General features: G+C 30.6%; 71 protein-coding genes, 2 tRNA genes and 1 pseudogene (2 of these 74 running past the window's edge). 62 read left to right on the top strand and 12 right to left on the bottom strand.

The annotated features are described in order from the left end of the window. The 44 genes from rplB to CVOLT_RS00525 form a co-directional block, all read left to right on the top strand. Positions 1-26, top strand: partial view of a 50S ribosomal protein L2 gene (gene rplB / locus CVOLT_RS00310; protein ID WP_039664928.1) — the 3' portion only. 805 nt of this gene lie to the left of the window's left edge; only the last 26 of its 831 coding nucleotides appear in the window; its start codon lies off the left edge, out of view; it ends in the stop codon at positions 24-26. 1 nt (position 27) lies between these two features. Continuing rightward, complete coding sequence (gene rpsS, locus CVOLT_RS00315; protein WP_039664929.1) at positions 28-309, top strand: 30S ribosomal protein S19; 282 nt, start codon at positions 28-30, stop codon at positions 307-309. Between the two features lie 10 nt (positions 310-319). Then, positions 320-694, top strand: a complete 375-nt coding sequence (rplV, locus tag CVOLT_RS00320) for a 50S ribosomal protein L22 (RefSeq protein WP_039664930.1) — start codon at positions 320-322, stop codon at positions 692-694. A gap of 1 nt (position 695) precedes the next feature. Beyond that, positions 696-1397, top strand: coding sequence for a 30S ribosomal protein S3 (rpsC, locus tag CVOLT_RS00325; RefSeq protein ID WP_039664931.1), 702 nt, complete (start codon positions 696-698; stop codon positions 1395-1397). A gap of 2 nt (positions 1398-1399) precedes the next feature. Next, the gene (rplP, locus tag CVOLT_RS00330) at positions 1400-1825 is read left to right on the top strand and encodes a 50S ribosomal protein L16 (protein WP_039648881.1); all 426 of its coding nucleotides are present in this window, start codon (positions 1400-1402) and stop codon (positions 1823-1825) included. Beyond that, positions 1812-1997, top strand: coding sequence for a 50S ribosomal protein L29 (gene rpmC / locus CVOLT_RS00335; protein WP_039664932.1), 186 nt, complete (start codon positions 1812-1814; stop codon positions 1995-1997). The genes rplP and rpmC overlap by 14 nt, the downstream gene beginning before the upstream one ends. 9 nt (positions 1998-2006) lie before the next feature. Further along, on the top strand, positions 2007-2258 hold the full coding sequence (gene rpsQ / locus CVOLT_RS00340) for a 30S ribosomal protein S17 (protein WP_039664933.1): 252 nt from the start codon (positions 2007-2009) through the stop codon (positions 2256-2258). After that, on the top strand, positions 2258-2626 hold the full coding sequence (gene rplN, locus CVOLT_RS00345; protein WP_039664934.1) for a 50S ribosomal protein L14: 369 nt from the start codon (positions 2258-2260) through the stop codon (positions 2624-2626). Before rpsQ ends, rplN begins: the two co-directional genes overlap by 1 nt. Further along, complete coding sequence (rplX, locus tag CVOLT_RS00350) at positions 2626-2853, top strand: 50S ribosomal protein L24 (RefSeq protein ID WP_039664935.1); 228 nt, start codon at positions 2626-2628, stop codon at positions 2851-2853. Before rplN ends, rplX begins: the two co-directional genes overlap by 1 nt. Position 2854: 1 nt before the next feature. Continuing rightward, positions 2855-3400 carry a 50S ribosomal protein L5 gene (gene rplE / locus CVOLT_RS00355; RefSeq protein ID WP_039664936.1) on the top strand — a complete coding sequence of 182 codons (546 nt, stop codon included), beginning with the start codon at positions 2855-2857 and terminating at the stop codon, positions 3398-3400. A gap of 1 nt (position 3401) precedes the next feature. Then, on the top strand, positions 3402-3587 hold the full coding sequence (locus CVOLT_RS00360; RefSeq protein ID WP_012660824.1) for a type Z 30S ribosomal protein S14: 186 nt from the start codon (positions 3402-3404) through the stop codon (positions 3585-3587). An 11-nt stretch (positions 3588-3598) separates the two neighbouring features. Continuing rightward, positions 3599-3994 carry a 30S ribosomal protein S8 gene (gene rpsH / locus CVOLT_RS00365; protein ID WP_039617152.1) on the top strand — a complete coding sequence of 132 codons (396 nt, stop codon included), beginning with the start codon at positions 3599-3601 and terminating at the stop codon, positions 3992-3994. A 76-nt stretch (positions 3995-4070) separates the two neighbouring features. Continuing rightward, positions 4071-4607, top strand: coding sequence for a 50S ribosomal protein L6 (rplF, locus tag CVOLT_RS00370; protein ID WP_039664937.1), 537 nt, complete (start codon positions 4071-4073; stop codon positions 4605-4607). Positions 4608-4616: 9 nt separating this feature from the next. Beyond that, positions 4617-4973: a 50S ribosomal protein L18 gene (rplR, locus tag CVOLT_RS00375; protein WP_039664938.1), complete on the top strand. Its 357-nt coding sequence runs from the start codon at positions 4617-4619 to the stop codon at positions 4971-4973. 16 nt (positions 4974-4989) lie between these two features. Next, positions 4990-5433 (top strand): 30S ribosomal protein S5, encoded by a 444-nt coding sequence (rpsE, locus tag CVOLT_RS00380; protein ID WP_039617161.1) that lies wholly within the window; start codon positions 4990-4992, stop codon positions 5431-5433. 3 nt (positions 5434-5436) lie between these two features. Beyond that, a complete protein-coding gene (gene rplO / locus CVOLT_RS00385; RefSeq protein WP_039664939.1) occupies positions 5437-5829 on the top strand; it encodes a 50S ribosomal protein L15 in 393 nt (130 codons plus the stop codon). Next, positions 5829-7091, top strand: a complete 1263-nt coding sequence (gene secY, locus CVOLT_RS00390) for a preprotein translocase subunit SecY (protein ID WP_039664940.1) — start codon at positions 5829-5831, stop codon at positions 7089-7091. Before rplO ends, secY begins: the two co-directional genes overlap by 1 nt. 34 nt (positions 7092-7125) lie before the next feature. Further along, complete coding sequence (murI, locus tag CVOLT_RS00395; protein WP_039664941.1) at positions 7126-7869, top strand: glutamate racemase; 744 nt, start codon at positions 7126-7128, stop codon at positions 7867-7869. Positions 7870-7980: 111 nt separating this feature from the next. Beyond that, complete coding sequence (locus tag CVOLT_RS00400) at positions 7981-9012, top strand: type II asparaginase (protein ID WP_132038093.1); 1032 nt, start codon at positions 7981-7983, stop codon at positions 9010-9012. A gap of 80 nt (positions 9013-9092) precedes the next feature. Continuing rightward, a complete protein-coding gene (locus tag CVOLT_RS00405) occupies positions 9093-9740 on the top strand; it encodes a ferritin family protein (RefSeq protein ID WP_039664942.1) in 648 nt (215 codons plus the stop codon). A 55-nt stretch (positions 9741-9795) separates the two neighbouring features. Next, positions 9796-10269, top strand: a complete 474-nt coding sequence (locus CVOLT_RS00410; RefSeq protein WP_039664943.1) for a DNA-deoxyinosine glycosylase — start codon at positions 9796-9798, stop codon at positions 10267-10269. Next, complete coding sequence (rnhB, locus tag CVOLT_RS00415; RefSeq protein WP_039664944.1) at positions 10269-10826, top strand: ribonuclease HII; 558 nt, start codon at positions 10269-10271, stop codon at positions 10824-10826. The genes CVOLT_RS00410 and rnhB overlap by 1 nt, the downstream gene beginning before the upstream one ends. 200 nt (positions 10827-11026) lie before the next feature. After that, on the top strand, positions 11027-12310 hold the full coding sequence (locus CVOLT_RS00420) for an L-serine transporter (protein WP_039666211.1): 1284 nt from the start codon (positions 11027-11029) through the stop codon (positions 12308-12310). 8 nt (positions 12311-12318) lie between these two features. After that, positions 12319-13686, top strand: a complete 1368-nt coding sequence (locus tag CVOLT_RS00425; RefSeq protein ID WP_039664945.1) for an L-serine ammonia-lyase — start codon at positions 12319-12321, stop codon at positions 13684-13686. A gap of 79 nt (positions 13687-13765) precedes the next feature. Further along, positions 13766-14521: a type I methionyl aminopeptidase gene (map, locus tag CVOLT_RS00430; protein WP_039664946.1), complete on the top strand. Its 756-nt coding sequence runs from the start codon at positions 13766-13768 to the stop codon at positions 14519-14521. 114 nt (positions 14522-14635) lie between these two features. Further along, positions 14636-14854, top strand: coding sequence for a translation initiation factor IF-1 (gene infA, locus CVOLT_RS00435; RefSeq protein ID WP_044598130.1), 219 nt, complete (start codon positions 14636-14638; stop codon positions 14852-14854). A 171-nt stretch (positions 14855-15025) separates the two neighbouring features. Then, the gene (gene rpmJ / locus CVOLT_RS00440) at positions 15026-15139 is read left to right on the top strand and encodes a 50S ribosomal protein L36 (protein WP_002781429.1); all 114 of its coding nucleotides are present in this window, start codon (positions 15026-15028) and stop codon (positions 15137-15139) included. A 3-nt stretch (positions 15140-15142) separates the two neighbouring features. Further along, positions 15143-15508: a 30S ribosomal protein S13 gene (gene rpsM / locus CVOLT_RS00445; RefSeq protein ID WP_012660843.1), complete on the top strand. Its 366-nt coding sequence runs from the start codon at positions 15143-15145 to the stop codon at positions 15506-15508. A gap of 10 nt (positions 15509-15518) precedes the next feature. After that, the gene (rpsK, locus tag CVOLT_RS00450; protein ID WP_039664948.1) at positions 15519-15911 is read left to right on the top strand and encodes a 30S ribosomal protein S11; all 393 of its coding nucleotides are present in this window, start codon (positions 15519-15521) and stop codon (positions 15909-15911) included. 30 nt (positions 15912-15941) lie between these two features. Then, positions 15942-16568 (top strand): 30S ribosomal protein S4, encoded by a 627-nt coding sequence (gene rpsD, locus CVOLT_RS00455; RefSeq protein WP_039664949.1) that lies wholly within the window; start codon positions 15942-15944, stop codon positions 16566-16568. A gap of 14 nt (positions 16569-16582) precedes the next feature. Next, on the top strand, positions 16583-17596 hold the full coding sequence (locus CVOLT_RS00460) for a DNA-directed RNA polymerase subunit alpha (protein WP_039664950.1): 1014 nt from the start codon (positions 16583-16585) through the stop codon (positions 17594-17596). Positions 17597-17599: 3 nt separating this feature from the next. Continuing rightward, positions 17600-17953 carry a 50S ribosomal protein L17 gene (gene rplQ / locus CVOLT_RS00465; protein WP_039664951.1) on the top strand — a complete coding sequence of 118 codons (354 nt, stop codon included), beginning with the start codon at positions 17600-17602 and terminating at the stop codon, positions 17951-17953. Between the two features lie 209 nt (positions 17954-18162). Continuing rightward, positions 18163-19062, top strand: a complete 900-nt coding sequence (gene hisG / locus CVOLT_RS00470; RefSeq protein ID WP_039664952.1) for an ATP phosphoribosyltransferase — start codon at positions 18163-18165, stop codon at positions 19060-19062. Between the two features lie 9 nt (positions 19063-19071). Next, a complete protein-coding gene (locus tag CVOLT_RS00475) occupies positions 19072-20352 on the top strand; it encodes a histidinal dehydrogenase / histidinol dehydrogenase (RefSeq protein ID WP_039664953.1) in 1281 nt (426 codons plus the stop codon). Beyond that, the gene (hisB, locus tag CVOLT_RS00480; RefSeq protein ID WP_039664954.1) at positions 20349-21416 is read left to right on the top strand and encodes a bifunctional histidinol-phosphatase/imidazoleglycerol-phosphate dehydratase HisB; all 1068 of its coding nucleotides are present in this window, start codon (positions 20349-20351) and stop codon (positions 21414-21416) included. The genes CVOLT_RS00475 and hisB overlap by 4 nt, the downstream gene beginning before the upstream one ends. Then, entirely contained in the window at positions 21413-21967 is a 555-nt protein-coding gene (locus CVOLT_RS00485) for a hypothetical protein (RefSeq protein WP_052243138.1), read from the top strand. The genes hisB and CVOLT_RS00485 overlap by 4 nt, the downstream gene beginning before the upstream one ends. Continuing rightward, entirely contained in the window at positions 21964-22794 is an 831-nt protein-coding gene (locus tag CVOLT_RS00490) for a DNA-methyltransferase (RefSeq protein ID WP_039664955.1), read from the top strand. Before CVOLT_RS00485 ends, CVOLT_RS00490 begins: the two co-directional genes overlap by 4 nt. 11 nt (positions 22795-22805) lie before the next feature. After that, positions 22806-23387, top strand: a complete 582-nt coding sequence (gene hisH / locus CVOLT_RS00495) for an imidazole glycerol phosphate synthase subunit HisH (RefSeq protein WP_039664956.1) — start codon at positions 22806-22808, stop codon at positions 23385-23387. A gap of 7 nt (positions 23388-23394) precedes the next feature. Then, positions 23395-24129 carry a 1-(5-phosphoribosyl)-5-[(5-phosphoribosylamino)methylideneamino] imidazole-4-carboxamide isomerase gene (locus tag CVOLT_RS00500; RefSeq protein ID WP_039664957.1) on the top strand — a complete coding sequence of 245 codons (735 nt, stop codon included), beginning with the start codon at positions 23395-23397 and terminating at the stop codon, positions 24127-24129. Next, positions 24111-24878: an imidazole glycerol phosphate synthase subunit HisF gene (gene hisF, locus CVOLT_RS00505; RefSeq protein WP_039664958.1), complete on the top strand. Its 768-nt coding sequence runs from the start codon at positions 24111-24113 to the stop codon at positions 24876-24878. The genes CVOLT_RS00500 and hisF overlap by 19 nt, the downstream gene beginning before the upstream one ends. 9 nt (positions 24879-24887) lie before the next feature. Further along, positions 24888-25514, top strand: coding sequence for a bifunctional phosphoribosyl-AMP cyclohydrolase/phosphoribosyl-ATP diphosphatase HisIE (hisIE, locus tag CVOLT_RS00510; protein WP_039664959.1), 627 nt, complete (start codon positions 24888-24890; stop codon positions 25512-25514). Positions 25515-26138: 624 nt separating this feature from the next. Next, positions 26139-26780: a methyl-accepting chemotaxis protein gene (locus tag CVOLT_RS08180; protein WP_417903406.1), complete on the top strand. Its 642-nt coding sequence runs from the start codon at positions 26139-26141 to the stop codon at positions 26778-26780. Between the two features lie 237 nt (positions 26781-27017). Then, positions 27018-29501 (top strand): flagellar hook protein FlgE, encoded by a 2484-nt coding sequence (gene flgE, locus CVOLT_RS00520; RefSeq protein ID WP_039664961.1) that lies wholly within the window; start codon positions 27018-27020, stop codon positions 29499-29501. Between the two features lie 203 nt (positions 29502-29704). After that, on the top strand, positions 29705-30718 hold the full coding sequence (locus CVOLT_RS00525) for a RelA/SpoT domain-containing protein (protein WP_039664962.1): 1014 nt from the start codon (positions 29705-29707) through the stop codon (positions 30716-30718). An 84-nt stretch (positions 30719-30802) separates the two neighbouring features. Here the strand turns inward: CVOLT_RS00525 and CVOLT_RS00530 are convergent, their stop codons facing one another. Continuing rightward, complete coding sequence (locus tag CVOLT_RS00530; protein WP_039664963.1) at positions 30803-31627, bottom strand: CPBP family intramembrane glutamic endopeptidase; 825 nt, start codon at positions 31625-31627, stop codon at positions 30803-30805. 189 nt (positions 31628-31816) lie between these two features. On the opposite strand from CVOLT_RS00530, the gene CVOLT_RS00535 reads away from it, so the two are divergent. The 12 genes from CVOLT_RS00535 to CVOLT_RS00590 are packed head-to-tail and all read left to right on the top strand — an operon-like array spanning position 31817 to position 41846. After that, on the top strand, positions 31817-32086 hold the full coding sequence (locus CVOLT_RS00535) for a NifU family protein (RefSeq protein WP_039666213.1): 270 nt from the start codon (positions 31817-31819) through the stop codon (positions 32084-32086). After that, a complete protein-coding gene (locus tag CVOLT_RS00540; RefSeq protein ID WP_039664964.1) occupies positions 32073-32597 on the top strand; it encodes a hypothetical protein in 525 nt (174 codons plus the stop codon). Before CVOLT_RS00535 ends, CVOLT_RS00540 begins: the two co-directional genes overlap by 14 nt. Then, complete coding sequence (locus CVOLT_RS00545; RefSeq protein WP_039664965.1) at positions 32594-33877, top strand: UDP-N-acetylmuramoyl-L-alanyl-D-glutamate--2,6-diaminopimelate ligase; 1284 nt, start codon at positions 32594-32596, stop codon at positions 33875-33877. The genes CVOLT_RS00540 and CVOLT_RS00545 overlap by 4 nt, the downstream gene beginning before the upstream one ends. Next, the gene (locus tag CVOLT_RS00550) at positions 33878-34183 is read left to right on the top strand and encodes a YbaB/EbfC family nucleoid-associated protein (RefSeq protein WP_039664966.1); all 306 of its coding nucleotides are present in this window, start codon (positions 33878-33880) and stop codon (positions 34181-34183) included. It abuts the gene before it with no gap. Next, positions 34180-35259, top strand: coding sequence for a DUF7488 domain-containing protein (locus tag CVOLT_RS00555; RefSeq protein WP_039664967.1), 1080 nt, complete (start codon positions 34180-34182; stop codon positions 35257-35259). Before CVOLT_RS00550 ends, CVOLT_RS00555 begins: the two co-directional genes overlap by 4 nt. Beyond that, positions 35259-36098, top strand: coding sequence for a geranyl diphosphate synthase / farnesyl diphosphate synthase (locus tag CVOLT_RS00560; protein WP_039666214.1), 840 nt, complete (start codon positions 35259-35261; stop codon positions 36096-36098). Before CVOLT_RS00555 ends, CVOLT_RS00560 begins: the two co-directional genes overlap by 1 nt. Positions 36099-36113: 15 nt before the next feature. Then, on the top strand, positions 36114-38042 hold the full coding sequence (gene tkt, locus CVOLT_RS00565; RefSeq protein ID WP_084059192.1) for a transketolase: 1929 nt from the start codon (positions 36114-36116) through the stop codon (positions 38040-38042). Beyond that, positions 38032-39138, top strand: a complete 1107-nt coding sequence (locus CVOLT_RS00570) for an ABC transporter permease (RefSeq protein WP_039664968.1) — start codon at positions 38032-38034, stop codon at positions 39136-39138. The genes tkt and CVOLT_RS00570 overlap by 11 nt, the downstream gene beginning before the upstream one ends. Beyond that, positions 39135-39857, top strand: a complete 723-nt coding sequence (locus CVOLT_RS00575) for an ABC transporter ATP-binding protein (RefSeq protein ID WP_039664969.1) — start codon at positions 39135-39137, stop codon at positions 39855-39857. The genes CVOLT_RS00570 and CVOLT_RS00575 overlap by 4 nt, the downstream gene beginning before the upstream one ends. Beyond that, entirely contained in the window at positions 39857-40684 is an 828-nt protein-coding gene (locus CVOLT_RS00580) for an MlaD family protein (protein WP_039664970.1), read from the top strand. Before CVOLT_RS00575 ends, CVOLT_RS00580 begins: the two co-directional genes overlap by 1 nt. Before the next feature lies 1 nt (position 40685). Next, on the top strand, positions 40686-41279 hold the full coding sequence (locus tag CVOLT_RS00585) for an ABC-type transport auxiliary lipoprotein family protein (RefSeq protein WP_039664971.1): 594 nt from the start codon (positions 40686-40688) through the stop codon (positions 41277-41279). 42 nt (positions 41280-41321) lie between these two features. Continuing rightward, a complete protein-coding gene (locus CVOLT_RS00590) occupies positions 41322-41846 on the top strand; it encodes a flagellar FLiS export co-chaperone (protein WP_039664972.1) in 525 nt (174 codons plus the stop codon). An 18-nt stretch (positions 41847-41864) separates the two neighbouring features. Here CVOLT_RS00590 and CVOLT_RS00595 read toward each other — a convergent pair whose 3' ends face one another. Further along, complete coding sequence (locus CVOLT_RS00595; protein ID WP_039664973.1) at positions 41865-42404, bottom strand: superoxide dismutase (Cu/Zn); 540 nt, start codon at positions 42402-42404, stop codon at positions 41865-41867. 118 nt (positions 42405-42522) lie between these two features. On the opposite strand from CVOLT_RS00595, the gene CVOLT_RS00600 reads away from it, so the two are divergent. Next, complete coding sequence (locus tag CVOLT_RS00600) at positions 42523-43401, top strand: helix-turn-helix domain-containing protein (protein WP_052243139.1); 879 nt, start codon at positions 42523-42525, stop codon at positions 43399-43401. A 68-nt stretch (positions 43402-43469) separates the two neighbouring features. Next, on the top strand, positions 43470-44297 hold the full coding sequence (locus tag CVOLT_RS00605; RefSeq protein ID WP_039664974.1) for an NHL repeat-containing protein: 828 nt from the start codon (positions 43470-43472) through the stop codon (positions 44295-44297). 17 nt (positions 44298-44314) lie between these two features. On the opposite strand, the gene CVOLT_RS00610 is transcribed toward CVOLT_RS00605, so the two are convergent. The 6 genes from CVOLT_RS00610 to CVOLT_RS00635 form a co-directional block, all read right to left on the bottom strand. After that, positions 44315-44581, bottom strand: a complete 267-nt coding sequence (locus tag CVOLT_RS00610) for a TFIIB-type zinc ribbon-containing protein (RefSeq protein ID WP_039664975.1) — start codon at positions 44579-44581, stop codon at positions 44315-44317. Positions 44582-44629: 48 nt separating this feature from the next. Continuing rightward, a complete protein-coding gene (ung, locus tag CVOLT_RS00615; RefSeq protein WP_039664976.1) occupies positions 44630-45331 on the bottom strand; it encodes a uracil-DNA glycosylase in 702 nt (233 codons plus the stop codon). Next, entirely contained in the window at positions 45325-46620 is a 1296-nt protein-coding gene (locus CVOLT_RS00620; protein ID WP_039664977.1) for a sensor histidine kinase, read from the bottom strand. Before CVOLT_RS00620 ends, ung begins: the two co-directional genes overlap by 7 nt. A 1-nt stretch (position 46621) precedes the next feature. Next, positions 46622-47296 carry a response regulator transcription factor gene (locus CVOLT_RS00625; RefSeq protein WP_039664978.1) on the bottom strand — a complete coding sequence of 225 codons (675 nt, stop codon included), beginning with the start codon at positions 47294-47296 and terminating at the stop codon, positions 46622-46624. A 1-nt stretch (position 47297) separates the two neighbouring features. Further along, positions 47298-47702: a DUF1104 domain-containing protein gene (locus CVOLT_RS00630; protein ID WP_132038067.1), complete on the bottom strand. Its 405-nt coding sequence runs from the start codon at positions 47700-47702 to the stop codon at positions 47298-47300. Between the two features lie 64 nt (positions 47703-47766). Beyond that, the gene (locus CVOLT_RS00635; RefSeq protein WP_039664980.1) at positions 47767-48513 is read right to left on the bottom strand and encodes an SIMPL domain-containing protein; all 747 of its coding nucleotides are present in this window, start codon (positions 48511-48513) and stop codon (positions 47767-47769) included. An 88-nt stretch (positions 48514-48601) separates the two neighbouring features. Here CVOLT_RS00635 and mutY point away from each other — a divergent pair, with 88 nt between their 5' ends. Both mutY and CVOLT_RS00645 read left to right on the top strand, forming a co-directional pair. Then, positions 48602-49630: an A/G-specific adenine glycosylase gene (mutY, locus tag CVOLT_RS00640; RefSeq protein WP_039664981.1), complete on the top strand. Its 1029-nt coding sequence runs from the start codon at positions 48602-48604 to the stop codon at positions 49628-49630. Beyond that, on the top strand, positions 49620-50477 hold the full coding sequence (locus tag CVOLT_RS00645) for a radical SAM/SPASM domain-containing protein (protein WP_039664982.1): 858 nt from the start codon (positions 49620-49622) through the stop codon (positions 50475-50477). Before mutY ends, CVOLT_RS00645 begins: the two co-directional genes overlap by 11 nt. Here the strand turns inward: CVOLT_RS00645 and CVOLT_RS00650 are convergent. Further along, a complete protein-coding gene (locus CVOLT_RS00650) occupies positions 50461-51270 on the bottom strand; it encodes a hypothetical protein (protein ID WP_039664983.1) in 810 nt (269 codons plus the stop codon). The genes CVOLT_RS00645 and CVOLT_RS00650 overlap by 17 nt on opposite strands. A gap of 96 nt (positions 51271-51366) precedes the next feature. Between CVOLT_RS00650 and CVOLT_RS00655 the strand changes: the two genes are divergently transcribed. Beyond that, positions 51367-51454 (top strand) — tRNA-Ser (locus tag CVOLT_RS00655). On the opposite strand, the gene CVOLT_RS00660 is transcribed toward CVOLT_RS00655, so the two are convergent. Beyond that, positions 51455-52105, bottom strand: a complete 651-nt coding sequence (locus CVOLT_RS00660; RefSeq protein ID WP_039664984.1) for a putative metalloprotease CJM1_0395 family protein — start codon at positions 52103-52105, stop codon at positions 51455-51457. A gap of 133 nt (positions 52106-52238) precedes the next feature. Here CVOLT_RS00660 and CVOLT_RS00665 point away from each other — a divergent pair. Continuing rightward, positions 52239-52315, top strand: a tRNA-Met gene (locus CVOLT_RS00665). A gap of 142 nt (positions 52316-52457) precedes the next feature. Here the strand turns inward: CVOLT_RS00665 and CVOLT_RS00670 are convergent. Together CVOLT_RS00670 and CVOLT_RS00675 are read right to left on the bottom strand one after the other, a co-directional pair. Then, positions 52458-53790 (bottom strand): annotated as a pseudogene (locus tag CVOLT_RS00670) (anaerobic C4-dicarboxylate transporter). Between the two features lie 28 nt (positions 53791-53818). Continuing rightward, on the bottom strand, positions 53819-54980 hold the 3' portion of the coding sequence (locus CVOLT_RS00675) for an aspartate ammonia-lyase (RefSeq protein ID WP_039664986.1). It continues 233 nt past the right edge of the window; the window shows 1162 of its 1395 coding nt (coding positions 234-1395); the start codon falls outside the window, past its right edge; it ends in the stop codon at positions 53819-53821.

Here is a 54980-nt window from a genome sequence, read left to right on the forward strand (position 1 = left end):
TAATTTCAAGAAGAAAAGGAAAGTAAGATGGCTAGGTCACTAAAAAAAGGTCCTTTTGTTGATGACCATGTAATGAAAAAAGTCATCGCTGCTAAAAAAGCTAACGATGGTAAGCCAATTAAAACTTGGTCAAGACGCAGCACTATTATACCTGATATGATAGGTTTAACTTTTAATGTGCATAATGGTAAAAGTTTTATACCTGTTTATATAACTGAAAATCATATTGGTTATAAATTAGGTGAATTTGCACCTACTAGAACATTTAAGGGTCATAAAGGCTCTGTTCAGAAAAAAATAGGTAAGTAAGGGGAAATTTATGAGTAGAGCATTGATTAAATTCATAAGATTATCTCCAACTAAAGCGAGATTGATAGCTAGGGAAGTTCAAGGTATGAATGCTGAACTTGCATTAGCAAGCTTAAAATTTATGCCAAACAAGGGTGCTAAATTTATAGCAAATGCTATTTCAAGTGCTGTTGTAAATGGTGGATTTGAAGCAAATGAAGTGATTGTTTCAAGTTGTCGTGTTGATGCTGGTGCAGTTTTAAAAAGATTTAGACCAAGAGCTAGAGGAAGTGCTAGTCGTATTAGAAAGCCAACTTCACATATTTTAGTAGAAGTTAGCAAGGTAGAAGCAAGTGCTGAAAAAACCACAAAAGCTAAAAAAGCATCAGTGAAAAAGGAAAGCTAATATGGGACAAAAAGTAAATCCGATTGGTTTAAGATTAGGAATTAATAGAAACTGGGAATCAAGATGGTTTCCTACTAAAGCTAATATGGCAGAAAATATTGGTGAAGATTATAAAATCAGAACCTTTTTAAAAAGAAAACTTTATTATGCTGGAATTAGCCAAATTCTTGTAGAAAGAACAGCTAAAAAATTAAGAGTAACTGTTGTAGCTGCAAGACCTGGTATTATAATAGGCAAAAAAGGTAGCGATGTTGATGTGTTAAGAAAAGAACTTCAAGATTTAATTGGTAAAGAAGTAAATATCAACATCAAAGAAGAAAGAAAAGCAGGTGCTTCAGCTCAGCTTGCAGCTGAAAGTGTTGCTACGCAACTTGAAAAAAGAATTGCTTTTAGAAGAGCTATGAAAAAAGTAATTCAAGGGGCGCAAAAAGCAGGTGCTAAAGGGATTAAAGTTTCAGTTTCTGGTCGTTTAGGTGGAGCTGAAATGGCAAGAACTGAATGGTATTTAGAAGGTCGTGTGCCACTTCATACTTTAAGAGCAAAAATTGATTATGGTTTTGCTGAAGCTCATACTACTTATGGAAATATAGGTATTAAAGTATGGATCTTTAAAGGTGAAGTTTTACAAAAAGGTGTTCAATCTGAAAAAACCGAAGAAAACGCTCCTGCTAAAAAACCAAGAAGAGCAAGAAGAGGTAAGTAATCATGTTAATGCCAAAAAGAACTAAATATCGTAAAATGATGAAAGGGCGTAACAGAGGTTATGCCAACAGAGGAACTGAATTTACTTTTGGCGATTATGCGTTAAAGGCGACTGAGGCTGGTCGTATAAATTCTCGTCAAATTGAAGCAGCTCGTATTGCTTTAACTCGTTTTGTAAAAAGACAAGGTAAAACTTGGATTAGAGTTTTCCCTGATAAACCTTTAACTAAAAAACCTTTAGAAACTCGTATGGGTAAAGGTAAAGGTGCAGTTGAAGAATGGGTAATGAACATTAAGCCAGGTCGTATAATTTATGAAATGGCAGGGGTTAATGAAGAAATGGCAAGACAAGCTTTAACTTTAGCTATGCATAAATTGCCGTTTAAAACTAAGTTTGTTACAAGAGAGAGCCAAAATGAAATATACTGAGATTAAAGATAAAACAGCAGCCGAGCTTGCAACAATGCTAAAAGAAAAAAAGGTGCTTTTATTTACTTTAAGACAAAAGCTAAAAACAATGCAGCTAACTAATCCTAAAGAAATTAGCGAAGTTAAAAAAGACATCGCTAGAATCAATACTGCAATTAGCGCTTTAAAATAAGGATAGAAAATGGCATTTAAGAGAGAAATTCAAGGCGTTGTTGTTCAAATTGCTGGAGATAAAACAGCTTCAATTTTGGTTGAAAGAAAAGTTGTTCATCCAAAATATAGAAAAATAGTAAAACGCTTTAAAAAATATTTAATTCATGATGAAAGAAATGAACTTAAAGTGGGAAATACTATCATTGCAGTTGAGTGTAGACCACTTTCTAAAAGAAAATCATTTCGCTTAAAAACTATAGTATCAGCAGGAGTTGAGTAATGATTCAAAGTTTTACTAGGCTTGCAGTTGCTGATAATAGCGGTGCAAAAGAATTAATGTGTATTAAGGTTTTAGGTGGTAGCAAAAGAAGATATGCTACTGTAGGTGATGTGATAGTAGCATCTGTTAAAAAAGCTTTGCCAAATGGTAAAGTAAAAAAAGGTCAAGTTGTTAAGGCTGTTATTGTTAGAACCAAAAAAGAAATTCATAGAGACAATGGCTTTTTGATTCGTTTTGATGAAAATGCAGCAGTAATTCTTGATGCTAAAAGAGAGCCAATCGGAACTCGTATTTTTGGGCCAGTAGGTCGTGAAGTTAGATATGGTGGCTTTATGAAAATTGTTTCACTAGCACCGGAGGTGTTGTAATGAAATTAAAAATCAAAAAAAATGATATGGTAAAAGTTATCGCAGGTGATGACAAAGGTAAAACAGGCAAAGTTTTAGCAGTTTTCCCTAAAACAAACAAAGTTATAGTTGAAGGATGTAAAATTGCTAAAAAAGCTGTAAAACCAAGTGATAAAAATCCAAATGGTGGCTTTGTAAATAAAGAAATGCCAATGGATATTTCAAATGTAGCAAAAGCAGGAGAATAAAATGATGAGATTAAAAGAAAAATATACTCAAAATATCAAACCTGCTTTAGTTAAAGAATTTGATATCAAAAACCCTATGCTTATACCTTTTGTAGAAAAAGTTGTTATAAGTGTTGGTGCTGGAGAATTAGCAAAAGATCAAAAAGTATTGCAAAATGTTGCTGATACTATTTCTTTGATTGCTGGACAAAAAGCAGTTATTACAAAAGCTAAAAAATCAGTTGCTGGTTTTAAAGTTAGAGAAGGTTTTCCAGTTGGTGTTATGGTAACTTTAAGAAAAGATAATATGTATGCTTTTTTAGACAAGCTAATTACTATTGCACTTCCTCGTGTAAAAGATTTTAGAGGTCTTCCAAGAGATGGTTTTGATGGAAGAGGAAATTATAACTTTGGTTTAGACGAGCAGTTGATGTTCCCAGAAGTTGAATATGATAAAATTTTAAGAACTCATGGTATGAACATTTCTATCGTTACAACAGCAAAATCAGATAAAGAGGCACAAAAATTATTAGAATTATTTGGCGTGCCATTTGCAAAAGGAAAGTAATATGGCTAAAAAATCAATGATTGCAAAAGCTGCCCGCAAACCTAAATTTAGCGTTAGAGGGTATACTAGATGCCAAATTTGTGGAAGACCACATTCAGTTTATAGAGATTTTGGAATTTGCAGGGTTTGCTTAAGAAAAATGGCAAATGAAGGTTTGATTCCTGGTCTTAAAAAAGCAAGTTGGTAAGAGGAAGAACCATGATAAATGATTTAATTTCAGATTCACTTACAAGAATTAGAAATGCTGGGATGAGAAGATTAGAAACTACTCAACTTTTGCATTCTAAGGTTATTGAAGCTTTGCTTGGAATTTTTCAAGCTAAAGGTTATATTGAAAGTTTCAATGTTATAGAAGAAGATAAAAAGAAATTCATCAATGTAGTTTTAAAATACGATGAAAAAGGTAAAAGTGTTATCAATGAAGTAAAACGCATTTCAAAACCTGGCCGTCGTGTTTATAAAGGTAAAGATGAAATCAAAAGATTTAAAAATGGTTATGGTACTATAGTAGTAAGCACATCTAAAGGTGTTTTGGCTAACGACGAAGCTTATAAAGCAGGAGTTGGCGGCGAAGTTTTATGTACTATTTGGTAAGAGTTTCTACTTTTTATGGTATTCGATATCCATTCTTATAAAGTAGTCATATCGTAGACAAATAAAAAGGAAAAATATGTCACGTATAGGTAAACAACCAGTTGCTATTCCAAATGGAGTAGAAGTAAAATTAGAAGGTAACTTGCTAAAATTCAAAAAAGGAAATTTAGCAAAAGAGCTTGATACAAAAGCAAATGTAAATGTTGAGATCAAAGAAGGTCAAATTCTTTTTTCTCCTAAAGGTGAAGATAGACAAAGCAGAGCTTATTGGGGAACATATAGAGCTTTAACTCAAAATATAATTATAGGTTTAACTGATGGCTTTAGCAAAACTTTAGAAATCAATGGTGTTGGTTATAAAGCTGCATTAAAAGGTAAAGTTTTAGAACTTGCATTAGGGTTTTCTCATCCTATTAACTATGATATACCAGAAGGTATAGAAATTACTGTGGATAAAAATAATATCATTGTTAAAGGTAGTGATAAACAAGTTGTAGGTCAAGTTGCTGCTCAAATTCGTGAATTTAGACCACCTGAGCCTTACAAAGGAAAAGGTGTTAAGTATTCTACTGAGCGTATTATCCGCAAAGCTGGTAAAACATCTAAGAAGTAAGGATAGAATATGAGAGCAAATGTATTAAAAAGAAAAATATCTTTAAGAATTAAAAGAAAAAAAAGAATTAGAGCAAAAATTTCAGGGACACAAACTCTTCCAAGAATTTCTGTGTTTAAGTCAAATAGAACTTTATACATCCAAGCTATTGATGATGCTAAAGCAGTGACTTTAGCGGCTGTTGATGGTAGAAAAATTGGTGTAAAAGCAAATAAAGAAGGTGCTAAAAAAATAGCAGCTGAATTTGCGCAAGTTTTAAAAACTAAAAATATCACAGAAGCGGTATTTGATAGAAATGGTTATTTGTATCATGGTGTTATTGCAGCTTTAGCGCAAGCACTCAGAGAAAACGGAATCAAACTATAACCCAAAAGGAAGGTCGATGGAAAAATATAATAGAGAAGAATTTGAAGAAGTAATCGTCGATATCGGCAGGGTTACTAAGGTTGTAAAAGGTGGTAGAAGATTTAGATTTACCGCTTTGGTGATTGTTGGAAACAGAAAAGGTTTAGTCGGTGTAGGATATGGAAAAGCTAAAGAAGTTCCAGATGCTATAAGAAAAGCAGTTGATGATGCTTTTAAAAATATCGTTGAAGTTAAAACTAAAGGTTCTACTATTCCTCATGATGTAGAGGTAAAATATAATGCAAGTAGAATTTTACTTAAACCAGCAAGCGAAGGTACAGGAGTAATCGCAGGTGGTTCAACTCGTCCTATAGTAGAGCTTGCAGGTATTAAAGACATTTTAACTAAGTCTTTAGGTTCAAATAACTCAGCAAATGTTGTGCGTGCTACTATTAAAGCACTTACAATGCTTAAAGGATAATGTATGAATTTAACAAAAGCACCAGGTTCAACACATAAAACTAAAAGAATAGGTCGTGGTCAAGGTAGTGGTATGGGAAAAACTTCTACCAAAGGTGGAAAAGGACAAACTGCTAGAAAAGGTTACAATGAAAAAAGAGGTTTTGAAGGTGGTCAACAACCTCTTCAAAGAAGATTACCAAAAGTTGGTTTCACTTCTAAATTTGAAAAACCTTATGTGATTAATGTTGAAAAAATTACAGCTATAAAAGAACTTAGCGAGATTACTTTTGAAACAATTAATAGCATCCATAAGCTTTCAAAAAATATCAATAAAATTAAGCTTATTGGTGCAAGTGCAAAAGATCTTGCAGGTAAAATAAAAGACGAGAAGATCACTTTTAGCGGACAAAAATAATGAATAAAACATTGACAAATAAAATTCTCATCACATTAGCTTTTTTATTTGCTTATAGAATTTTAGCTTATGTGCCAGTTCCGGGGGTTAATGTCAGTGTTATCAAGGAATTTTTTGATTCTAATGCTTCTAATGCATTAGGCTTGTTTAATATGTTTAGTGGAGGTGCTGCTGAAAGACTTAGCATCATCTCTTTAGGCATTATGCCATACATTACTGCTTCGATCATTATGGAGCTTTTAGCTGCAACTTTCCCTAATATAGGAAAAATGAAAAAAGAACGAGATGGTATGCAAAAATATATGCAAATCATCCGTTATGCTACTATAGTCATTACCTTAGTGCAAAGTATAGGTGTATCTATAGGTTTACAAAGTCTCCATGGAAAAGCTGGACAATCTGCTATTATGATTGATATGAACACTTTTATAGCATTATCTGCTGTTTCTATGTTAGCAGGAACTATGCTTTTAATGTGGATTGGTGAGCAAATCACTCAACGCGGAATAGGAAATGGTATTTCATTGATTATCTTTGGAGGTATTGTTTCTACTATCCCAGGTGCGATTAGCGGAACAGTAAATTTGGTAAATACAGGTGAAATGAATTTCTTGACTATCATTGCCATTTTAGTTGTGATTTTACTTACTATTTGGGCAATTATCATTGTAGAACTTGGAGAAAGAAGAATTCCTATTTCTTATTCAAGAAAAGTAATCATGCAAAATCAAAACAAACGCATTATGAATTATATTCCTATTAAAATTAATTTAAGTGGGGTAATTCCTCCGATTTTTGCAAGTGCGATTTTGATGTTTCCAAGTACTATTTTGCAATCAAGTACAAATGAATATGTATTAAAAATTTATGATTTTTTAAATCCTAATGGATTTTTCTTTCATTTTTTAACATTTTTACTTGTTATCTTTTTTGCATATTTTTATGCATCAATTGTTTTTAATGCAAAAGACATAGCTGAAAATCTAAAAAGACAAGGTGGTTTTATACCAGGAATTAGACCAGGAGAAGGAACGGCTAATTATTTAAATGAAATCGCATCAAGATTAACACTTTCAGGTTCTATTTATTTAGGACTTGTATCAACTTTACCTTGGTTGATAGTTAAATTTTTTGGCGTGCCTTTTTATTTTGGTGGAACTTCTGTGTTGATTGTTGTTCAAGTTGCATTAGATACAATGAGAAAAATAGAAGCTCAAATTTATATGAATAAATACCAAACTTTAAGCGCGGTAGGTTTATAAGAAAGTAGATGATTCTACTTTCTTGACTTTTAAAATGAAATTAGGTGTTTTTGATAGCGGTGTAGGGGGGCTTAGTGTCTTAAAATCGCTTTTACAAACTAATTTTTTTGAAGAATATATTTATTATGGAGATACCGCAAGGGTTCCATATGGAGTAAAAGATAAAGATACTATCGTTAAATTTTCCCTAGAAGCATTAGAATTTTTCAATCAAAAACAAGTTGATATGTTAATCATTGCTTGTAATACAGTAAGTGCTTATGCTTTAGAAATATTAAGAGCTAATGCAAAATTTCCAATATTAGGGGTAATTGAAGCAGGTGTTTTAGCTACGACAAATACTCTTAATGATAAAAATTCTAAAATTTTAGTCATTGCAACTAAGGCTACAATAAATTCTCATCAATATAAACAACGACTATCTCAAGAAGGCTATTTGGCAGTAGAAGAAAGAGCCACTGGACTTTTTGTGCCTATGGTAGAAGAAGGAATTTTTCAAGGAGATTTTTTAAATTCAGCTTTTAAGTATTATTTTGATGATCTTACTTATATCCCTGATGCATTGATTTTAGCTTGTACGCATTTTCCTTTGATTTCAAAATCCTTACAGCAGTATTTTGGTAAGCAAACTAGACTTATTCATTCTGGCGAAGCCATAGCTTTGCAACTTAAAAAAGAGTATAATTTAAAAGAAAAATATCATAACCCTAAAGTTTCATTTTTTGCCTCAAGTGATGAAGAAAAATTAAAAAATATTGCAAAAATTTGGCTTTATTGATATTTGTTTAATATATATATTTTTTCATTTATAATTTATTCTTATTTAAACTTATATTCATTATAATCCTTATCATTTCAAAATGAAAGGACTAAAATGAAAAAAATGTTGATGTGTGCTGCTATGGCACTGAGTTTAGGAGCAGGAATTGTGGAAGCAAAACCAAAAATTGCAATTTTAGCAACTGGTGGAACTATAGCTGGATCTATCGATAGCGCGGTAGCAACTACTGGTTATACAGCAGGTGTTGTAGGGGTAGATGCTTTGATTAAAGCAGTTCCTCAAATTCAAGATCTAGCTGTGATTGAAGGTGAGCAAATTGCAAACATTGATAGTAAAGATATGACAAATGAAATTTGGCTTAAACTTGCTAAAGAAGTAAATAAACTTTTAAAAAGTGATGTAGATGGAGTGGTGATTACTCATGGTACTGATACCATGGAAGAAACGGCTTATTTTTTAAATTTAACTGTTAAAAGTGATAAGCCTGTTGTTTTAGTTGGTGCAATGCGTCCTTCAACAGCTATAAGTGCTGATGGTCCGAAAAATCTTTATAATGCTGTGGCATTAGCTGTGGATCCACAAGCAAAAAATAAAGGCGTGATGGTTGCTATGGATGATAGAATTCAAAGTGCAAGAGGAGTAATGAAAACCCATAGTTTAAATGTCGATGCATTCAGCTCACCTGATATGGGAGATATGGGCTATATAGTAGATGGTAAAGTATTTTTTTATAATACTAACCCAAAATTACACACTAAAAAATCACCTTTTGATGTAAGCAAATTAAAAGAATTACCAAAAGTTGATATCCTTTATAGTTATGCAAATGATGGTAGTGGAGTTGCAGCTAAGGCTTTATTTGAAAATGGTACTAAAGGTATAGTAGTAGCTGGAACAGGTGCTGGTAGTATTCATGATTATCAAAAAGATGTTTTAAAAGAGCTTTTGAAAAAAGGTCTTAAAGTAGCAGTAAGCTCTCGTGTTGTATCAGGTAGAGTAGCAGTAAGTGAAGCTGATGCAAAACTTGGTTTTATTGATACAGGTGATATGAGCCCACAAAAAGCTAGAGTTTTATTAATGCTTGCTTTAACAAAAACTAACGATCCTAAAAAAATTCAAGAGTATTTCCTAAAATATTAAAATTTAATTGCCTAAATTGCAATAAAATGCAATTTGGGTAAAAATTAGTCAATTTATCCAATGTCTATCAAGGAGATAAAATGAGACAATATGAAACATATAAATGTCAAAAATGTGGCAATGAAGTAGAAGTTCAAAATGTTGGTGGTGGAAAGCTTAGCTGTTGCAATGAAGAAATGCAATGTATTACTAAAGATCTCACAGCTGTAAATTTAATGAAAGCCTTTGCTGGAGAATCTATGGCTAGAAATAAATACGACTTATTTGCAGATATCGCTCAAGAAGAAGGTTGGCATGCAATTGCAAGACATTTTAGAGAAGCTGCTGAAAATGAAAAATGGCATGCAAGAGCTGAATTTAAAGCTTATCATGAATTAGTTGATGGTAAAGCTTTAGAAGAAACAGCTAAGAATTTAATTTGTGCAGCTGATGGTGAAAATTATGAACATACTATCATGTATCCAAATTTTGCAAAAATTGCAGAAGATGAAGGAAAGAAAAATATAGCAAGATTATTTACTGCTATTGGTAAAGTAGAGATTGAACATGAAAGAGAGTATTTAGCACTTAAAAAAATGCTTGAAGAAGAAGACTTTTTTAATTCTGAAGTAGAAGATTTATGGGTTTGTGAAGTTTGCGGTCATATACATCGTGGCAAAAAAGCTCCAGCAGCCTGTCCTTTGTGTAAAGCTCCAAAAGAATACTTCAAACGCGAATTTTTAGGATAATCTTTAAAGCCTTGATAAAAATGATAAAATATTTTATTTTTATCAAAGGCTAAATATGCAGTTTCTAACCCATCCTTTTGAACCTTTTTTTGATGAAAATTCAAAAATTTTAATTTTAGGTTCTTTTCCTTCTATAAAATCAAGAGAAGAAAATTTTTATTATCAACATAGTAAAAATCGTTTTTGGAAGATTTTTGAGCTTTTGTTTGATTGTAAATTACAAACTATATATGATCAAAAATTATTTTTAAAAACTCATCATATAGCACTTTGGGATGTTATAGCAAGTTGCAAGATAAAAAATTCAGATGATAAAACTATTTCTTATGCAAAAGCAAATGATATCAATGTCATTTTAAACAAAGCAAAGATAGAAAAAATTTTTGTTTTGGGAAAAATTGCAAGTAAATATTTTGTGAAATTTTATCCTGATGTTAAATTTTTTGAGCTTCCATCAAGCTCTCCTGCAAATATGAGTTATTCTTTAGAAGATCTAGTTCAAAAATACAGCATTATCAAGGAAAATTAATGGACTTAGTTGGGGTAGATGAAGCAGGACGCGGAGCTTTAGCAGGAGATATGCATATGGGAGCTTGTAAGCTTTTTGTTGATATAGCTGATTTAAAAGATTCTAAAAAATTAAGTGAGAAAAAAAGAGCTATTTTATATGAAAAAATCATACAAAATTCAAATTTTTTGATCTTAGCATTTTCTCCTTTTCAAATTGATCAATTAGGTCTTAGTAAATGTTTGCAATTAGGCCTTAAAATCATAAAAATGCATTTTAATGATAGTGAAATTTTATATGATGGAAATTTAAATTATGGAGTTGATGGGATTAAAACCATGGTCAAAGCTGATGCAAAAATTCAAGCTGTTTCAGCTGCTAGTATCTTGGCTAAATTTAGTAGAGATCAAAAAATGAAATTTTTATCACAAATTTATCCAGAGTATGGCTTTGATAAACATAAAGGATATGGAACAAATTTTCATTTAGAAAAAATCAAAATTTATAATTACACTCCTATTCATAGAAAAAGTTTTATAGTGAAAAAATTTGAAAAAACTTTGTTTGATTTGAGCTGAAATATTTGATGAAATATTTTTAATAATAACAATTTATAATAAAATATTATTAAAAAATCTAAATTTTTTCATAAAATCATAAAATTTAAGAAATTTTAATTTTTTTATCTATATAGTATTGCTGATGTTTTAAAAACTTTTTATTTTTTAAAGGAGAAATTGTGGATAAACTTCAGTGGAATTCTTTTGACAAGCGTTGGATGCTTTCTCTTTTTGGGACAGCAGTTGGAGCTGGAATTTTATTTTTACCTATTAAGGCAGGTATTGGAGGTTTTTGGCCTGTTGTTGTTATGACTTTGATTATTTTTCCAATGGTCTATTTAAGTCATAGGGCTTTAAGTCGTTTTGTTTGTCAAGCACATGGACATGATAGAGATATCACTCACGCAGCTGAAGAATATTTTGGTAGAAAAGTGAGTGTTTTTATTTCAGTGCTTTATTTTTTTGCTATTTTCCCAATTTGTTTAGCATATTGTGTGGGTATTACAAATACATTTGAAAGTTTTATCTATCATCAATTTTTACCATTATTAAACCCAGATGGTACTTTAGCTAGTAGTATTCGTATGATGTATGAAACTAATGTTGAAGCAAATGGCAAAACCATAGTTAGTCTTTTACCGTTATATAGGGCTATACTTGCATTTGTTTTAGTAAGTATTTTTATGCTTATTATGCTTTTTAGTGAAGAATTAATCACTAAAGTTTGTCAATGGCTTGTTTATCCTTTATGCGCTATTTTATTTTTATTTTCTTTATATCTTATACCGCAATGGTCTTTTGAAAGTTTTGGTGCGATTCCAGGAATGAAAGAATTTATCACTATAGTATGGCTAACTTTACCGGTTTTAGTATTTTCTTTTAATCATTCTCCAGCTATTTCTACTTTTTCTTTAAGTGTAAAAAGAGAGTATAAAGAAAATTCAGTCCAAAAAGCAAATCAAATTTTATTTAGAACTTCAGTTATGCTTTTAATATTTGTAATGTTTTTTGTGGTTTCTTGCGTGCTTTCTTTAACTCCAGCAGAATTAGCTGATGCAAGGGCTCAAAACATACCTGTGCTTTCTTATTTTGCTAATAAACTTGACAATCCATTTATTTCTTATGGTGGTCCTTTAGTGGCGTTTTTAGCAATTTCAAGTTCATTTTTTGGACACTATTTTGGCGCTAGAGAAGGAGCTTATGGTATAGTTAGAAAATGTTGTAAATTAGCAGGAAATGAAAATCCAGACTTAAAGAAAATTGCAGCGTATTCAACACTAATAATGTATGTTGTTATGTTAATTACTGCTTATGTAAATCCTAGTATTTTAGGTTTTATAGAAAGTCTTGGTGGGCCAATTATAGCAGCGATATTGTTTTTAATGCCAATGATTGCTATTTACACTGTTTCTAAAATGAAAAAATTTCAAAATAAAGCTTTAGATGCTTTTGTGTTTATCACAGGAATTTTAACTATCATCACTGTGATTTATACTTTTTGAGGTTGTAAATGGGTAGTAATTTAAGTATATTTAAAGTAGGTGTTGGTCCTTCATCTTCGCATACTTTAGGACCAATGTTAGCAGGTAATATGTTTTGCGAAAAAATCAAAGATAAAATTTCACAAATTGTAAAAATTCAAATTAAACTTTATGGCTCTTTGTCTTTAACAGGCAAGGGGCATTTAAGTGATAAAGCTATCATATGGGGTTTGAGTGGTTTAAAAGCCAAAGAGCTTAATGCTGCTTTGCAAGATAGAGTTTTTAACAAAGTTTTGCAAGAAAAAATTTTAGTTTTAAATTCTCAAAAAGAATTAAATTTTGACTATGATAAAGATTTAATTTTTGAAAAAGATTTTTTACCTTTGCATGAAAATGGTTTAAAAGTCAGTGCTTATGATGAAAATGGAGAAATCATTGCTGAAGAAATTTATTATTCAGTGGGTGGTGGTTTTGTTATGAGTGAAGCTGAACTTCAAAAACACAAAGATGGAGCTTGTGAGCAAAAACACACTAAATTAGAACTTGATATTAACAATGCAAGCGATGCTTTAAAAATTTGTGAAGAAAGATCATGGGATCTAGCAAAACTTTCTTATGAATATGAATTGCAATTTCATACAAAAGAAGAAATAAGAGCTTATTGTTTGGAAATTTGGGAAGTTATGCAAGAAGTTTATTATAATGGTATTCATCCAAGTTCAGATTTTCTTCCTGGAAATTTACATTTAAAGCGTCGTGCTAAAGGGCTTAATGAGCGTTTATCTATGACTAGCGATCCTTTAGGGATTATTGATTTTATATCTTTATATGCCATTGCTATTGCAGAAGAAAATGCAAGTGGAGCTAGAGTCGTAACTGCTCCGACTAATGGAGCTTGTGCGGTTGTGCCTGCTGTAATGCTTTATTTAAAAAATCACACAGTGGGTTTTAATGATGAAAAAGCTATGAATTTTTTATTAAGTGCGATGTTAATTGGCTCATTTTATAAAAAAAATGCAAGTATAAGCGGAGCTGAAGCTGGTTGTCAAGCAGAAATTGGTAGTGCAAGTTCTATGGCGGCTGGGGCTATGGCTACTGTTATGGGTTTTAGCGCAAATATAGCTTGTAATGCTGCTGAAATAGCTATGGAACATCATTTGGGCTTAACTTGTGATCCTGTAAGTGGTCTTGTGCAAATTCCTTGTATAGAAAGAAATGCTTTTGGCGCTATAAAAGCAATTTCAGCTGCAAGAATGGCAATGAGTAGAAAATCCACTCCAAAAGTGAGCCTTGATGAGGTTATTAAAACCATGTATGAAACTGGCAAAGATATGAATTCAAAATACAAAGAAACTTCCCTAGGTGGTTTAGCTACAAATCTTACAAGTGTTTGCTAAGAAGTCTTTTTAGACTTCTTGGTTTTACTTCTTTTAAGTCTATTAATGTTAAATTTGCGAAAAAATTTAGGATTAATTTATGATAGAAATCAAAAAACCTTTTGAAATTGAAAAATTACGCAAAGCAAATGAACTTGTAGCGAGGACCTTAGATTATTTAGAAAGTATTATACAGCCTGGTATGAGTTTAAAATTGATAGATCAAAAAGCTGAAGAATTTATACTTGATCACGGGGCAAAACCTTCGTTTAAAGGTTTATATGGCTTTCCTGGTGCAATTTGTATTTCATTAAATCAAGCTTGTATCCATGGCGTTGGCGATGAGAGAATTTTAAAAGAAGGTGATATTTTAGGTCTTGATGTAGGTACTTGTATAGATGGATATTATGGAGATGCAGCACGAACTATACCTATAGGTAAAATTTCAACGCAAGATGAGGCTTTGATAGCTTGTGCTAAAGATGCTTTGTATTATGCTATTGATATTATTAAAGAAGGTATGCGTTTTAAAGAGCTTTCTTATGAGTTAGGTGAATTTATAACTAAAAGAGGATTTGTGCCTTTGAAAGGTTATTGTGGCCATGGTATAGGAAAAAAACCTCACGGAGAACCTGAAATTCCAAATTATCTTGAAAATGGAGCAAGTGCTAAAAGTGGGCCAAAGATTAAAAATGGCATGGTTTTTTGTATAGAACCTATGGTATGTCAAAAAGACGGCACTCCAGTTCATTTAAAAGGAAATTGGGAAGCAGGTAGCAAAGATGGCTTAAATGCTGCTCATTATGAACATTGTGTTGCCATTATCAATGGAAAAGCAGATATTTTATCCAAGTAAAAACTCAAAATCATCTTAATCTTATAAATTCTTTTAGAATGATTTTTTGTAAAATTATTAAAAGAATAAATATGCTAAAATACCGAGCTTAAATTTTTGATGAAAGGAGAAAACTTGGCAAAAGATGATGTTATCGAAATTGATGGTAATGTGATTGAAGCTTTACCAAATGCAACTTTTAAAGTTGAACTAGATAATAAACATGTAATACTTTGTCATATTGCTGGTAAAATGCGTATGCATTATATAAGAATTATGCCTGGCGATAGAGTTAAAGTAGAGCTTACCCCTTATAGTCTTGACAAGGGTCGTATAACTTTTAGGTATAAATAATCTAAGTTATTTAAAAGCAAAGCTAAGATATAATTAGCACTTTTGCAGAAATTGCAATCAAACTGTATGAAGAAGTATTTTCAAAATCACCACTTATTTTGAAAATAGTTGGTTAGTCAAAAAACCTGGTGCAGTTGTAAAAAAGTGGAATTTACAATACAGGAGTAAGGCATGAAAGTTAGACCATCTGTTAAAAAGATGTGCGACAAGTGCAAAGTAGTTCGCCGTAAAGGTGTGGTTCGCATTATTTGCGAAAATCCAAAACATAAACAAAGACAAGGATAATTTATGGCTCGTATCGCAGGTGTAGATTTACCAAAGAAAAAAAGAATCGAATATGGCTTGACTTATATTTATGGTATAGGTTTGCATACTTCAAGAAAAATCTTAGATAAAACAGGAATTTCTTATGACAAAAGAGTTCATGAGCTAAGTGAAGATGAAGCAGCAGCTATCCGTAAAGAAATTCAAGAAAATTACATGGTTGAAGGTGATCTTAGAAAACAAGTTGCTATGGATATAAAAGCATTGATGGATTTAGGAAGTTTTAGAGGATTAAGACATAGAAAAGGCTTACCAGTTCGCGGTCAAAAAACCAAAACTAATGCAAGAACTAGAAAAGGTAAGAGAAAAACTGTTGGTGCAAAATCATAAGGACTAAGAAATGGCAAAAAGAAAAGTAGTAAAGAAAAAAGTAGTTAAAAAAAATATTGCAAAAGGTATAGTTTATATTAATGCAACTTTTAATAACACTATGGTAACAGTTACAGATGAAATGGGAAATGCTATTGCTTGGAGTAGTGCAGGTGGTTTAGGCTTTAAAGGTTCTAAAAAATCAACTCCTTATGCAGCACAACAAGCAGTAGAAGATGCTTTAAATAAAGCAAAAGAACATGGTATCAAAGAAGTAGGTATCAAAGTTCAAGGACCAGGAAGTGGTCGTGAGACAGCGGTAAAAAGTGTAGGTGCTATGGAAGGTATAAAAGTAGCTTTCTTAAAAGATATAACTCCATTAGCTCATAATGGTTGTAGACCACCAAAACGTCGTCGTGTCTAAGAATAAGATATAAGATTTAGGAGAATTATTATGGCAAGATATAGAGGACCAGTTGAAAAATTAGAAAGACGACTTGGCGTAAGTTTAGCAATGAAGGGCGAAAGAAGATTAGCAGGTAAAAGTGCTTTAGACAAACGCCCTTATGCACCAGGTCAGCACGGACAAAGAAAAGCAAAAATTAGCGAATATGGACTTCAATTAAGAGAAAAACAAAAAGCTAAATTTATGTATGGAGTTAGCGAAAAGCAATTTAGAAGATTATTTGCTGAAGCTGCAAGAAAAGATGGAAACACAGGTGCGCTTTTGATCCAACTTTTAGAGCAAAGACTTGATAATGTTGTTTATAGAATGGGTTTTGCAACAACTCGTCGTTTTGCAAGACAGCTTGTAACTCATGGACACATTTTAGTAAATGGCAAAAGAGTAGATATACCAAGCTATAGAGTTGAAGCAGGTCAGAAAATAGAAGTTATCGAAAAAAGCAAAAACAATCCTCAAATTTCAAGAGCTATTGAGCTTACAGCTCAAACTGGTATAGTTGCTTGGGTTGATGTAGAAAAAGACAAAAGATTTGGAATTTTTACAAGAAAACCTGAGAGAGAAGAAGTGATCATTCCAGTTGAGGAAAGATTTATCGTTGAGTTGTATTCTAAATAATAAAGGTATTTGATATGAGACATATTACAACTTCTGCTTATACACCAACAGAGTTTAGTATTGAAAATATCAGCGATACAATAGCAAAAGTTAGTGCATGGCCTTTTGAGATCGGCTATGCGATTACTTTAGCGCATCCTTTACGCCGTTTGCTTTACTCTAGCACGGTTGGTTATGCACCAACTGGAGTAAAAATCAAAGGCGTATCGCATGAATTTGATAGTATGCGTGGAATGCTTGAAGATGTAGCGCTGTTTATTATCAATCTGAAAAAATTAAGATTTAGATTAAAAACAGATTCTGAAAAAGAGATTGTTACTTTTAGTTTTAAAGGCCCTAAAGAAATTTGCGGAAAAGACTTAGATAATGATGTTGTTGAGGTTGTGAATTCAGATAGTTATCTTGCTACGATTAATGAAGATGCAGATTTAGAATTTACACTGATAATAGAAAAAGGTATAGGTTATGTTCCATCTGAAGAAGTTCAAAATTTCTTAGATCCTGAATTTATAGCACTTGATGCATTTTTTACACCTGTAAAACATGCAGTATATGACATAGAAAAAGTGCTTTTTGAAGATAACCCAGATTATGAAAAAGTAGTTTTTACAATCACAACTGATGGACAAATTTCACCAAGTGATGCGTTTAAAAATGCTTTAGAAGCTATGTATAAACAATTATCAGTATTTGACAAAATTGCTAGTGCAAAATGTGTAGTAGCAAGCCAAACTTCAGCTAATGAAGTAGAGCATGTAAAATTATTACAAAATATTACTGATTTAAATTTAAGCGCTAGAAGCTATAATTGCTTAGAAAAAGCTAATGTTGTTTATATAGGCGAGCTTGCTTTAATGAGTGCAGGCGAACTTGCGGATTTAAAAAATTTAGGAAAAAAATCTCTTGATGAGATTAAAAGCGTTATGGAATCTATAGGTTTTCCTATAGGAGGTTCAAAACTCAGTGATAGTGCAAAAGAAACGCTGACAAAAAAAATTACAGAATTAAAAGCGCAAAACGAAGGATAATCAATGAGACATAGACATGGATATAGAAAATTAGGACGCACATCTTCTCATCGTGCTGCCTTATTAAAAAATCTTACCATTGCTATAATTAAAGCTGGTAAAATAGAAACAACACTACCTAAAGCAAAAGAATTAAGAGGGTATGTTGAAAGATTAATCACTCGTGCAAGAAAGGGTGATTTTAACGCTCATAGAGCTGTTTTTGCAAGTTTGCAAGATAAAGAAGCTACAAATAAACTTGTTACAGAAATAGCACCAAAATATACAGATAGAAATGGTGGATATACTAGAATCATTAAAACTAGAATTCGCCGTGGCGATGCTGCTGAAATGGCATTTATCGAATTTGTGGCCTAATTAATCCTAGCTTTTGCTAGGATTTTCCTACTTTATCTACTCATTTTTACAATTTTTTTGATTTATCTACTTTATTTACGAAAATATAGATTTTTCATTTTAAAAACAAATTAGCAAAATTTTAAGATTGTTTGAAAAAAGATGATTTGTAGCTAAAAAATCAATTACTTATGCTAATATATTTTATCTTATAAATTAAGGATTAAAATATGCAAGAAAATTCTCGTTTGCGTATAGCTATACAAAAATCAGGTAGGCTTTCTAAAGAGTCCATAGAGCTTTTAAACAAATGCGGGATTAAAATGTATATGCACGAACAAAGCCTTATAGCTTTTTGCACTAATTTACCTATAGATATTTTAAGGGTAAGAGATGATGACATACCAGGGCTTATTTTTGATGGAGTGGTTGATCTTGGTATTGTGGGTGAAAATGTATTAGAAGAAAATGAATTAGAAAGAAAATCAAAAAATGAAATTTCAAATTATAAAATGCTCAAAAAGCTTGATTTTGGAACTTGTCGTTTGTCTTTGGCTTTACCAGAAAATGTAGAATATAAAGGTATAGAAAGTTTTAAAAATTTACGCATAGCCACTTCATATCCTCAACTTTTAAAGCGTTTTATGCAAGAAAATAACATTCCATATAAAACTTGTATGCTAACAGGCTCAGTAGAAGTTGCTCCTAGTGCAAATTTAGCAGATGGAATTTGTGATTTAGTTTCTAGTGGAGCGACTTTAAAGGCAAATGGTTTAAAAGAAGCTATGGTGATTTATCGATCAAAAGCTTGTATTATCCAAAAATATGAAGCACTAAATTCACATAAACAAGAACTTGTAGATAAATTATTAGTTAGAATAAATGGTGTCATGCAAGCTAGAGAATCAAAATATATTATGCTTCATGCACCTATTGAAAAACTTGAAAAAATCACAGCCTTATTACCAGGTGTAGAAAAACCTACCATTTTACCTTTAGAAAATGATAAATCAAAAGTAGCTTTGCATATGGTAAGTCAAGAAAATCTTTTTTGGGAAACTATGGAAGCTTTAAAAAGCGAAGGTGCGACAGCGATTTTAGTGTTGCCAATTGAAAAAATGCTCTCATAAGGAAAAGCTATGCAGATATTAAAATTTGAAAATTTAAACAAAACCCAACAAGAACAAGCTCTAAAACGCCCAGCTATAGGCGTTAATCCTCAAGTTAAAACTATAGTAGAAAACATCATCAAAGAAGTCAAAGAAAAAGGCGATGAAGCGCTTAAAGAAATGGCTTTAAAATTTGATAAAGTAAAGCTAGATTCTATAAAATTAAGCCAAGAACAAATAGATGATTTAGCATTAAAAGTTGATGATGAATTACAAGAAGCGATAAAAATAGCTTATAAAAATATTTATAAATTTCACAAAGCTCAAGAAACTCAAAGCATAAAAGTGCAAACCTTTGATGGAGTAACTTGTAAAATCATCACAAGATCCATAGAAAAAGTAGGCCTTTATATACCAGGTGGTTTAGCGCCTTTATTTTCTACTGCTTTAATGCTTGCTATTCCAGCAAAGATAGCTCAGTGCAAACACATAGCCTTAGCATCTCCAGCTCCATTGCACCCAGCCATAGCTTTTGTAGCAAAGCTTTGTGGCATTAATGAAGTGTATCAAATGGGTGGGGCAGGAGCCATAGCAGCATTAGCTTATGGAACACAAAGTGTTGAAAAAGTAGATAAAATTTTTGGTCCAGGAAATGCCTTTGTAACCGAAGCTAAAAAGCAAGTAAATAACGATAGTGTAGCTATAGATATGCAAGCAGGTCCTTCAGAAGTTTTGGTTTTAGCTGATGATAAAGCAAATGCTAAATTTATCGCTTCTGATTTGCTTTCTCAAGCCGAACATGGAGCAGATTCTCAAGCGATTTTAGTATGTATTGATGAAAATTTAGCTAACAATGTAAGCAAAGAAGTCTCCTTACAACTTCAAAATCTTTCAAGAAAAGAAATTGCAAGCAAGGCTATAGAAAATTCAAAAATTATCATCGCAAAAAATTTAGAACACGCTATAAGTATTTCTAATGAATATGCACCCGAGCATTTAATCATCCATACTCAAAATCCAAATGAGCTTTTAGATCAAATTTTGCACGCAGGTTCTATCTTTTTAGGTGAGTATTCTCCTGAATCTATGGGCGATTACGCAAGTGGAACTAATCATGTTTTGCCTACTTATGGTCTAACTAGGGCTTATTCTTCTTTGGGACTTGCTGATTTTATGAAAAGAATGAGCGTGCAAGAGCTTAGCAAAGAAGGCTTTAAAAAACTAGCTCCTATAGTAGAAATTTTAGCTAATGCTGAAGGGCTTGATGCGCATAAAAATGCTGTGAGTATAAGATTAGAAAGCTTAAAATGAGTGCAAAAATTTTATTTATAGATAGAGATGGTACTTTGATTGATGAGCCTAAAAATGATTTTCAAATTGATTCTTTAGAAAAGCTTGAATTTGAAAAAGGTGCTATAAATGCACTTTTAAAATTAAAAAATTATGGTTTTAAATTTGTCATGGTGAGCAATCAAGATGGCCTAGGCACAAATTCTTTTCCTAAAGAAGACTTTGATAAAGCTCATGAGAAAATGCTAAGTGTTTTTAAAAGTTGTGGTATAGAATTTGAAGATATTTTTATATGTCCGCATTTTGAGCATGAAAATTGTGCGTGTAGAAAACCAAAGACGGCTATGCTTGAAAATTATATAAAAAATGAGCTTTTTGACAAAGACAAAAGCTTTGTCATAGGCGATAGAGATAGCGATATGCTCTTAGCGCAAAATCTTCAAATCAAAGGTTTAAAATACGATAAAACTAATTTTAATTGGGAGCAAATTTGTGAGTATATTTTAAAGCATTTTAGAAATGCTAGTGTGATTAGAAACACCAAAGAAACGCAAATTAAACTAAATTTAGCTTTTAATGACACTCCAAAAGCTAGTATCAATACAGGTATAGCTTTTTTTGATCATATGTTAGAGCAAATTGCTACTCATGCAAATATTTCTTTAAGCATTGAATGCAAAGGTGATTTAGAAGTAGATGAGCACCATAGTGTAGAAGATGTAGCACTTGCTTTGGGTGAGGCTATAAAAAATGCATTAGATCAAAAAATAGGCATATCAAGATATGGTTTTGTTTTGCCTATGGATGAGACTTTAGCAAGATGTGCGATCGATTTTTGTAATAGACCACATTTAGTTTATAAAGCTAAATTTAAAAAAGAAAAGCTTGGAGAACTTAGCACAGAGATGATAGAGCACTTTTTTTATTCTTTAAGCTATGCTATGGGGGCTAGTTTGCATTTAAAAGCAAAAGGAAAAAACGATCATCACAAAGCCGAAGGACTTTTTAAAGCCTTTGCAAGAGCTTTAAAAATGGCTATTAAAATAGAAAATGAAAACCTAGCAAGTTCTAAAGGAATGATATGATAAATACAAATATAGTACAGTTAAATTTATACTCTACAACAAGAGATGCAATTAGAAGAGAGTTGGTTGAAGTGTTTTTAAGAGAATTACCAGGAAATGGAAATCAAGAACAGGTAAGTAGATATTGTTATATTGTAGAAAACGCTGATGGTTATAATATTGTATTAAAACGCCCTGCTCCGTTAAATAAAGGATTTGATTTTATTATAAATGTAGAAAATTTTTACTTTAATGAAAATAATACAAGACGCCATTCGGCTCCATCGCATAATGATATTTTATCTTTATTGATAAAATATAAGAGTATGTATGAAGAAAATTATTTTGAGATAAGAAATATTATAATACAAATTTATAATTGTGAAAATGTAATTTTGAATCAAAATACACAAAATTTCCCAAAGTTTATTAATTTTGATAATAAAGAATATCCAATTTCTATATTATTATATTGTATTAAATGGTTATTTATAGAACAAGATATTACATATTGGAATTATTCGGGAAGAAGAAAATTTTTTGAAGCCCTTTGTGAGTGTGGCTTAGTATGACAATAAAACCTATTTTTTCAAGCCAAGATCGACTTTTTGAGCTTTATCAAAATGATTGCAATAAATTATTACCTCAATTTGAAAATCAACTGGATTTGATTTTTGCAGATCCTCCTTATTTTTTATCTAATGATGGCTTAAGTATACAAAGTGGTAAAATAGTAAGTGTTAATAAAGGGCAATGGGATAAAGGCGATGATATTACTACGATAGATGAATTTAATCTAAAGTGGCTTTTAAATGCAAAAATAGCTTTAAAAGATACAGGAAGTATTTTAATTAGTGGAACATATCATAATATTTTTTCTCTTGGTAGGATTTTGCAAAAACTTGATTTTAAAATTTTAAATATCATTACTTGGCAAAAGACTAATCCACCACCAAATTTTTCTTGTAGATATTTAACACATTCTACAGAACAAATTATTTGGGCTAGAAAAAGTCATAAACATAAACATATTTTTAATTATGATTTGATGAAAAAATTAAATGAAAATAAGCAAATGCGAGATGTTTGGCAATTTAGCGCTATAGCTCCATGGGAAAAAGTTAATGGCAAACATCCTACACAAAAACCTTTATCTTTATTAGTTAGATTGCTTTTGATGGCAAGCGATAATAACTCATTAATTTGTGATCCTTTTAGCGGCAGTTCAACTACAGGGATAGCAGCAAATTTATTAAATAGAAAATTTATAGGTTTTGAAAAAGAAGATGAATTTATTAAAATTTCTATAGATCGTAAAATAGAATTAGATAAAAATTTTACTTTAATACAAAACAAAATTAAAGATTTGAAATTTTTAAAGAAAGCAAATTTGTTTTAACAAGGAATGATATGAATTTAGCCATTATAGATACAGGTTGTGCGAATTTAGCTTCTTTGAAATTTGCTCTTGATCGTTTAGGGCAAAAAAGTATCATCACGCATGATTTAAAAGAACTCTCACAAGCAGATAAGCTTTTACTACCAGGGGTTGGTACCGCAGCTAAGGCGATGGAAAATTTACAAGCATTAAATTTGGAAAATTTTCTTCAAACTACTACCAAGCCACTTTTAGGAATTTGTCTTGGTATGCAAATTTTAGGAAATTTTTCACAAGAATTAGAACAAGAAACTCTAAAAATCATCGACTTTGAAACTATGAAATTTAAACAAAAAGCTGATTTTACTTTCCCGCATATGGGGTGGAATCAAGTATCAAGCACGCACGAGCTTTTTAAAGGTTTAAACGGGGCTTATTTTTATTTTGTGCATAGTTATCATATACCGCTAAATGCTTATACCATAGCTGAATGCGAGTATTCTACTAAATTTAGTGCAAGTGTAAATAGGGCAAATTTTTATGGTGTGCAGTTTCACCCAGAAAGAAGTGGCGAAGCGGGTGAAGTGTTATTAAAAAATTTCATATCAATGTAAGGTTAAAATGCAAACTCAAATCATTCCAGCATTAGATTTAATAAATGGCAAAGTAGTAAGACTTTATAAAGGCGATTATACTAAAAAACAAGAGTATGATTATGATCCTTTGACTAAATTCCAAGAGTATGAAGCACAAGGCATATCGTGGCTTCATTTGGTGGATTTAGATGGTGCAAAAGATCCTAGCAAAAGGCAATTACAACTCATAGAAAAATTAGCCTTAAATGTCAAAGTAAATTTGCAAGTAGGCGGAGGCATACGCACTAAAGATGAGGTTAAAGCTTTGCTTGATAGAGGAGTTAAACGCGTGGTTATAGGCTCTTTAGCTATTAAAGATAAAAAGCTCACCGAAACATTTTTGCAAGAATTTGGCACGCAAAAGCTAGTTTTGGCTTTAGATAGCATTTGTATAAATGATGAATTTTTTGTAGCTACTGATGCGTGGAGCAAAACTAGTAACGAAACTTTGTTTGATGTTTTAAATTTTTATCAAAACATCACGCATATTTTATGCACCGATATTTCCAAAGATGGCACGATGAGTGGAGCAAATATAGCTTTATACAAAGCTTTGCATGAAAAATTTCCAAATTTGCAAGTCCAAGCAAGTGGTGGCGTGGCAAGTTTGCAAGATTTTATCGATTTAAAAGGTATAGTAAGCGGTATCATCACAGGTAAAGCCTTGCTTGATGGAAAATTTAGCATTAAGGAGGCTCAAAAATGCTTGCAAAACGCATAATAGCTTGTTTAGATGTCAAAGATGGTAGAGTTGTAAAAGGGGTGCAGTTTAAAAACCACCAAGATATGGGCGATATCATAGAGCTTGCTAAATTTTACTCACAAAATGGCATTGATGAGCTTGTATTTTACGACATAGGGGCTTCAGCTAAAAATGAGCGTGTAGATAGGGCTTGGGTAAGCAAGGTCGCACAAAATATCTCCATACCATTTTGCGTAGCAGGTGGTATAAAAAGCGAAGATGACGCAAAAGAGCTTTTAGCAAATGGAGCTGATAAAATTTCTATCAATTCTCCTGCGTTAAATGATCCAAATTTGATTGCTCATCTTGCTAAAAATTTTGGCGTGCAGTGTGTTGTTGTAGGTATAGACTCGTTTAAAGATGAAAATGGCGAACTTTTAGTCTATAAATACACAGGCGATGAGAGTAAATCTCATCATAGTGGTAAAAAAACACTAGAATGGATCAAGCAAGTTTGTGAGCTTGGAGCAGGTGAAATCGTGCTAAATATGATGAATCAAGATGGTATGAAAAAAGGCTATGATTTAGATCAACTTGCTAAAGCTAGATCAATCTGCCCTGTACCTTTGGTAGCAAGTGGCGGAGCAGGTGCTAAAGAACATTTTTTAGACGCTTTTAAGCTCGGAGTAGATGGAGCTTTAGCTGCTTCGATTTTTCATAAAAAGCTTATAGATATAAAAGAATTAAAACTTTTTTTAAAAGATCAAGGCATCACAATACGCATTTAAGGACAAATAATGGATATCAATCAAGAAGAATTTATAAAAAGCATTAATTGGAACAAAGTAGCAAATTTAGTCCCTGTCATAGTGCAAGATTTTCACTCGTGTGAAGTTTTGATGCAAGGCTTTATGAATGAACAAGCCTTAAGAGAAAGTTTCAAGCACCAAAAAGTCGTATTTTACTCCCGCACAAAAGAGCGTTTATGGATGAAAGGTGAAGAAAGCGGGAATTTTTTAAATATCATAGATTTAGGGCTTGATTGTGATAAAGATTGTATTTTAGTTTTGGTTAAACCAAGCGGAGCTACTTGCCATAGTGGTGATGTCTCTTGTTTTGAGCAAATTTCTAAAAAGGCTGATTTTGTATTTTTATCACGCCTTGAAAAACTCATCTACTCAAGGAAAAATGCCACTCCAAATTCTTCTTATACGGCTGAACTTTTTGCAAAAGGCACCAAACGCATCGCACAAAAGGTAGGCGAAGAAGGCGTAGAAACAGCCTTAGCAGCCACAGCAAAAGACAAAGATGAGTTAATCTGCGAAGCAGCTGACTTGCTTTATCATTTAGATGTTTTATTAGCCGATGCAAATTTGAGTTTAAATGATGTCATAGCAAAATTAAAAGAAAGAAATACTAAATAATTGTTACTAAATGTCACATACTCTTTTTTAAATAAGACTAATTTAGTTTTATTAACACAAATCAAGAAAATTCAATAACGATTTATATTAAAAATCTACAAAAATAAAAAGGATTTTAGTATGTTTCGTTCATTGTATTTTCGTATGAGAATAATTCATATTGTAGGTATTATAGTTTTGTTGATTAATGCTTATTTTTTTACTCAAAATATGATAGGCCAAATTATCCAATATTTTATGGCTTTTGCTTTAATTTTTCATGATGCAGATGAGAAAAAATGGGGTGTGGATATGACTAAAACTATTACTAGTGAGTTGAGAAATCTTTCTTTGAATTCCACAAGCACAATCAATACTTATCTAAGTATAGAAAATGAAAAAATTCTTTCTTTGATAGAAAAATTCAAACAAAAAATCAAAAATATTCTTATCATTATCACTCAAAAAAGTGCTTGTATGGAAAAAAATATAAAAGGTTTAGATGATATTTCAAATGCTTTGTTTGATTCTAGTAAAACCATGAAAGAATTAATCGATCTTACGCAAGATAAAAGTATGCAAAGCAATGCTTTGCTAGATAATTTTATCAAAGATATTTTGTCAGGAAAAAATAATCAAAAAAATATGTTTGAAGTAGCGCAGGAAATTAAAATATTATTGGAAAATGTAAAAATCATAGTCGAAAAAGTAGTTTCTCAAAATTCAGACTTAATTAAACATTTTGATGATTTACACTCTAATACACAATCTATCACTAAAATAGTAGAAGCTGTAAGAAATATAGCCGATCAAACCAATCTTTTATCACTTAATGCAGCTATAGAAGCAGCTCGTGCAGGTGAGCATGGAAAGGGTTTTGCTGTGGTGGCTGATGAGATTAGAAAACTAGCAGAATCGACCCAAAATTCTCTTTTAGATATTGATTTAAATGTAAAATCTATCACTCAAAATGTAGATAAAAGCAAGGAAAGTTTAAATTCTGGTAAATCTAGTGTAGAAAATCTTCTTTTAGAAAGCAATAGCACAAGTGAAAAGATAGATAGTTTTGAAACATTATTCCATCAAAATTTTAAAAATATAGAACAGATTATATCCCATAGCTCTATCACTAAAGAAAATTTAAATTTTATAGTAAAAAGCATCAATCACATAGTTGCTTTAGCAGATGAAAACCTTCAAAATTCACACAATATAAAAGAATTTTCAAAGTATATCAAAGATGATTTTTTGCAATTACAAAAAGAAGTTTCTAATCTATCAAGTTAGTATAAAGTTAAGCGTGATTTCTCACGCTTAATTAAGCAATATTTTTGAAAAGATTCACTAGCTATATCGTGTGTTTTTGAAAAAATTTTATACATATCTTTCATTAAATAACATTAAATTAAAAAAATAATTTATATTACAAATATCTTCATTTTTGGAACACTTCTTGCTTTTATCTTGGCAAGCAATAGAATTTGAATAAAATTCGCAAAACAATATTTTTTAAAGGATTTAATTATGATGAGATCTCTTTGGGCTGGAGTTTCAGGACTTCAAGCACACCAATACGCAATGGATGTAGAAGGTAACAACATCGCAAATGTTAATACTTTTGGTTTTAAGTATTCTCGTGCGGATTTCTCAACACTTATGAGTCAAACTTCTAAGATAGCCACAGCTCCAGATGGAGACTTAGGTGGTAAAAACCCTATGCAAGTAGGTCTTGGAGCAGGTGTAAATTCTACTACAAGAATCCACTCACAAGGTAATATCCAAACTACAGACAAAAACACAGACTTAGCTATAAATGGAGATGGATTTTTCATCGTATCAAACGATGGTGGAACTACTCAGTTTTTTACTCGTGCAGGGGACTTTAAAACCGATGCAGTAGGAAATTTCGTAGATAACAACGGATACACAGTTCAGGGGTGGAATTATAATCAAGAAACAGGCCAAATAGACTCTTCTAAATCAGTAGAAGACATAGTCATCCCACCAGGTATGAGTATGCCAGCTAAAGAAAGCACCATAGTAAAACTCACAGCAAACCTAGATAGTGGTAATAGCCTAGGTTCAAACGCTTCTGCTAAACGCCCTATTTATGCTCTTGATTCTCAACATGGTAGAAGAGAAGATACTGGAACTCTTGTAGATGAAAATGATAGAGGTCATACTGAATTTTACACTACTTCTAAAAGTGGAGCCCAAGTAACCGAAAAGGGTGTAGATATGGGAGTAGTTTTTAATGCCCAAGGAGAAGGACTAAACCTAAGAGATGGTCAAGGTATATGGGTAAGTTATGCTGATGCTAAACATACTTCTAATGTAACTTTAGCTCAAGATTTACCTACAGAACAAGCTCAAATGGCTAATAATACTACTTATACTTTTTGGGGTTTTAAAGATGCAGCTGGTCAAACTCATAATGCTGTGTTGGATATTAATATTAATGGAGTGAATATTAGAGCAGAAGGTGTAGGTAAAGATACTTTTATCAATGCTATCAATGCTAAGACAGCCGAAACTGGAGTAGTAGCTTCTATAGTAAATGGTCAAATTACTTTTACTAATGACAATAGCACAGGAACAACCGCTAAATCAAAAAATTTAAATATCACAGTAAATGCTACTACTACAGCAGGTGTTCAAGTTACAACTCGTCAAAATAATGCAAACACTGGTGGAGTAACAGATGGTGGAAATCTTTTAACTCCTATAGGTAATGGTGAAAATGTATGGTTGGGAACAGATAATGGTAATGCTAATGGTAATGCTAAAACCACTGTAAATGTTGTTACTGCTCATGAGTATATTTATAGTAAAAATGGAGTAGATATAGGAGACAATCCTAACCCTAATGCTGCAAATGCTGGTGAAGCTAATATGCCTGATATGAATAGTAAAAGATTTTTCCATACTACTGAAGATTTAAGAGAATTAATGCAAAGAGATGCTAGATATGGAGTAGATTATGATGGAGATGGAACATTAGAAAACTGGGGAAATGGTGTCAATAACCCTAATGGAGCTCCTGGAAATGCTGATGCTAATGCAGCAGTGGAAGTTGTAGTAGAAAAAGATGGTAGATTTAAAATTACAAATCCTACTGGTGGTAAAGATATGACTTTTAAAGTTACAGGCTATTCTAATGAAACCGATAAAATAGCTACGAATGATAAATTTACTGCTATGTTTAGCGCCTTAGATGGAAATTTCAATGCAGGAAATAACGAAAAATTCTCTCAAGATATGTATCTATCAGCGCATACTGCTAGTATAGAAATATTTGACTCATTAGGAACTAGACACGAACTTACCGTGCAATTTACTAAAGAAACAAAAACGGCTGATGGTGGTGCTGAATGGTCTATCATCATCTCTGTGCCTGAGCCTGCTGAGATAAACTTTAGCGGAGATGGTGCTCCTGGAAATATAGTAGTAGGAAATTTAAAATTTGGAAACGATGGCTCACTTCAAAGCTATACTCCAAATGTGATTAATTTCACTGGAAACAACGGCTCAAGGCCAAACCAAGTAGTAAAACTAGACTTTGGGACAACTGGAGCTTTTGATGGCTTAACAAGCTATGATAAAGACTCAGCCACTACCAAACAAGAAACAGATGGCTACACAGGGGGTAATCTAAAGCCAGATGCACTAAGAACTGATGAAAACGGCTATGTGTATGGAGAATTTACAAATGGTAAAACTCTAGCTTTAGCTAAAGTTGCACTTGCATCTTTCCCAAATAATATGGGTCTTGAAGAAATGGGTAATAACCTTTTTAAAGCTACTGCAAACTCAGGAACTCCTACAATAGGACACGCTGGAGAAGGCGGTAGAGGTGGATTGAAATCTTCTGCGATAGAGATGTCGAATGTGGATTTGAGTCGTTCATTAACTCAGCTTATCGTTATACAAAGAGGATATCAAGCAAGCTCTAAAACTATCACTACAAGTGATCAGCTTTTAAATACGCTATTGCAATTAAAACAATAATTCTAACCCAAGGTTTTAAAGCCTTGGGGTCAAGCTTTACAAGGTTATCGAGGTAGCCTTGTAATACTTGATAGCCTTGAGCCTTCAATCTATTGCTAACTCACTTCTTTTTTGCCTAAGAAGTGAGTAGCATGATTTCATATCGACAAAAGAAAATAAAAATTAATGGTATAATGCTTAGATTTTATAAGGTATGATTAGATATGAGTGAAGATGATATTTTAATAACCAAGAAAAAAGTAAGAAAAGCTGGGGAAAATATAAGGCTAAATCAAGCTACAGAAAATGATTATAAAGTTGTATCTTCTTGGCGTAATATACACATTCCTATAATGACTGGAATGGTAAATGCTATCAATAAAAAACTCAAAAAGTATAATTTAGACGCTATCGTTGCTAGAAGATTGAAAAGATTAAATTCTATCGTGTTTAAGCTAAAAAGATTTGACACGATGAATCTTGATAGAATCAATGATATAGCAGGTGTAAGGGTTGTTTTTAAAAATTTAGAGCAAGTGTATTTTTTTCAAAAAATAATGGAAAAAACTTATTTAAAAGGTGGAAGAAAATTTACTCTTATTAAGACTAATGATTATATCAATAATCCAAAATTAGATGGGTATCGCTCTATACATCAAATTTTTGAATATAAAGATATTTCAAAAAGATGTTTGGAATTGCAAATTCGGACACAATTGCAGCATTATTGGGCTACGGCGGTTGAGGTGCTTGGAATGAAAACAAATTCTAAGCTCAAGCAAGGAGAAGGAGAGGAGTATTTTAAGGAATTTTTTAAATTATGCAGTGCTTTGTTTTCTATGCTTGAAAATGTTGTGGTGATTAAAGAGTATGAGAAATTAGACATTAAAAAAATAAGTGAAAAAATTCAAAAGCTTGACAAGCAATATAATATCATCAAAATACTTTCTAGTTTAGCCATATCGAGTAAAAAAATAGAAAAGAACATAGAAAAAAATAATTATTATTTTTTAATTTTGCTTGATTTGAAAAATAATAGTTTGAAAATAAAAGGTTTTCAAAAAAATGATTTTGACTTTGCTCAAGTTGCGTATCGTTACTATGAAAGTCAAGAAAATATCGATGCGGTTTTGATATCGTTAGATAAAATTAAACTTTTGAAAAAAGCTTATCCTAATTATTATTTAGATTGTGCTGAATTTATAAAAAAATTATCTTCTGCTATAAAAAATTCATAATTTTATAAAGTTTTTTCAAAAACACACGATATAGCTAGTGAATCTTTTCAAAAATATTGCTTAATTAAGTGCGAGAAATCGCACTTAACTTCCTTTCAGATAAAACGGATAAGTAAAAAACACCAAATGAGTTAAATTCAAACCATAATGAAACAATACGCTTACCCATAAACTTTTGCTGTATCTAAAAGCTAAGCCGTATATGATCCCTGCTATGCTTGCAAATATGATGGTTAAAATACCACTTTTATAATGCATCAAACCAAAGGCTATACTTGCTAAGATAAGAGCCAAATTTGGATTTAAAAATTGTGTTAATCTTTGTTGAAGATAGCCTCTAAAGTATGCTTCTTCGACTAAGGCTACTAATAAAAGATTAGAAAATAAAAAATACCCTATCCACCAAGGAAAGCCAAATTCAAATTGAATTACTCCAAAATACCAAGGTATGCACAATAAAACAAAAGGACTAAGAAAAAGCAAAAACCACTTGAAAAAAGAAGCTTTGGTGTAGGTTTGATTGAAAAATAAAAAAGGCATAAGTATAAATAAAATAAACACTCCCAAAGGCTTGTCAAAACTAAAATACAAAGTAAAAGGAGCACTATGAGCACTTGCATAGACTTGATCTAGGACTTTTGTATTGTTAAAGCCTGGTATGAAATGTAAAAACAAAGCCAAAGTAAATACAAACAAAGCTAGTTCTAAAACCACAAAGCGTTTATACTGATATATCAAAGCTAAAATAAAAGCTATGATACTAATGATGGTAAAAGTAGTATCGATGATACCAAAATAATACGCTAAAACAGTAGAAATAGCTAAGGATGTATAAGCTAGTTTAATTTTATTTATAGAAAGTAAGACTAAAGCTATGCTTAAAAAAATATAAGTAGATAAAGAAATCATTTTAAAACCTTTTTTGCAACTAAATATATATTTTTCATATAAAATACAACTAAAAATGAAAAATTTAAGCTTTTTAGCTTGTGTGAATGAGTATTTTTGTAAAATGAGATTTTAATTGCACCTTGTATAAATTTACATTTTTTAAAGGCAAATAAGATAAAATAAAAATAAAAGGAAAAATTTATGAATATGCCTTTTAGTGATGAAGAATTGATAGAACCTGTAAAAGCAAGTCTAGCTAAAACAATGCATATTTTAGAAAACGATGGTGGTGGGCTTGAGCTTTTAGGGATAAAAAATGGCGTAGTTTATGTGAAATTAACAGGGGCTTGTCATGGTTGTCCATCAAGTGGCACTACTTTAAAATACGGCTTAGAAAAGCAATTAAAAATCGATATACATCCAGATATTACCATAGTAAATTTAGCAGGTGGAGAAAGCGAATTTGCAAAATTATAAAAAAATAGCCATAGAATGTTTTTACAACAAAGATTTTAAAAACGCTAAGACTTATTTCTCACTAGCATATCAAAAGCGTAAAAATAAAAGATTGCTTACTTTTATAAATATTTGTGATTTGGCTTTGACAAGTCCTGATGAAGCTTTTGTATTTTTTGAATTTTTCTTGCAAAATTATAAAAATTCTAAAATAGATATGGATTTAGAAAAGCTTATAAATTTAAGTCAAAGTGTGCAGTTTGAGGAAGATAGTGAAGATTTTGATGGTTTGAGTTATCAAGACTTTTTGCTAAGTGAAAAAGAGCTTGGATTTAAACGCGCTTTAGAAAATGTTATAATCTCAAACAAGCTTATCATAAATGATAAAGAAGATTTTGTGGATTTTTTAGAAAAGCTTTTAGAGTATGGTTATAAAGATATGCTTGTAGCTTATATGGAAGATGTTGGAGCGCATTTTTACTCTAACTATCGTTTTATAAAACTTAGTGAAAAACTAAAAGGCTTGTTGTGATTGTAAAAATTAATGATGGTTTTATCACGGATAATTCTAACGAATGTAAACAAGAATGCTATTTTTTAAAAACCACACAAAATGAAAAATTTGCTCCTAGTGCCTTAGAAAAAGGTGCGAAAATAATCGATGTAAAGCAATGCTATGAGCTTTTAAATATAGATAAAAACATAAAAATCATCGGTATAACAGGAACTAATGGTAAAACCACTACAGCGGGGGCTATATATTCTATTTTGCTTGATTTGGGATATAAATGTGCTTTGATGGGCACTAGGGGAAGTTTTATCAATGATAAAAAAATCACTCCAAAAGGGCTTACCACAGCTGCGATTTTACAAACTTTAGAGCTTTTATCTTTAGCTACAAAAGAAAAATGTGAATTTTTGATTATGGAAGTAAGTTCTCATGCTTTGGTGCAAAATCGCATAGAAGGACTTGAATTTAAAGCCAAAATTTTTACCAATCTCACTCAAGATCACTTAGACTTTCATGGAAGTTTTGAAAACTATAAACAAGCAAAAGAAAGCTTTTTTACTGATGAGTGTATGAAATTTATCAACAAAGACGCAAGTGCTATTAAATTTAATGTGAAAAATTCTTTTTCTTATGGTATAGAAAATCCAAGCTATTATCATATAAAAGCTTATGCTTTAAAAAATGACATAGAAGCGGTGGTAAATTTTGGCAAAGAAAATTTTATGATAGAGTCTTCTTTGGTGGGAATTTTTAATCTTTATAATCTTTTAGCAGCGAGTGCTTGTGTGAATGAGCTCGTAAAGCCAAATTTGAAAAAACTTGAAAAAGCCATTAGTAATTTTGGTGGTATAGAAGGTAGAATGCAAGTAGTTGCTAAAGAAGTGATAGTGGATTTTGCTCATACTCCTGATGGCATAGAAAAAGTGCTTAATGCTTTAAGATATAAAGATTTAATCGTAGTTTTTGGAGCAGGTGGAGATAGAGATAAAAGCAAACGCCCTTTAATGGCAAAAATCGCAAAGCATTATGCTAAAACGCTCATTATCACAAGTGATAACCCACGCTCTGAAGAACCAATGGACATAATAAATGATATTTTAAGCGGTATAGAGCAAGATGAGAGCGTGTTTATAGAATGTGATAGAAAAAAAGCTATAAAAAAAGCCTTAGAGCTTAAAAAAAATGATGAATTTGTTGTGATTTTAGGAAAAGGCGATGAAGACTATCAAGAAATCAAAGGAGTTAAACATCCTTTTAATGATAAAGAAGTAGTTTTACAAATATTAAAAGAAGGAAAATAAATGTTTGAAAATATGGACTTTTCAAAAATGGGCGAGCTTTTAACTAAGGCTCAAGAAAAAGCAAATGAATTAGAGCAAGAAGCTTTAAAACAAGAATTTAGTGCAAAAAGCGGTGGTGGGCTTGTAAAAGTCAGTGCTAATGGAAAAGGAGAAATCATCGATATTAACATCGATGAATCTTTGTTTGAAGATAAAGAATCTATGCAAATTTTATTAATCGCTGCGGTAAATGATGTGCTTAAAATGGTAGAACAAAATAAAAAATCAATGGCAAGTAATTTATTTAGCAAGATGGGGGCTTTATGAAAATTGTAGTATGTCTTTTTGCATTGGTTGGGGTTTTATTTGCTATCCCAAGACCAAGTTTTAATGACTTTTTAGCGTGTTATCAAAAAAATAAAGCAAGTATGCTAATTTATGAAGGCTTACCTGCTTTTGCTTTAAATGAAAATACCCTAGCAGTGGTAAAAACAAAAAATGGAAAATTAAACAATTATACAAAATATGATCCATTTTTAAATTTGTATTTAGTGAAAACAGATTTTAGTTTAATCCCTGCTCCTATGGGCGATGAAGAAGAACTTACGCGTAATAGCTGGGTGGGAATTTTAGATGATAATCAAACTTACATAGGACATTTGAAGTATTTTGGTCAAAGCTTAACCGAGCGTGATCAGCTTGATTTTACTACTAAAATAGGCGAGTTGAATTCTCCTTGTTGTAAAATGCTAGGTATCACTTTAGATGATGGTAAGTTGATTGGTAATCGTTATTTAAAGCATTTTATGAAATATCCTGATGTATATTGGGGAGATATCGGGGTAGATTTTGAAATACGCGATGGTAGAATTTATGTAAAAAATGTGCGTAAAAATGGACAATTTTTACTTAATGATGAGATTATAGGTGTTGATGGGCAAAATTATAATGATATAAGAAAGTTAAATGAGAAAATTTTATTTGCTGATCGTGGGAGCACTTTGTATTTTAATGTATTAAGAGATAATGATGATTTAAACATATCTACTGTTGTTTTTGATAAAGATTTGGGAATTTTTGCAAAACCAAAAAAAGTAGTGCCACCCAAACCGACTTCTTTTTATTCTAATTTTGGCTTACGCGTAGATACTAAGATGAATGTTATAGAAGTAACTCCAAATTCAAAAGCTCAAATGGCTGGATTTTTAAAAGGCGATAAAATATTAAGAGTAAATAACCAAAAAATGAAAAATATGGATGAATTTAAAGATATTCTTTTAGGGGCAAGTTCTTTTGATATTTTAGTTTCAAGGAAAGCTACTAGCATTCCATCAGCTCAAAATAACGAACTTGAGCAAATAAAACAAGGATATTTTGACTTTTTTATAAGGCTTACTAAGTGATCTTAGAAAAATTCAAAAAGCACTTAGAGCAAAATTTTCCTAAAGTCCAAAGCTTTCATCCTTTTTTTAATGAAGCTTTAGCGTGGATGTTAGAAGCTGGAGGAAAGCACTTTAGGGCTCAACTTTTACTTGGTATAGTAGAAGCTAAAGCACCAAAGCTTTTTTTACCTGCACTAGATGCAGCTTTGGCTATAGAATTTATACATACTTATTCTTTAATACATGATGATTTACCTGCTATGGACGATGCGTCTTTGCGTAGGGGTAAGCAAACTTTGCATAAAAAATACGATGAAACTACGGCTATTTTAGTTGGAGATGCACTAAATACTGAAGCTTTTTTACTACTTTCAAGATTAAATTTAAAAGATGAGATAAAAGTTAAACTAGTTCAAACCTTAGCTTTTAATGCAGGAATTAATGGTATGATAATAGGTCAGGCTATTGATTGTTATTTTGAAGGAAAAGCTTTAAATTTAGAGCAGGTTGAATTTTTGCATATACATAAAACTGCAAGATTAATAGCAGCTAGTTTAAAAATGGGTTGTGAAATTTGTGAGTTAAGCCAAGAAGATAGTGAAAAAATATACCAAATAGGATTAAAGTTAGGGCTTATTTTTCAAATTAATGATGATATTATCGATGTGACTTTAGACACAAAAGAAGCAGGTAAACCAACTCATAATGATGTAAATAAAAATTCTTTTGTGAATTTGTTAGGATTAGAAAATGCCATAAAAACAAAAGATGAGATGTTAAAAAAGACTCAAGAACAAATAGAACAACTAGATATAGACATAGCACAAATGCTTAAAAAAATGATTCAAATGTATTTATAAAATTAAAGGAAAAAAATGGATAAGCAAAAAGATAAAGCGATATTGCAAAAACAAGCAGATACTTTAAGGTTTTTATGTGCAGATATGGTGCAAAAAGCAAATTCAGGTCATCCAGGAGCACCTTTGGGTTTAGCTGATATCATGAGCGTTTTAAGCAGACATTTAGTGCATAATCCAAAAGATCCAACTTGGTTAAATAGGGACAGATTAGTCTTTTCAGGTGGTCATGCTAGTGCATTGCTTTATAGCTTTTTACATTTGAGTGGATATGATATAAGCTTAGAAGATTTAAAAAATTTCAGACAATTACACTCTAAAACCCCAGGTCATCCAGAAATTTTCACACCAGGAGTAGAAATAGCCACAGGGCCTTTAGGACAAGGTGTAGCAAATGCAGTTGGTTTTGCTATGGCGGCTAAAAAAGCAAGTTTGCTTTTGGGCGAAGATATTATTAATCATAAGGTTTATTGTTTATGTGGTGATGGAGATTTACAAGAAGGAATTTCTTATGAGGCTTGTTCTTTAGCAGGACTTCATAAACTTGATAATCTAATCATCATTTATGATAGCAATAACATCTCTATCGAAGGTGATGTAAGCATTGCTTTTGATGAAAATATTAAAGAGCGTTTTAGAGCACAAAATTTTGAAGTGCTTGAGATAGATGGGCATGATTTTGAACAAATTGATTTAGCACTTAAAACAGCTAAACAAAGTCAAAAGCCTTGTCTTATTATAGCACACACTAAGATAGCAAAAGGAGCTTTAGAGCTTGAAGGAAGTCATCATTCTCATGGAGCGCCTTTAGGCGAAGAGCTTATAAAAAAAGCAAAAACTGCTTTAGGTTTTGATCCACAAAAAACATTTGAAGTCGCTGAAGATGTGAAAATTTATTTTAGCGGGGCGATTGAAGTTGGTGATTTAGCTCAAGCTAAGTGGAATCAAAAGGTGCAAAATTTAGACGAAAGCAAAAAAGCATTGTTAAAAGAATTATTAGAGCCTGATTTTAGCAAGATTAATTTTCCTGATTTTAAAGGTAAAGATGTAGCTACTAGAGATAGTAATGGTCTTATTTTAAATGAAATTGCCAAGGCTTTACCAGGATTTTTAGGCGGAAGTGCGGATTTGGGACCATCAAACAAAACAGAGCTTAAAGATATGGGAGATTTCCCACATGGTAAAAATATACATTTTGGCATAAGAGAACATGCGATGGCTGCTATATCTAATGCTTTTGCAAGATATGGTTTGTTTTTGCCATTTTGTGCTACATTTTTTATATTTAGCGAGTATTTAAAACCAGCAGCAAGAATAGCAGCTTTGATGAAGATAAAACACTTTTTTATTTTTACTCACGATAGCATAGGAGTTGGCGAAGATGGCCCAACTCATCAACCTATAGAACAGCTTAGCACTTTTAGAGCTATGCCAAATTCATTGACTTTTAGAGTGGGTGATGGGGTTGAAAATGTCAAAGCATGGCAAATCGCACTTAAAACTAATATGCCTAGTGTTTTTGTGTTGTCGCGTCAAAAGTTAAGCGCTTTAAGTGAGCCAATTTTTGGAGATGTTGAAAATGGAGCATATTTGCTAGAAGAAAATACAAATGCAAAATTCACACTTTTAGCAAGCGGTAGTGAAGTAGCATTATGCTTAAAAACAGCAAAAATTTTAAAAGAAAAAGGCGTGAGTGTTAATGTAGTATCTATGCCTTGTTATGAATTGTTTGTCAAACAAGAAAAGGTTTATAAAGATAGAATTTTACAAGGTAAGGTTATAGGTGTAGAAGCTGCAAATTCAAATGAACTTTATAGATTTTGCGATGAGGTTTATGGTATAGAGAGTTTTGGGGAAAGCGGTAAGGATAAAGATGTATTTGAGCATTTTGGATTTAGTGAGGAAAAATTAAGCTCTTATGTTTTAAGTTTAGCTAATGGAAATTAAAAAACTTAACAATACTAAAGAATGTATCTTTAGTATTGTTGGAAATTGGGACAAAGAAAACGTTTTAAAAGCTAAAAATTTAAATTTTGAACAAAGTAAATGTATTATTTTTGATTTTGCTAATTTAGAATTTATCGATAGTGCTGGGATAAGGTATTTTTTAGCTTTAGAACAAAATTTAAAACAAAAAGGCTATCAAGTCGAAAAAAGAAATTTAAAAGCCCAACACGCAACCCTTTTTGCTCTTTGTGAAAAATACTACAAACCTTTAGATAATCAAGAAATTAAAAAAAATAAACTAAAAGATTTTTTTGAAATTTTAGGAGAAAAGGTTGTTTTTTCTTTTGAAATTTTAGTCCAATTTTTAAATTTTATAGGTTTAATCATCGCAACTTGTTTTAACACTTTGCTAGATATTCGTAGATTACGCTTTAGAGCTTTTTTGTATCATGTAGAAAATAGCGCTATAAATGCTTTACCTATCATTATGCTGACTTCTTTGCTTGTGGGTGTAGTGTTAGCTTATCAGGCTGCGTATCAACTTGCACAATTTGGAGCTAATATCTATATAGTTGATTTAATGGGAATTTCTGCTACTAGAGAGCTAGCTCCATTAATAAGTGCTATAGTCATAGCTGGTAGAAGTGCAAGTTCATATACAGCCCAAATTGGAGTGATGAAACTTACAGATGAAATTGATGCTATGAAGACTATGGGCTTTAAAGAGAGTGAATTTATCATTTTACCTAGGGTTTTGGCTTTGACTTTGGCTATGCCTTTTGTGGTTATAATAGCAGATATTTTAAGTGTCTTGGGTGGAGTGATAGTTGCTTGGATGAGTTTAGAAATCACAGCGGCTGAATTTATGAGCCGTTTTAGAGAAGCTGTGGAGTTAAAGCACATCATCATAGGGCTAGTAAAAGCACCTGTGTTTGGATTTTTAATCGCTTCTATAGCCTGTTTTAGAGGATTTTTTGTGCAAAAAACAACCGAAAGTATAGGAGTTTATACTACAAAAAGCGTTGTGAATGCTATATTTTGGGTGATAGCTTTTGATGCGATTTTTTCTGTATTTTTAACAAAGGCTGGAATTTGATTATAAAAGCTAGGGGCATTAGTACTTATTTTGGTGCAAAATGTGTTCATAAAAATATCAACTTTAGCATAAAAGATAATGAAATTTTTGGAGTTTTAGGCGGTAGTGGAAGTGGAAAATCAGTTCTTTTAAGACAAATGCTTTTGCTTGAGCATTTTGATGATGGAGAATATGAAATTTTGGGCAAAAGGTTACGAGGTATTAGTGATGAAGATGCTTTGTTTTTGCAAAAGCAATGGGGCGTTGTTTTTCAATATGGGGCGTTGTTTAGTTTTTTTAATATACTTGAAAATATCAGCATACCTTTAAACGAATACACAAATTTAAGCAAAAGTGATATCAAAGAAATAGCTATGATGAAATTAAAAATGGTAGGACTTGATGAAAGTTCAGCTAAGCTTTATCCTAGTGAAATAAGTGGTGGTATGAAAAAAAGAGTAGCTATAGCAAGGGCCTTAGCACTTGATTCTAAGTTGCTATTTTTAGATGAACCTACATCAGGGCTTGATCCTTATAGCTCAAGAGAATTTGATGAGTTGCTTTTAAATTTAAAACAAAGCTTTAATCTATGTGTAGTGCTAGTAACTCATGATAAAGAAAGTATGAAAAATGTTTTGGATAGATTTTTGATTATAGAAGATAAACAAGTTGGATTTTTAGGAAGTGTTGAAGAATTAAAAGAGCAAAATGAGAGATTATATAAAAGGTTTATGCAGTAATGGAAAATAGAGCAAATTATATACTTATAGGTATTTTTGTTAGTGTGTTGTTTTTTATAAGTTTGTTTTTTCTAGCATGGTATGGAAGCTTAAAAGATGAAAAGACTTTTTCTTATTATGAAATTTTTATGGAAGAATCTGTAGCTGGACTTAGCATTAAAGCTCCGGTTAAATTTTTAGGTGTGGATGTGGGTAGTGTTGAAAATATCAGCATAGATACTAAAGGATCAAAATTTAGAGTAAAAATTTTAGTTCAACTTGATTCTCATTTAATCATCAAAACCGACACTCATGCAAGTTTGCAAATCCAAGGTATAACAGGATTTAAATTTATCCAACTTTCAGGGGGTAGTGAAAAAGCACCTATTTTAAAAGCAACTGATGGTAAATATCCTATCATAAAATCTAAAGAAAGTTTTTTTGCAAGTCTTGATAAACAAACTGAAAATATTTTAGATTTAATTGATAGCACTAAAGTTAAATTAGAAGTTCTTTTAAGCGATAAAAATTTACAAAATTTTGAAAATTTATTGCAAAATTCATCTGAATTAGCACAAAAGTTAAACCAAAATGCTCCTAAACTTTTTGCAAGTATCCACAATGCTTCTTCAAAAATTGCTCAAAGTTCAGATCAATTTTCTTTATTTTTAAAGCAAGCAAACACGCAGCTTGAAGAATTTCAAAAAAGTAAGATATTGCTAAATGATAATTTAGAAATTTTAAGAATTTTACTTTTAGACTTTACTCAATTAACAAACAAATTAAAGCAAAATCCTTCTAATTTGCTTTATAAAGATCAAACTATCAAATATGCTCCAGGAGAATGATATGAAAAAAATATTTTTGCTTTTTATGGCTTTGTTTTTTAGTGCTTGTTCTGTGGTAAGTCCAAGCCAAACTTTACCTTTTGCAAGATATTTTTCCATATCTTTAGAGCATAATGTTACTATGGCAAATGTGCAAAAAGATGCTAATATTATGGTGGCTTTACCTAAAGGATTAGTATATACAAATGAAATTTTTTATAAAAAAGATGGCATAGTTAATACTTATGCGTATCATTTTTGGCAAGATAGTTTAAATTTGCTAATTAAAAATTTTTTAGAAACAAGTTTGGAAAATGCAAAAATCTTTAAAGCCATTTTAAATCAAGATAGTTTAGCTAAGGCAGATTTTATCTTAGAAAGTAAAGTAAGTATATTAGAGCAAGATTTTATCAATAATGAAGAATCTATTGCAAAATTTGGTATAAGTTTGACTTTGATTAATATGAATGATAAAAGCATTGTTGCGAGTAAATATTTTTACTATGAAAAAAAGCTTGATGAGAGTGAGCCTGAATTACTAATGAAAGCTTATAATGAAATTTTTGCTCAATTTAATCAAGAACTAAACACTTGGATGGGTCAAATTTTGGAATAAAAAATGCTTTTTTTGTTATAGCAATAACAAGGAAGGTGTATTATGATAGATGAATTAGAAATGCTACAAAAGCATTTAGGGCAAGCAGCTAATGCTAATTTAGATGGAGCTAGTTTAAAGCATCAAACGCAAAAATTTAGTGAAGATATCACTGATGCAAATGATTTTGTCGGTGCTTTGCAAATTTTGGATTCTTCTTTGAAAAAAATTTCAAATTTATTAGAAGATAAAAACTATGAAGATGTCCAAGATAAAGTTTTAATCGCTAGTGAAAGTGTAAAAATAGTAGATAATTGTTCATTTTTAGGAAATGCTTTATTTGATAATAATTATAATGTCCATGTTGGTAGTAAATCTTTTGCTTTTGAAATTTATAATCCTATTAAAATTTTAGAAAATAGTGATTATGAAGGAATGAAAGCATATATAGAAGACAAAAGAGAAGAGATCGCTTCTTTGCTTTGCGAGCTTGCATTGGCTATTGCAGCTTATAGTCCAAGCCAAAGCTTTGGTGGAATGGATTTTGATTCACAAAATAACTTTGACTTTAAAAAAATCTTTAAATAAGACTAAAGGCTTAAGCCTTTAGTTTATAACTCCACAAGCCATTCTAGCTCCGCCACCGCCAAGTGCTGCTGGGTGATCGCTATGATTATCACCACCAAAATGTATCATTAAAGCGTGATTTTTTAACTCACTAAGTTTTTTGATTTTTGGTGCTAAAACAGGATTGATCGCTGTGCCATCTTTTTCTACATAAAGTGGTGGTAAATCACCTTTATGCCCTTTATCATCCCAAGGAGTAGAATGAGCTCCGGTTTTATTAGGATCCCAATGTCCTCCAGCTTTCATACCAAGACCTTTTTCAGTTGCTCCACAATCAGCATTTTCATGCACATGAAAACCATGAATTCCACTCTCTAAACCTTTAAGATTTGGATAAAATGCAACACCATATTTTGTTTGCACAGCTACTACTTCTCCAGCATCTTTGTTTGCATCTTTATCAAGAATTTGCATTTTGATTACTAAATGATCCTTTTGTGCTTTTGGGTCAAAAGTTTCTAAATTTGCCCCAATTAAAAAGCTTGATGCTAACAATGAACCTAAAATAATTTTTTTCATTTTTTCTCCTTGTGTGATTTTAAGTTGTTAAATTTTAGCAAATATGGTTAATGAAAAATTATATTTTTATGATAGTATATTGCATTTAAAAATCAAAAAACTTATAAAAAAGATACAGATGTTAGTTTTTCCAAAAGATTTAAAAAATATCGGCAAAAATTGTTTGCAAACTTCTTTATTTACATTATGCAAATATGAAAAAAATCATATTAGTAAAAATCAAGAAGTATTTTTTGAAGATTATACTTTAGTTTTTATTATAAAAGGTCATAAGAAAATTTACACTCATGATAATCATGTAGATATTAAAGAAAATGAAGTGGTATTTTTTACAAAAAATTCTTTTTCTATTAGAGATTATTTAGATGATACTATGATGTATCAGTCGATAATTTTTTCTTTTAAAGAAAGTGTTTTGATAGAATTTATTCATAAATATAAAGAATTTATACAAAAAATCATTACCATTAAAAAATCCAAAAGTTTTTTTGCTATCAAGACAGATATTTTGGTAAAAAATGCTTTTTTGTCTTTATTAATATATATTGAAAACAAACAGAAAAATAATGAAATTCTTTTGAAATTAAAATTAGAAGAGTTGTTTTTGTCTTTGCTATATAGTGAAGATAATGATGAATTTTTAGCATTTATAAAAGAAATTTTAAATGGTTTTAGTTTGGATTTGTATAAAATTTTTTCTTATTGCAAGGATGAATTTGAAAGCGTAGCTCAAATGGCCAAATTTAGTAAGATGGATATAGCAAGTTTTAGTCGAAATTTTAAACAAAGTTTTGGAATAAGTGCTAAAGAATGGCTTGATAATAAGCGTTTTGAAAAAGCTAAATTTTTACTTGAATTTTCTACAAAAAATGTAACTCAAATTTGTTTGGAGCTAGGATTTAATTCTCCAGCTTGGTTTATAGCAAGATATAAAAAAAGATATGGCATCACTCCAAAACAAGAGCAAAAATCAAAAAAATTATATTTTTTATCTTAAAAATTATAGAATTAAAATTCTTTTTTAATTATAATTTTTATATAAAAATTATTACAAAGGTAACATTTATGAAAAAAAGTATTTTTTTAAGTTTTGTGTTGTTGTGTGGTGCTAATGCTTTAGATATCAAAGAAGTAAAAGGATTTGCTCATCCTGAAAGTATTTATGTAGATAAAAATGAAATTTATGTATCTAATTTAGGAAAAGAGCTAAATCCTTTGGCTAAGGATAATGATGGTTTTATATCTAAGCTTGATAAAAATGGAGTAATCTTGCAATTAAAATTTATATCAAATTTAAATGCTCCCAAAGGAATGTCTAAAATTAAAGATATTTTGTATGTTGTAGATATTGATGTGGTTTATGGATTTAAAGATAATAAAGAAGTTTTTAAATTGCCAATTAAAAATGCAGTGTTTTTAAATGATATAGCTGTGTTAAATGATGATATTTTACTCATTAGCGATACAGGAACAGGTTTAGTATATAAGGTGTTTTTAAAAGAGAACAAATATGAAGAATTTATACAATTAGATCCTTCATATGGTGGCCCAAATGGACTTTTAGTTTATAAGGATAAATTGTTTATTTCAGGATATGATCCAAGTGATAAAATGGGTGGTAAAATCATAAGTGTTGATATAAATACCAAACAAATTCAAAACTTAAGCGATAAAATAGAGCAATTTGATGGCATTGTAATGGATAAAGATCAAAATATTTTAGTTTCAAGTTGGGGTAAAAACTTGCAAGGTTATGTGTATGTATTAAAAAATAATAAAGAAGAAAAACTAGATCTGCCTTTTATCAAAGGTCCTGCTGATATGTTTTTTGATGGTGAGTATTTATGGGTGCCTAAAATGGCTGAAAATGCTATTATAAGAGTAAAGCTGTAACTTTTAAGTTTTAAAGCTTAAAAGTCAAATAATTCTCCAAGCCAACTTTCTTTTTTCTTGTATTTATAGCCATTGTTATGATGGTTATAATGTGCTTGGTTGTTGTAATTTGGTTGGCTGTAAGATTGGCTTTGAGATGGAGCTTGAGAGCTATTTCTTTCTATGATTTTATCAAGTTCACCACGATCAAGCCAAACACCACGGCATTTTGGACAATAATCAATTTCAACTCCATTTCTTTCGCTCATTAATAAAGCTGTATTTTCACAAGCTGGGCAATTCATATTTTTCCTTAATATTAAATTTAAAAAAGTATATACTTTAAAAGTAAATTAAAGGTTTAAATCCCAATCAATAGGCGTTTTGCCAAGTTTTTTCAAAATTTCATTTGACTTTGAAAAATGCTTAGAACCAAAAAAAGCACCTCTTGCTAAAGGAGAAGGATGAGCTGCTTCTAATACAAAATGTTTGCTTTGATCTATGAGATTTTTTTTACTTTTTGCGTAATTTCCCCAAAGCAAAAATATTAAATTTTGTCTTTCTTTACTAAGTTTTAAGATGATATTATCGCTAAATTCTTGCCAACCAAAATTTGCATGAGAGGCAGGTTTGTTAGCTTGAACACTTAGTATAGAGTTTAAAAGTAAAATTCCTTGTTTTGCCCATTTGCTTAAATTTCCATGATTTGCTATGGGTATGTTTAAATCATTAAAAAGTTCTTTATAGATATTTATTAAAGAAGGTGGGGTTTTTACTCCAAATGGCACACTAAAACTAAGCCCCATGGCTTGATCTTTTCCATGGTAAGGATCTTGCCCTAAAAGAATGATTTTTAAATCTTTCAAAGGAGTTAAATTAAAAGCATTAAAAATTAAATTGCTTGGCGGATATATGATTTCATTTCTTTGTAAAGCTTGGATATAGTTGTATTTTATATTTGCAAAATAAGGTTTTAAAAACTCATCTTTTAAAAATTCTTTCCAATCTTCATTGATATTGATTTTGTTGATGTCAATTTGTAAATTTTTTACCATGAAATTATAAATTTACTCCCTTTATTTTCTTCGCTTAAAACTTTGATTTTAAAATGATTTTTATCAGCAATTTGTTTTACAAGATTTAATCCTATGCCAAATCCTCCTTGATCGCTATTAAACCTTTTATATCTAGTAAAAATTTGTTTTAGAATTTGTTCATTCATACCCTGACCTTCATCTTCTATACTTAGAAAATTTTCTTTTAATGTGATATAGATATTTTTATTATTAAAACTATATTTTATGGCATTATTTAAAAGATTGTCAAATAAAATTTGCATTTCGTCTTTATTGACATAGATGTATTGTTTTGTAAATTCTGTTTTGATAGATAGATTTTTTTGGCTAAACAATGCTTCAAAATACTCTAATCTTTGCTCTATTAGCTCTTTGAGATTGATTTTTTCTTTTGTGTTGTTTTCTTGTATATAAAAATTTAAAGCTATTAAATTTTGATAAATATGATTAATATTTTTACTTGCAAGTTTGATATGGTTTAGTTTTTTGATATTAGCTTGGGTTAAATTAGTATCATCAAATTTTTTTATACTTGCTAAGATTACACTAAGTGGAGTGTTGATTTCGTGTGTTGTGTCTTTGATAAAATCATTTAAAGCATTAAATTGATCTTGTATATTTTTAAACACAAGTCGTATTAGGCTATAAGCTATGATAGTGAGTAAAATAATGCCAATGATTGCATAAAATATAATTTGTAATTTTAACTTCCAAATTTCATTTTTAAAGTCCATGGTGTTAAGATTGTTATATTCACTAGGTTTGGTTTGAAATTGATAGGATTTTAAATCATCTGATTCTATGATGATATAAATTTTTTGGTGTTTTAAAAATTTAAAATAATGCCTTGATTTTCTTGCATCATCTTGATCTATATCGATGTCCTTAGCTCTGAAAAAATCAATAAAAATTTTATCATTATATGTGTAAAAATAATTGTTTTTGCGTAGTTGCTTAAGTATGGTTAAGCTATCAAAAGAAAGATTACTAAAAATGATATTTTGATTTGCAATGAGTGCGAAATTGGTGTTTAATTCTTTAGATATAGACTTTAAATTTTCATCATTTAATGGAGTATTGTTGTATTTTGCTTCTAAGATATTTTGCAATATATAATTATAATGAGCATACATAGAAGTAAGCTGACTTAAGCGGATGTAGTTTGCTTCTTTTTGATAAAAAATGCTAAAAAAAATACTTAAAAATATCCCACTAGTGATGATATAAAGAGCTAGAATTTTAAAAATGGTAAGATTAAAATTTTTCATACTAAATTTTTAAAGCATAGCCTATGTTTCTTTGGTTAATAATGCTTTCTTTTCCTAGTATTTTTCTTAGATTTTTGATATATACTCTAAGACTCATGATGATAGGCTCTTCATCAAAATTCCAAATTTCTTTAAAAATCACATCTAAATTTACAAAATTAGGTCTGTGTTTTAAAAGTAAGGCTAAAAGATCTTTTTCTTTGTTGGTAAGATTTACAATGCGATTGTTTTCATATAAAGTTTTGTCTATTAAGTTAAAATATATATTTTTTTCATTGTTAAGTAAAATGATGTCATCATTTTGATAATTAAATTGTCTTTTTAGTATATTTTTAATTCTTAAAATCAACTCATCTATATCAAAAGGCTTTTTGATATAATCATCACAACCTGCCAAAAACCCTTCTTTGACATTATCAAGCATAGACAATGATGTGAGAAAAATGGCAGGTGTATTTTTAGAACTTTGTCTTAGTTGCTTTAAAACATCAAAACCATTTCCTTTTGGAACTTTAACATCAAATATCCAAAGATCAAAATTTTCTTCATAAGCTTTATCTAAAGCCTCTTGTGCATCATATACACAAAAGACTTTAAAATTTTCTTCTTCTAAAGCATCTTTGATGATTTCATTTAAACTCAAATCATCTTCTAAAAGTAAAATTTTATTAGGCATTTTATTTCATTGAGCAATGATCGTGGTTTGAATTTTTATGATTATAAGATGATGATTTTTTATGGTGTAAATTTAATTCTCTGATTTCTTTACCACTCATTTTATCGGTTAATTCCATCATATCTTTTTGAACTATAGCTTTTCTTTGTTGTCTTTCTTTTGGTGAAAGTTTTGAAATGTTTTCGTGAAGATTGGTTTGAAATTTACTATGAAAATTTATAGCATCTTTGTATTTCATTTCATTCATTCTTTTTTTAGCTTCAATGATCAAATCTGCTTGATCTTCGCTTTTAACACTTTTTGCTAAATTTAAAATTTCTTCATCGCTTTTTTTAGAAAAATCAGCTCCAAATGCTAAGCTTATAGATAAAGAACTAGCTAATAATAATCCTACAAATTTTTTCATTTTTTCTCCTTTTTTAAAAAAATTTAGCAAATTATAATTGTCAAAAATAAAGCGAATATGAAATTTATTTGCACTCAAAAATAACTTTGGCTTTTAATTCTTGTTTTTCATTTTGCATTATAGGTAAAACTAAATTATCATAAGCTACATCCGCACTCATTAATCTTGCTTGGTTTGTATCAAAATTGATATTTTTTATAGAACATATTTTAGATAAGGTTTTAGAATAATAATCATTTTTTTCATAGGCTTTTTTAAGAGCTAAATCGTATAATTTTTCTTTATTTTCATCTAAAGTTTTTTCATCAAAACTAGCTTGCAAGGCTTGATTTTGCAAAATTATTAAAGGATTATTAGCAACAATATTTTCTAAATCTTTGCTAAGAATTTCATAATCTTTGATTTTTTCTTTAGAGATACTGCATGTAAAATTAGAGTATAAATTATAACCATTTATCTTTTTTTCTTCTTGATTGTAAGTGTAATTTGGCTCTAGGTTATAGCTTCCACCTTTGCAAAAATTTTCTTTAGCTATACGGGCACTAAGTTCTTTAAAAGTATTTGCAATGAGAGTTTTATTTTCTTGATTAATAGAGCTTTTTTGGCTTAATTCATTGCTTGAACTAAAGGTTAAATTTGCTCTATAAATATTAGGCACGATTTCATCATACACTTTGATATCTCTTGTAAATTGTAAAGTATTGAAATTTTGATTTTTCAAGCCTAAAAATTCAGTATTAAATACCACTCCTAATATAAAAAGCACCAAGCATAGCAGCCCAAGACCAAGTCCTTTAAAAAAACTTTTCATTTTGTATCCTTAAAATTTAAAAATTATTTTATATTTTAACACAAAGCTTTTTGTATAATACTTTAAAAATTTAGAAAATAAATTACACATGGAACAAATTCATCAAAGCATTTTAAAATGGTATGAAAATAATGGAAGAAAAGCTCTTCCATGGAGAACTTTGCATGAAAAATTTAAAATTCATGCTAGCAAAGAGCATTTAGATAAATTAAAAAATATCCACCCTGCTTATGGAGTATATATAAGCGAGATAATGCTTCAGCAAACTCAGGTTAAAAGTGTTTTGCAAAATTATTATTTTCAATTTTTAAATCAATTTGATTCTTTAGTAAAACTAGCTAATGCAAGTGAAGATGAGGTTTTAAAAGTTTGGCAAGGTTTAGGGTATTATACAAGGGCTAGAAATTTACACAAAAGTGCAAAAATTTGTGTTAAAGAATTTAATTCTATGTTGCCTAGCAATGTGCAAGATTTACAAAAACTTCCCGGGATTGGCGCATATAGTGCTGGAGCGATTGCTTGTTTTGGTTTTTTGCAAAATGAAGCTTTTGTGGATGCAAATATCAAAAGGGTATTGAGTAGATTTTATAAGCTAGAAAATGCTTCTTTAAAGCTTTTGTTTCAAAAGGCTAAAGAATTTTTAAATCATTCTAATTCTTTTGAGCATAATCAAGCTTTACTAGACATAGGAGCATTAGTGTGTTTGCCAAAGAATGCAAAATGTCAAATATGCCCTTTGTTTGAATTTTGTGGGGCAAAATTTGATTATGAAAAATACACTATAAAGAAAAAAATAGCTTATGAAAATTTGGATTTATCTTTATATGTGGTATTGAAGAACAATCAATTTATCCTTCAAAAAAGCAAACAAAAGCTGTATTTTAATATGTATAATTTTTTAGAGCTTAAAAATCACAAAAATGCTATTTATATAGGCAAATTCAAGCATTCTTATACTAAATACAAAATCACAGCAAAGGTGTTTTTTGTGCAAGATGATTCTTTTGAAATTAAAGATGAAGAACTTTTTACTTATGAACAATTGTCTAATTTAGCATTGTCAAAATTAGCTTTAAAAACTTTAGAAATTTATAAAAAGTATATACATGCGCTTTGAAAAAATTTATATAGAATTAAGTGATGTTTGTGGTTTAAAATGTGATTTTTGTCCAAGCAAAAAAGGGCAAAGAAAAAGCATGGAGCTTGAAAAATTTGAACATATATGCAAAAGTGTGCAAGGTATGGCGAAATTATATACTTTTCATGTTTTAGGTGATCCTTTAATGCACAAGAATTTACAGGCTTATTTAGATATTGCTTTAAAATATAAAATGCAAATAGAGCTTACTACGAGTGGATTTTATTTTGATGATAAAAACATTAATATGCTTTTAAATACAAAAAATATCCATCAAATAAATATTTCTTTAGGTGCATTTTTAGCTCAAAATAAAATAAGCCTTGATAGGTATTTTGAGAATATTTTAAAATTAATTTTTTTACACCAACAAGAACAAAAATCATTTTTTATCAACTTAAGACTTTGGAATTTAGACAAAAACTTTCAAGCACCTATGCAAAATCATATCATTTATGAGTTTTTACAAAAGTATTTTGGGGTAAAAATTCAAACTCGTAAGGAAAAAAATCGTTTAGCAAGATATATCATTTTGCACCAAGCAAGGCTTTTTAAATGGCCATCTTTAAAAGATAAAATCATTAGAGCTAATGGAACTTGCTATGCACTAAATAAACAAATTGCTATTTTAAGTGATGGAAATTTGGTGCCGTGTTGTTTAGATGTTAAAGCAGATATTAAACTTGGAAATTGTTTTGAGCAAGATTTTAAAACATTACTTCATTCTTCTTTGTATTTAGATTTAAAAGAAAATTTTAAACAAGGCATTTTAAAAGCTGAACTTTGCAAAAGATGTTCATTTTTACAAACTAAAAATTTTGACTAGATTGTTTTTGAAAAGAATTGGAATTTTTAGATATATCATCGACAATTTTTTTTGCTATGTTTTTAAAAGCTCTTTGTTTGCTAAGTGTGCTTGTAGAAGTCATAGTGAAATTTAATTGATTAGAAAGTTTTACTTGCTGATTTTTGCAATCTATTAATTCATAATTAATATCAACTTCATAAATTTGCATAGAATCTTCACTTTGTGTATTTGTGATTTTAGGAGTGAGTATAAGCAAAAAATCAGCTTCTAAATCAGCATAAAGTTTTATTAATTCTATATTTTTATTGTCTTTTTTTAAAATATCTTCTTCATTTTCGTAACTTTCTACATCAGTTCTATCGATAATTTTAAATTTTTTCTCTTGTAATAATAAATTTAAAAATTCTTGCTCAAATTTGATAGATAAAATATCTTTTTGAGTGTTAATCACAATGATAGATTCATTTTTAATAAAACTAGTCTCAATGTCTAATTTTTTATAAACTAGCACTTTGGCATAAAATTGTGAAGGATTAACTCGGGTTAATTCTTGAATTTCATAGCTATTAAAATTTCCATTGCTACTTGAATTTATGTCTTGATTATAACCAATGTCAAAATTTTCATCAAAATAAAATTCAAAATTATGAAGTTTTGAAAAGCCTTTGTTTTCTAGTGCTTGATCTATGGCATTTTTTATCGCTTCATCTTCTGTTAAGCCATATGCTTGGCCATTTATTTGTGTAGAATTTGTATCTTTGGCATAAGAAAAATACAATAAACTCAATACCATAAAAATAATTTTAATCATTTTTTATACTTTCTATTTTATTTTGCAATTTATATTATGCATAATATAAATTATTTTTTGCTTTAAATTTAAAATTAAGTTATAATTTCATTTTTTAGAGAGGTGTCCGAGCGGTCGAAGGAGCACGCCTGGAACGCGTGTGTAGGGAAACTTACCGAGGGTTCAAATCCCTTCCTCTCTGCCACTAAATGCTTTTATTGTATTGATTTCCTAAAGAATTATCTGTAGTGCTTTGAGTGTAAGCTTTGATGGCTTTTGGATCTGAATTTTTGTTAGACTCTTCTTTGTTTTCTTCGTTTTTTTCTTTTAATTCTTGTGCTTTTAATTTAGCTTGCTCCATACGAGCATCATTTTGCATTTGCATTGCATTTGCTGCAACTTTATAATCTTGTGGGCTAGGATCAGTAGGTGCCATTGCTGCAGCTATGACTTGCATTGCATTAGCTATAGTTTCTTCAGGAGTATTGCCTTTTTGCATTCTAATTGGCACTTCACCTTCGACTGCATACATCCTATTATCAGGTCCTCTAGTATAACCATAGCTAGCAGCTCCTGCTAAGGCTCCACCTGCTGCTTGGTGAGCTGCTTCATGGGCTCTTACTTCTCTATCAATTTTTTCAAGTTCTCTTACTTGTCTAACTTGTTCTTCGGTTAAATCTTTACCATTAACTTTTTGAGTATTTTCTTTCTCTTCTTCTTTTTTTTCTTTGTCTTTTGTTTGAGTGTTTTCTTGTGATTTTTCGGTTGAAAATTCAAAATCTTTATTTTCTTCTTTATCTTTGTGGTAATTTTGTTGAAAGTAAAAGGAGTTATTATAGTTAGAACTAACTTGCATAGAAAACTTTCTTAAAATTTTAATTTATATTTTTAGCACAAAAAATATAAAAATATCATAAAAGCGTATAAAAAATTTTTATTAAATGTTAAGCAAAATAAAGTATAATTTTACCTTATTTTAACTTCAAAAAGTCAGGGTAGCTCAGCTGGTTAGAGCGCTGGTCTCATAAGCCGGAGGTCGGGAGTTCAAGTCTCCCCCTTGACACCATACTACTTAAATTAAATATTTCTTGCATTATAAAATAAATCAATTGCTATAGTAAAAATTTAAATTGTAAGTTTATAAATAAAGATATAAAAAATAATTAGAAGTTAAACCACTTTTCAAAAAATGAAAAGTGGTTTGTAGTTTATATCATTCCTACAGCTAAAAATCCTAAAGAAACAGCTATAGCAATGGCTAATACACCTGGTAAAAAGAAAGAGTGGTTAAAAATAAATTTTCCAATTCTTGTTGTGCCTGTGTCATCCATTTGAACTGCACCTAATAAAGTAGGGTAAGTTGGAAGAACAAATAATGCTGAAACAGCAGCAAAGCAAGCAACTAACATATAAGAATCGCTTGGATTGGTAACAGAAATTCCTAATGCAGTAACAATAACTGGAGTAATGGCTTTTGCAGTAGCTGCTTGAGAATATAAAAGCATACTAGCAAAGAAAAATGCAACAGCAAGCATAGCTGGAGTTTGTTTAACCCATTCACCTGCTACATCTTTAATAGCTGCTTCATGTCCTGAAACAAAAGTATTTCCAAGCCAAGCAACACCAAATACACACACAAGCTGTCATTCCTGATTTAAATACACTTGTATCTAAAATTTTAGCTGGTTCAACTTTACAAAAGAATGTAATCAAAGTCGCAGCAGTCAATAAAAAGCTCATAATCGCAGCATCTCTTGGGATAACAACTGGATCAATCCATTTGATATTATTTGAAATTGCTGTAGCATAAAGAACAACACATAATACTGTGATTAAAAATATTGCTACTGAAAGTTTTGCTCCTGGTTTGTCTTCGCTATGTAAAACATCTGAAGCACTTTTTACAAGACCTGCTTGTAAGCGTTCTTGATATACTAAATCTTTGCTAAGATCCATAGGAGTGATTAAGCTTACTATGAAAGCTGTAGCCATACAAGCAACAAAAGTTGTAACAATCCAAATTCCAAGTAAAACAGGATAGCTCCATCCAAGTGGCTCTAAAACACCTGTCATATACACTACCGCAGCACTAACTGGAGAAGCTGTAATACCAATTTGTGAAGCAACTACCATTAATGAAAGTGGTGATGAAGGTTTGATATTTTGCGATTTTGCAACATCAATTACTACCGGCATTAATGAAAATACTGCATTACCTGTTCCTGCTAATAAAGTTAGCAACCAACCACAAGTTGGAGCAAGATAATTAATAAATTTTGGATGTTTGCGTAGAATTTTTTCGGTAACTTTTACCATATAATCTAAACCACCAGCTTGCTGCATAGCCGAAATTGCAGCAATAGCTGCAGCAATAATCAAGATAACATCCCAAGGAATATTACCTGGTTTCATACCTAAAACAAGTCCTAAAATAACCACACCCAATCCGCCAGCATAGCCTATTGCTATGCCACCTAAGCGGATACCTATAAAAATTGCACCTAAAAAGACTACAATTTGTAGTATCAGTGAAATATCCATTGTAAAATTTCTCCTTTTTGTTTGGTTTTTATAATTTTGGATTTAGCATATTTTCTGGGGTTAAAATTTTATCAATTTCTTCTTTTGATAAATATCCTCTTTCTAAACAGATATCACCGACTTTTTTACCTGTTGTTAAAGCTTCTTTTGCAATAGAAGCTGATTTTTCATAACCGATATAAGGATTTAAAGCAGTTACCAAACTTACCGAGTTAAACATAGTTTCTTTGCATTGTTCAGGATTTGCTGTTAAGTGCTTGATAGCTTTATTAGCTAAAGTAAGCATAGCATTTTCTAGTAAAACTAAAGAATTAAATAATGCATAAGCAATGCCTGGTTCAAATGCGTTAAGTTCAAATTCTCCTCTTTCTGAGCATAAAGTAATGGTAACATCATTACCTATAACTTCATAGCAAGCTTCTCCTACAACTTCAGGGATAACAGGATTTACTTTACCTGGCATGATTGAGCTTCCTGGTTGCATTTGTGGTAGATTAATTTCGCCTAATCCACATCTAGGTCCTGAATTCATTAATCTTAAATCGTTTGCGATTTTAGAAAGTCTAACTGCAGCTGTTTTTAAAGCACCACTTACATGAACAAAATCAGCAGTATCTTGAGTAGCAGCTATAAAATCTTCAGCTGGTTTAAAAGTAGTTCCTGTGATAGCACTTAAGTGTTTTTCAACTACATTTTTATAATCAGGATGGCAGCAAATTCCTGTTCCAATAGCTGTTGCACCTAAATTTAAATAAGTCATTGACTCTCTTGCTTTTGTGATTTTTTCTATATCGCTTTTTAAATAACTAACAAAAGCATTGAAGGTATTGCCCAAAGTAGTTGGCACAGCATCTTCAAGTTCGGTTCTTCCTATTTTTAGAATGTCTTTATATTCTTTTGCTTTGATTTCTAATTCTTTTTTTAGAACTTCCATAGCTTCTAATAAATCGCCTATTTTAGCATGAACTGCTACTTTGATAGAGCTTGGATAAGCATCGTTTGTTGATTGACCAAAATTTGTATTATCGTTTGGATGAAGATATTGGTATTCTCCTTTTTTGTGACCCATCATTTCAAGGGCAACATTAGTAATTACCTCATTAACATTCATATTAGTGCTAGTACCTGCACCACCTTGAACCATATCAACAACAAACTGATCTAAAAATTCACCTGCAATAATACGATCG

This window comes from Campylobacter volucris, from assembly GCF_008245045.1.
Taxonomy (GTDB): domain Bacteria; phylum Campylobacterota; class Campylobacteria; order Campylobacterales; family Campylobacteraceae; genus Campylobacter_D; species Campylobacter_D volucris.

Excerpts from the sequence above, each read along its gene's own strand:
- rpsS (WP_039664929.1), top strand. The coding sequence starts at position 28 with ATGGCTAGGTCACTAAAAAAAGGTCCTTTTGTTGATGACCATGTAATG.
- rplV (WP_039664930.1), top strand. The coding sequence starts at position 320 with ATGAGTAGAGCATTGATTAAATTCATAAGATTATCTCCAACTAAAGCG.
- rpsC (WP_039664931.1), top strand. The coding sequence starts at position 696 with ATGGGACAAAAAGTAAATCCGATTGGTTTAAGATTAGGAATTAATAGA.
- rplP (WP_039648881.1), top strand. The coding sequence starts at position 1,400 with ATGTTAATGCCAAAAAGAACTAAATATCGTAAAATGATGAAAGGGCGT.
- rpmC (WP_039664932.1), top strand. The coding sequence starts at position 1,812 with ATGAAATATACTGAGATTAAAGATAAAACAGCAGCCGAGCTTGCAACA.
- rpsQ (WP_039664933.1), top strand. The coding sequence starts at position 2,007 with ATGGCATTTAAGAGAGAAATTCAAGGCGTTGTTGTTCAAATTGCTGGA.
- rplN (WP_039664934.1), top strand. The coding sequence starts at position 2,258 with ATGATTCAAAGTTTTACTAGGCTTGCAGTTGCTGATAATAGCGGTGCA.
- rplX (WP_039664935.1), top strand. The coding sequence starts at position 2,626 with ATGAAATTAAAAATCAAAAAAAATGATATGGTAAAAGTTATCGCAGGT.
- rplE (WP_039664936.1), top strand. The coding sequence starts at position 2,855 with ATGATGAGATTAAAAGAAAAATATACTCAAAATATCAAACCTGCTTTA.
- CVOLT_RS00360 (WP_012660824.1), top strand. The coding sequence starts at position 3,402 with ATGGCTAAAAAATCAATGATTGCAAAAGCTGCCCGCAAACCTAAATTT.
- rpsH (WP_039617152.1), top strand. The coding sequence starts at position 3,599 with ATGATAAATGATTTAATTTCAGATTCACTTACAAGAATTAGAAATGCT.
- rplF (WP_039664937.1), top strand. The coding sequence starts at position 4,071 with ATGTCACGTATAGGTAAACAACCAGTTGCTATTCCAAATGGAGTAGAA.
- rplR (WP_039664938.1), top strand. The coding sequence starts at position 4,617 with ATGAGAGCAAATGTATTAAAAAGAAAAATATCTTTAAGAATTAAAAGA.
- rpsE (WP_039617161.1), top strand. The coding sequence starts at position 4,990 with ATGGAAAAATATAATAGAGAAGAATTTGAAGAAGTAATCGTCGATATC.
- rplO (WP_039664939.1), top strand. The coding sequence starts at position 5,437 with ATGAATTTAACAAAAGCACCAGGTTCAACACATAAAACTAAAAGAATA.
- secY (WP_039664940.1), top strand. The coding sequence starts at position 5,829 with ATGAATAAAACATTGACAAATAAAATTCTCATCACATTAGCTTTTTTA.
- murI (WP_039664941.1), top strand. The coding sequence starts at position 7,126 with ATGAAATTAGGTGTTTTTGATAGCGGTGTAGGGGGGCTTAGTGTCTTA.
- CVOLT_RS00400 (WP_132038093.1), top strand. The coding sequence starts at position 7,981 with ATGTGTGCTGCTATGGCACTGAGTTTAGGAGCAGGAATTGTGGAAGCA.
- CVOLT_RS00405 (WP_039664942.1), top strand. The coding sequence starts at position 9,093 with ATGAGACAATATGAAACATATAAATGTCAAAAATGTGGCAATGAAGTA.
- CVOLT_RS00410 (WP_039664943.1), top strand. The coding sequence starts at position 9,796 with ATGCAGTTTCTAACCCATCCTTTTGAACCTTTTTTTGATGAAAATTCA.
- rnhB (WP_039664944.1), top strand. The coding sequence starts at position 10,269 with ATGGACTTAGTTGGGGTAGATGAAGCAGGACGCGGAGCTTTAGCAGGA.
- CVOLT_RS00420 (WP_039666211.1), top strand. The coding sequence starts at position 11,027 with ATGCTTTCTCTTTTTGGGACAGCAGTTGGAGCTGGAATTTTATTTTTA.
- CVOLT_RS00425 (WP_039664945.1), top strand. The coding sequence starts at position 12,319 with ATGGGTAGTAATTTAAGTATATTTAAAGTAGGTGTTGGTCCTTCATCT.
- map (WP_039664946.1), top strand. The coding sequence starts at position 13,766 with ATGATAGAAATCAAAAAACCTTTTGAAATTGAAAAATTACGCAAAGCA.
- rpmJ (WP_002781429.1), top strand. The coding sequence starts at position 15,026 with ATGAAAGTTAGACCATCTGTTAAAAAGATGTGCGACAAGTGCAAAGTA.
- rpsM (WP_012660843.1), top strand. The coding sequence starts at position 15,143 with ATGGCTCGTATCGCAGGTGTAGATTTACCAAAGAAAAAAAGAATCGAA.
- rpsK (WP_039664948.1), top strand. The coding sequence starts at position 15,519 with ATGGCAAAAAGAAAAGTAGTAAAGAAAAAAGTAGTTAAAAAAAATATT.
- rpsD (WP_039664949.1), top strand. The coding sequence starts at position 15,942 with ATGGCAAGATATAGAGGACCAGTTGAAAAATTAGAAAGACGACTTGGC.
- CVOLT_RS00460 (WP_039664950.1), top strand. The coding sequence starts at position 16,583 with ATGAGACATATTACAACTTCTGCTTATACACCAACAGAGTTTAGTATT.
- rplQ (WP_039664951.1), top strand. The coding sequence starts at position 17,600 with ATGAGACATAGACATGGATATAGAAAATTAGGACGCACATCTTCTCAT.
- hisG (WP_039664952.1), top strand. The coding sequence starts at position 18,163 with ATGCAAGAAAATTCTCGTTTGCGTATAGCTATACAAAAATCAGGTAGG.
- CVOLT_RS00475 (WP_039664953.1), top strand. The coding sequence starts at position 19,072 with ATGCAGATATTAAAATTTGAAAATTTAAACAAAACCCAACAAGAACAA.
- hisB (WP_039664954.1), top strand. The coding sequence starts at position 20,349 with ATGAGTGCAAAAATTTTATTTATAGATAGAGATGGTACTTTGATTGAT.
- CVOLT_RS00485 (WP_052243138.1), top strand. The coding sequence starts at position 21,413 with ATGATAAATACAAATATAGTACAGTTAAATTTATACTCTACAACAAGA.
- CVOLT_RS00490 (WP_039664955.1), top strand. The coding sequence starts at position 21,964 with ATGACAATAAAACCTATTTTTTCAAGCCAAGATCGACTTTTTGAGCTT.
- hisH (WP_039664956.1), top strand. The coding sequence starts at position 22,806 with ATGAATTTAGCCATTATAGATACAGGTTGTGCGAATTTAGCTTCTTTG.
- CVOLT_RS00500 (WP_039664957.1), top strand. The coding sequence starts at position 23,395 with ATGCAAACTCAAATCATTCCAGCATTAGATTTAATAAATGGCAAAGTA.
- hisF (WP_039664958.1), top strand. The coding sequence starts at position 24,111 with ATGCTTGCAAAACGCATAATAGCTTGTTTAGATGTCAAAGATGGTAGA.
- hisIE (WP_039664959.1), top strand. The coding sequence starts at position 24,888 with ATGGATATCAATCAAGAAGAATTTATAAAAAGCATTAATTGGAACAAA.
- CVOLT_RS08180 (WP_417903406.1), top strand. The coding sequence starts at position 26,139 with ATGTTTGAAGTAGCGCAGGAAATTAAAATATTATTGGAAAATGTAAAA.
- flgE (WP_039664961.1), top strand. The coding sequence starts at position 27,018 with ATGATGAGATCTCTTTGGGCTGGAGTTTCAGGACTTCAAGCACACCAA.
- CVOLT_RS00525 (WP_039664962.1), top strand. The coding sequence starts at position 29,705 with ATGAGTGAAGATGATATTTTAATAACCAAGAAAAAAGTAAGAAAAGCT.
- CVOLT_RS00530 (WP_039664963.1), bottom strand. The coding sequence starts at position 31,627 with ATGATTTCTTTATCTACTTATATTTTTTTAAGCATAGCTTTAGTCTTA.
- CVOLT_RS00535 (WP_039666213.1), top strand. The coding sequence starts at position 31,817 with ATGCCTTTTAGTGATGAAGAATTGATAGAACCTGTAAAAGCAAGTCTA.
- CVOLT_RS00550 (WP_039664966.1), top strand. The coding sequence starts at position 33,878 with ATGTTTGAAAATATGGACTTTTCAAAAATGGGCGAGCTTTTAACTAAG.
- CVOLT_RS00555 (WP_039664967.1), top strand. The coding sequence starts at position 34,180 with ATGAAAATTGTAGTATGTCTTTTTGCATTGGTTGGGGTTTTATTTGCT.
- tkt (WP_084059192.1), top strand. The coding sequence starts at position 36,114 with ATGGATAAGCAAAAAGATAAAGCGATATTGCAAAAACAAGCAGATACT.
- CVOLT_RS00570 (WP_039664968.1), top strand. The coding sequence starts at position 38,032 with ATGGAAATTAAAAAACTTAACAATACTAAAGAATGTATCTTTAGTATT.
- CVOLT_RS00580 (WP_039664970.1), top strand. The coding sequence starts at position 39,857 with ATGGAAAATAGAGCAAATTATATACTTATAGGTATTTTTGTTAGTGTG.
- CVOLT_RS00585 (WP_039664971.1), top strand. The coding sequence starts at position 40,686 with ATGAAAAAAATATTTTTGCTTTTTATGGCTTTGTTTTTTAGTGCTTGT.
- CVOLT_RS00590 (WP_039664972.1), top strand. The coding sequence starts at position 41,322 with ATGATAGATGAATTAGAAATGCTACAAAAGCATTTAGGGCAAGCAGCT.
- CVOLT_RS00595 (WP_039664973.1), bottom strand. The coding sequence starts at position 42,404 with ATGAAAAAAATTATTTTAGGTTCATTGTTAGCATCAAGCTTTTTAATT.
- CVOLT_RS00600 (WP_052243139.1), top strand. The coding sequence starts at position 42,523 with ATGTTAGTTTTTCCAAAAGATTTAAAAAATATCGGCAAAAATTGTTTG.
- CVOLT_RS00605 (WP_039664974.1), top strand. The coding sequence starts at position 43,470 with ATGAAAAAAAGTATTTTTTTAAGTTTTGTGTTGTTGTGTGGTGCTAAT.
- CVOLT_RS00610 (WP_039664975.1), bottom strand. The coding sequence starts at position 44,581 with ATGAATTGCCCAGCTTGTGAAAATACAGCTTTATTAATGAGCGAAAGA.
- ung (WP_039664976.1), bottom strand. The coding sequence starts at position 45,331 with ATGGTAAAAAATTTACAAATTGACATCAACAAAATCAATATCAATGAA.
- CVOLT_RS00620 (WP_039664977.1), bottom strand. The coding sequence starts at position 46,620 with ATGAAAAATTTTAATCTTACCATTTTTAAAATTCTAGCTCTTTATATC.
- CVOLT_RS00625 (WP_039664978.1), bottom strand. The coding sequence starts at position 47,296 with ATGCCTAATAAAATTTTACTTTTAGAAGATGATTTGAGTTTAAATGAA.
- CVOLT_RS00630 (WP_132038067.1), bottom strand. The coding sequence starts at position 47,702 with ATGAAAAAATTTGTAGGATTATTATTAGCTAGTTCTTTATCTATAAGC.
- CVOLT_RS00635 (WP_039664980.1), bottom strand. The coding sequence starts at position 48,513 with ATGAAAAGTTTTTTTAAAGGACTTGGTCTTGGGCTGCTATGCTTGGTG.
- mutY (WP_039664981.1), top strand. The coding sequence starts at position 48,602 with ATGGAACAAATTCATCAAAGCATTTTAAAATGGTATGAAAATAATGGA.
- CVOLT_RS00645 (WP_039664982.1), top strand. The coding sequence starts at position 49,620 with ATGCGCTTTGAAAAAATTTATATAGAATTAAGTGATGTTTGTGGTTTA.
- CVOLT_RS00650 (WP_039664983.1), bottom strand. The coding sequence starts at position 51,270 with ATGATTAAAATTATTTTTATGGTATTGAGTTTATTGTATTTTTCTTAT.
- CVOLT_RS00660 (WP_039664984.1), bottom strand. The coding sequence starts at position 52,105 with ATGCAAGTTAGTTCTAACTATAATAACTCCTTTTACTTTCAACAAAAT.